Below are 41419 nucleotides of genomic sequence, written 5' to 3'. Positions count from 1 at the left end.
TTCGGTGACATGGCGGACTCCCGCTGACGAACAGTCGCCAGCTTGCCACCGGTTAAAAACCCGACATCTGTAAATAGTGCGCGGAACTAAATTTGGGAAATTTCACATAGCGGAAAAGCCCGTTTCATAAGGGCTTCCGGCTGACGTGGAGGAGACGGAGCGATAACTTTCCCAGTTTTACTTCCAAATTTTTGGAACTAAAGTTGGGAAATTGCTGCGGATGGAACTAAAGTTGGGAAAAGTATGCGACAGCTTCTCGTTGATACGTACCGCCCGCCGGAGGGCCCATGTCAAAGAGTCGTACTCTTCCATCTCGCCAGCGCGCAAACGTCCTGAAGGCTTATCGCTCGCGCGGCCGGGCGAACCGGAACCTGTGGCTTGTCTACAGCCAAAAGACCAATCGCGATTGGGTTCTGAAAAGTGACCGACACCTTGTTCACTGGGTCCTGAATCTCGAGACCGACGCAGACATCCAGACTTTCGAACTTGAGCCGTCGGACCCCATTTCCTTAGCGACCGACGGTGCCAGCGGCAATATGGATGCTTTGGTTGTCCGCAGCGACGGGACGAGGGAGCACCACAAGCTGCTGTTAAGAACGCAGCAAGAACCAGCGCAAGAGCCGGCGGCCAGCCCTGAGCGTCTTTTGGGGAGCGAAGACGCTCTGCCCGTGCGCGTTTTCACGGAAGCAGACTTGCGAAGCCGCGGAGCCGAAGCCATGAGGTGGCTTAAGGTAGTTTGCTATTGCGCGGCCATATCGCACCGAGGTAACTGCTTCTGATGTTGCAGCAGTGATACGTGATGCGATTTGCAAGAAATGGACGCCGCGTCCCATGACAATCGAAGGCCTAGCGTATCCACCAAGCGGCGGATTTCCTAGCGGCGTGATTCCTGAGGCGAATGGAGCCATATGGAATGTAACCATGCTTGACGGTGCGCTGGCGCATCTGGCCAGCCTCATTCATGACAACCTCCGCAAAGCCACCGGGTTCACGATAAATTGGGGTGCTCCTGGACACTTTGAGCGGCGACCAAACGTTGAGATGCTCTTCAAGCGGATTAGTCAAAATCTCTTCCTTCGGCTTCCTTCAACGACCGGCTCAAGTCCAAAAAAGGGGCGCGCCGAGGATGCTGAGGAGGCGGCCAAAAAATACAGGATTCGTGCTGATGAGATAGACCAGATGGTCGAAGTAACGTTCGCAGCGTACAACGGTCTGCCTGGCGAAGGAAATTTCTACAACTCTCCGCTTGACACCCTCCGGTACTTCTTAAGCGGGCCTTCACCTCGTACCATGGTCCGGCGGCTTCCCTTCAAAGACACCTCTCGTGCGAGAGCTCTTCAAAGGCGAGTGCAATGCACGGTTCGAGGTGGTGTGACCAGTGGACGTCGACCATACATACAGTTTGAAAACGTGCGTTATACCAGTCCAATTTTGGCGCACAGTTCGCGACTGCTCAATACAGAGTTGATAGTTGAGGTCAATGACGAAGATTTGCGTACTGTGTCCACCTTTGAAGAGGATGCCAGTGCTATCGCACCATGCCGCGCGGCGACCTGATGCGTTAAATGGCTTCCGGCAGTTGAGATTTGCGACCGTCAAAGAACGTGCGCACGATTAGAGCGCCACTGTCTGCGGGCGCGGTTCGGAAGTAAATATGGGAAAACTATGCGGAGCGGACTGAATCCGGATGAAACTCGCCGAGAAGGTTGCCGTGTAGACACGTAAACAGCGTGTTTTTTTGGAACTAAAGTTGGGAAAAAGCTGCGCCGCATACTTTTCCCTGATTTCGTTTCGAAATCTTCTCATATTTAGTTCCGGGGACTTAAATAGCCAGAACACGACATTAGGATAAAGCCGCAACATGCCAAAACTTCGCTAATTTATCTTATGTTAAATCAACAACACGACTGGCTTAACTTCAAACGCGACCCATCTCCCCAGCCCGCCCCAACAAAAACTCCCGCTCCCGCCCATTTCTCGTAAGCGCCGCCGCACGCTCGAACTCCGCCCGCGCCTCATCCTTGCGTCCAAGCTTGGCCAGCAAATCCGCGCGCACGCTCGGCAACCAGTGATAGCTCTTCAACGCCGGCGCGCCCGAAAGCGCATCGACGATCGGCAGCGCCGCGTCCGGCCCGTACGCCATGCTCACCGCGACCGCGCGATTCAACTCGACCACCGGCGTCGGCGCGGTCTGCATCAGCGCATCGTAGAGCGCGACAATCATCGGCCAGTCGGTGTCGGCGGCGCTCGGCGCGCGCGCATGGCACGCCGCGAGCGCTGCTTGCAGCGCATAAACGCCGCGCGCACCGCCGAGCGCTTCCGAGCGTTCCAGCGCTGCAAGCCCGCGCCGGATCAACAGCGGATCCCAGCGGCTGCGGTCCTGATCCGGCAAAAGCACCGGCCGGCCTTCGCGATCGACACGCGCCTTCGTTCTCGACGCTTGAATCTCCATCAGCGCGACGAGCCCGTGGACCTCGCTCTCGTCCGGCGTCAATTCGGCGAGGATGCGCCCGAGCCTCAGCGCGTCTTCACACAGGCCCGGACGCATCCAGTCGTCGCCGGCGGTTGCCGAATAGCCTTCGTTGAAAATCAGATAGATGACTTCGAGCACCGAGCCGAGCCGCGCGACGCGCGCGTCGGCCTTGGGGACCTCGAACGGCACGCGGGCCGCCGATAACGTGCGCTTCGCCCGCACGATGCGCTGCGCGATCGTCGGCTCCGGCACGAGAAACGCGCGCGCGATCTCGTCGGTCGTAAGTCCGCCGATCAGGCGCAACGTCAGCGCAGCGCGCGCATCCACGGACAACACCGGATGACACGCCGTGAAAATGAGCCGCAGCAGATCGTCGCCGATGTCGTCTTCGCGCGCGGCATCGAGCGCATCGACGAAATCGGGCGTGATGTGCGCTTCCTGCGCGTCGAGATCGCGTCCGTACTCCTCGTGCTTGCGCGCGTGCAGCGCGTGCTGCCGCAGACGGTCGAGCGCCTTGTTCTTCGCTGTCGTCATGAGCCACGCTCCCGGCCTGTCGGGCACGCCCACGCCCGGTTGGCTCCAGTGCTCCAGCGCGGCGACGAACGCGTCCTGCGCCAGTTCCTCGGCGAGCGCGACATCGCGCACCACGCGCGCGACGCTCGCAATCACCTTCGCGGACTCGATGCGCCACACCGCGTCGATGGCGCGCCGGGCCGCATCGTCCGCGGCGCTCTGCTCGCTCGCCCGTCCGCTCACGCCGCTTCCGGATTCATGTGCACGAGTTCCCAGATATGTCCGTCCGGATCTTCGAAACCGTGGCCGTACATGAAGCCGTTATCCTGCGGCTTGCGCGGCGCGCGTCCGCCGGCGGCAACGGCCTTCGCGACCAGTTCGTCGACTTCCGCCCTGCTCTCGCACGACAAGCAAACGAGCGTCTCGGTGCTCGCGTGGGCATCGGCGATCGGCTTCTCCGTGAAGGTCTGGAAGAAGCGTTCGACGAGCAGCATCGCGTAGATGTTTTCGCCGATGACGAGGCACGCGGCGTCGTCGTTCGTGAACGCCGGGTCGAAGCTCAGGCCCAGTTCCTTGAAGAAGGTCATCGAGCGCTTGAGGTCGCGAACCGGAAGGTTCACGAAGATTTGCTTGTGCATGACGGAGGTCTCCGGATTGAATGGCTACGAGGCATCGCAGCCGTTATATGCACGACGATCAGCACGCGTGAAAATCGACACGAACGTCACGAATAGCAAGGGCCCACCTTGCGGACTTCGATCGTGCACCACTTCGCCGCCGGACATTGCGCCGCAAACGCCACCGCATCCTCATGCGTTTCGCAGTCGATCAGAAAAAAGCCGCCGATCATTTCCTTGGCTTCGGCGAACGGTCCGTCGATGACGCGGGCATCGCCATTGGCGCTGGTGACGCGCGACGCATCCTTCAGCGACGTCAGCGATTCCACCGCGCGCAGCACGCCGCGCGCCTTCAGCGTATCGACGAATTCGGCCATCTGGCGATACGCCTCGCGCCCCTCTTCCTGCGTGCGACGGCCGCGTTGTTCGACCGGTTCCACCACGAGTAGCAGATAAGCCACGACGAGCCTCCGAAAGGTTTGGATGGCGTCCAAGTTAAACCGTCGCGCGCGCGGCGGCAAGGCCTGCTTCCGGAACGCTTCTGTATCGCGCGTCTATCTCGATATTGACAAGCATCATCGCGCCACACGATACTGCGACACATGCACGCAGCCCTCATTCTCTCCATCGCCGCGATTAAAAACCGTATGAACGCCATCCGTGGCGGGTCATCGGGACAGCGTGTGCGCTAGCGAGACAGGCAAGCAGACAGATTCCGAAGGCCCCGCCGCAAGACGGGGCCTTCTTGTTTTTGCGTGCAAGGTTCCGTCTTCGGCTCACATCATGGAGAGCAGAGATGGAAGAGGTATCGCAAGTTTTCGCGGGTCATGGCGTCGGCCACGGCGTGGCATCGGGCCGCCTGAGCACGTCGGGCGCGCGCGTCGTGGTCTATTTCGAAGTGCATGCGCATCAGATGGTGTCGTGGCGGCTCACGCGCGATGCCGAGTTGCGCATCGGCGGCGCAGCGGCGAGTTCGCTCTGGCTCACGCGTCATCGCGATCCGTACGACTACTGGATGAAGCCCGGCGATGTCGTGCGCCTGTCGCGCGGCGAGCGTGTGTGGCTCACATCGGAGAGCGATCGGGCGATCGAGGCGTCGCTCACGTCGTATCGTGTCATGCAGCGCGGATTCGTGTCGCGCTGGCTCGCGAAGTTCTGGCCGCGCATCGCGGATCACCACGCGAACGCGCTCTGACGATGCGACCGCTCAAGGCTCGACGCAGCGGAAGTTCGCCGCGACATTGATGCTGCCCTTGCCGAGATAACGCGGATAGCCCGGATAACGGCAGATCGGCCGCGTGCGTCCGTTGGTGGCAGGCGCGATATCGCTGCCGACGAGCGTTTCCGGCGCGAGCCCGTTGCTCACCCATTCGTCGAGCGCGCCGAGTTCGTCCCACGCGGGAATGAACACGCCGTTGCCGTGCTGAAAACCCGGCACCATGTAGAGCCGCATGAACGAGTCGACGCTGTCCTTTCCGTATCGATCGATGAGCCCGCGATAGAACGCGATCGTCTGGTTCGGGCTGATGACTTCATCGGCGAGGCCGTGCATCGCGATCAGCTTGCCGCCGTGCGCGATGAACGCGGAGAAGTCCGGGTTCATCGCCCCGACGGTGTACGCGAGCGTCACGAGGCGCTGCCTGAAGCGGCCGGGATTGTCGAGGTCGAACGTGAGCGCGCTGAAGCCGAGATCGCGGGTGACGAAGTGACGGATATACGCGTCCCCTTGCGCGAAGAGATAGCCGTTCGCGGCGAACGTGGGCGGACTCAGAAGCGTCGGGGAGTCGCCGAGCCCGAGCGTCCCGGAAAAGTCGACGCCCTGAAACACGTTGTAGCCCGGATACGTATCGACGCCGTACGCGAGCGGATACGGCAGCGTGACGCCGTCGCGCAGCGTTTCCAGCGTATCGATCTGCGCATCGGAGAGACAACTGTCGCGCAAGGAAGGACGCTGGCCGTTCGCGCAGCGCAGCGACGCGATGATCTGCGGCTCCAGCTTCCTGCACGCCTCCACATTGCCGACGATGCCGTCCGCCGCGCCATCGAGCCGATCGCACTCATGCACGACGGTCTCGAACACGCGCCGCTGCTGCGCGACGCCGACGAAACCGCCCGGCTTCGCATACGACGCCTGGCCGACCTTCACGCCCATCAGCCGCACGCCGGAGAAGTTGATCGCGGGCGCGTTTGCGATCACGCCGTCGTAGTCGTTCGGAAAGCGCTCGATTACGGTGAAGCCTTCGCGCCCGCCCGTCGAGCCGCCCGCGAAGTAGGTCTTGTCGGGCGTGCGCCCGTAGCCCATCTGGATCAGCGCGAGCGCGACATCGCGCGTTTTCTTGAGATGCCCGAAGCCGAAATTGACAATGGCTTCGTCGTTGCCCGCGAAGTCCGCGCGGCCCGCATTGCCGACGTGCCCCGAATCCGAACCGAAGGTCGCGTAGCCGCGCGCGAGCGGCGTCGAGTCGGGCGCGAAAGGCATCGGTTCGGTGCCGGAGACGATCGTGCCGTTGTAGCCGCCGCCGCCCATCTGCAATGCGCGGCCGTTCCAGCGGCTCGGCAGATTGACTTCGAAGCGGATGTCGGGCGTCGAGTCCTGCAGCGCCTTGATGAAGCCGGTGATCCTGCAATACTCGCCGTTGCGGTTGCCGGGCGCGGCCGCCTTCACGACCCACGCGGAGACGATCGTCGCGCCGCGCGTCGGCAGTCCGATGATCGACGCGGGCACGCTCTTGCCTTCGAGATCGTCGCAATGCTTTGCCACGTACGAGGCCGCGTGGGCGTTCGAAAACGCCGCGAGCGCGATCACCGCGAGGAGCGCACGGATACGGGATACAGCGGAGGAAAGTGAGCGGAAGAGGCGAAACACGTCTTGGAAGTGGCTACTTCGATCGCCGCACAATATATAAGAACCGATTTACGATAGCCATTCGGATCTGCCGGTCGTTGCAGCGGCACAACCCGCGTCTCTACCCTCGCGTACGCCTGCTTTCGCTTTCATTCGCCGTCCCACTCGCCGCGCAAGTCGCTGTTTTCGAGAAGCTGTAGCAAGGTTTCGGCCGGACGGCTCAGATGTTTCGCTCCGAACGCGATGAACTCGACTTCGGGCAATTCGGGCAGTTCCGCGCGATTGACGGGCGCGGCCAATCCCCGGGCCGCGAGAAAATGCGAACGCACCGTCAAGCCGAGTCCGCCACGCGCCGCGGCGATGCAGCCTGCGTGGCTGCTGCTCGTGCAAACCATCTGCCAGCTCGCGCCGGTCATCGCGAGCGAATCGAGCACGACGCCGCGCGTGACGCTCGGTTCCGACACGAGGATGAGCGGAAGCGGCCCGCTCGTATCGACGATGGTGCCGGGCTTCGCGAGCCATTCGAGCCGCCCGGAAAAGAGCCGCATGCCGCGCGCATCGCCGATACGCCGCTTGCCGACCGCGAGATCGAGCTCGCCCGCGTCGACCATCTGATAGAGGCGCCCCGTCATGCCGATGGTGATTTCCAGTTCGACGTCCGGATGCGTGTCACGAAACGCCGCGAGCACGCTCGGCAACGGCCCGAGCGCGATATCGTCCGATGAGCCGAGCCGCACGCGTCCGCGCAGACGCGGCGAGCTGAATTGCGACTGCGCGTGCGCCATCGCTTCGAGGATGACGCGAGCGTGGACGAGCATCGCTTCGCCGTCGGCGGTGAGCGCGAGCGAGTGCGTGTCGCGCACGAGCAAGCGCCGCCCGACGCTCTCTTCCAGACGCCGGATATGCTCCGACACGCTGGATTGCCGGAGGCCGAGTTGCCGCCCAGCATCGGTGAAGCTGTGCGACGCGGCCACGGTCGCGAACGTGTTCAGCCAGACTGGATTGAGCATGCGTCATTGTTATCGGCAATGGCGATGACAGTCAATGCGGTTAGCGGGCTTCCCGATGACTCCGTAAGTCATTAAGATTTCATCTATCTCGCGATGGGCTTGTTTTCAAACGGCTTTCTTCGTCGCGCGACGACCCGCAACCCCGCTTCCCACATGACCAAAAGTACTTCGCACACGGCATTGCTCTGGATTGTCGCCGTGGGCTTCTTCATGCAGGCGCTCGACACGACTATCGTGAACACGGCGCTGCCTTCCATCGCGCGCAGCCTCCACGCCGCGCCGCTCGCGATGCAGTCGATCGTCGTCGCCTACACGCTCACGATGGCGCTCTTCACGCCCGCTTCCGGCTGGCTCGCCGACCGCTTCGGCACGCGCCGCGTCTATCTCGTCTCGATCTCACTCTTCGTCATCGGCTCGCTCGCTTGCGCGGGCGCGCATTCGCTGAACCAGCTCGTGCTCGCGCGCGTGCTGCAAGGCATCGGCGGTTCGATGCTGCTGCCGATCGGCCGTCTTGCCGTGCTGCGCGCCGTCTCCGGCGAAGCCTATGTCTCCGCGCTCGCGATGATCTCCGTCGCCGGCCAGGTCGGCCCGATTCTCGGCCCGACGCTCGGCGGCTGGTTCGTCGAGTCGTTTTCCTGGCACTGGATCTTCCTGATCAACGTGCCGATCGGCGCGGTGGGCCTCTACGCGGTGCAGCGCTTTCTGCCGAACGACACGCTGCACGATGCGCCGCCCTTCGACTTCGTCGGCTGCGGATTGCTGTCGATGTGCATGGTGTCGTTTTCGCTCGCGCTCGACAGTCCCGTGGAGACGCATCGCGGCGCGGTATCCGCCGCGCTTTTCGCGCTCGCGGCGGTGTCGGCGTTCGCGTATGTTCCCTACGCGCGGCACAAGCGCAACCCGCTCTTTCATCTCGCGCTCTTCCATGAGCCGAATTTCAGCGTCGGGCTGATCGGCAATCTGCTGTGCCGTATCGGTTCGAGCGCAGTGCCCTTCCTGCTGCCGCTTCTGATGCAGCTCGAGCTCGGCTACAGCCCGCTGCATTCGGGGTTGATGATGCTGCCGATAGCCATCGCCGGAACGCTGAGCAAGCGCTGGATCGCGCAACTCGTGAAGCGCTACGGCTACGACATGTTCCTCCTCGTGAACACGGCGCTCGTGGGCGCGTCGATCGTCGCGTTCGCGCTCTTCTCGCCGAAGTTGCCGCTCGTCGTCGAAATCGCGATTCTCGTCGTGTTCGGCGCGTGCAACTCGATGCAGTTCGCCGCGATGAACAGCGTCACGCTCAAAGGCCTCTCGATCAAGGATGCCGGCAGCGGCAACAGCCTCTTCTCGATGGTGCAGATGCTCGCGATCGGCCTGGGCGTGTCGATCGGCGGCTCGCTCGTGCAGTTGTTCCAGGGACCGTTCTCGACCGCGACCGGCTTCAGACTGAGCTTCGTCTGCATGGGCGTGGTGACGCTGCTGTCGGGCGTCGTGTTCCGCTATCTCGATTCCGCGCCGCAAGGCGTCGCACCCGCCCGCGCCGGCACGTCCTGACGCGTGCGGCTATCCTGACGGTCCCAACGAAACCGTTTTCTTCTGGAGCGCAACCGTGCAATACCGCAAATTCGGCAATACCGGTCTCACCGTTTCGCGTCTCACGCTCGGCACGATGACGTTCGGCCTGCAGACCGAGGAAGACGTGTCGCGCAGCATCATGGACCGCGCAGCCGACGCGGGCGTCAATTTCATCGACACGGCGAACGTCTACCCGCTCGGCAGCGGGCACGATCTCGCGGGCCGCACCGAGGAGATCGTCGGCCGCTGGCTCAAGGGCCGTCGCGACGACTACATTCTCGCGACCAAGGCCGTGCATGAAATGGGGCCGCTCGCGTGGCACAAGGGCGCATCGCGCAAGCATCTGCTCGATGCGATCGACGCCTCGCTGAAACGGCTCGACACGGATTACGTCGACCTCTACCAGCTCCATAACGACGATCACGACACGCCGCTCGACGAGATGCTCGAGGCGCTCGATACCATCGTGCGGCAAGGCAAGGCGCGCTATATCGGCGTATCGAATTTTCTGGCGTACCGGCTCGCGCGTGCGCTCGGCCGCTCGGACGTGCTGCGCGTCGCCCGCTTCGTTTCCGTTCAGCCGCGTTACAACCTGCTGTTTCGACAGATCGAGCGCGAATTGCTGCCGCTCGCGACCGAGGAAGGTCTCGCCGTGATTCCGTACAACCCGCTGGCGGGCGGCTTGCTGACGGGCAAACACCGCTTCGATGCCGGCCCGAGCGAAGGCCGCTTCACCGGCGCGGTCGGCAAGGCGGGCGCAATGTACACGCAGCGTTACTGGCACGAGCGCGAGTTTCATACGATCGAGCGGATCAACGAGATCGTCGCGCCCACGGGACGTTCGCTCGCGAGCACGGCGCTCGCGTGGGTGCTGGCGAATCCGGCGGTGACCTCGGCGATCATCGGTGCGAGCCGGCCCGATCAGTTGAACGAGACGCTCGCGGCCGTCGATCAGCCCATCGACCCGGAAATCAAGGCGAAGCTCGACGAGGCGACGGTGGAATATCGTTTCGGCGACGCGTTGCGCTGATCGTTGTTTCAGACACGGGCCGCGCGCGCGCGATAAAAGCCTTCGAGCGAGTAGATCGCGAGGGCGGCCCAGATCGCGCCGTAGCCGATCAACTGATCGTGCCCAAAAAATTCCTGATAGATCACGACGCCGATCAGCAATTGCAGCGTCGGCGTGATGTACTGGATGAGCCCGAGCATCGATAGCGGAATTCGCCGCGCGCCCGCCGCGAACAGCAAGAGCGGCACCGCGGTCACAGGCCCGGCCGCGGCGAGCAGCAATTTCACGTCGAACGACGCATGCGCGAAGCCGCTGCCGCCGTGCGAACTCAGAAAGAAGAGATAAAGCAGCGCGACAGGACACAGCAGCATCGTTTCGAGCGTGAGACCCTCGAGCGCGCCGAGCGACGCGGTCTTGCGCAGAAGCCCGTAGCCGCCGAACGTCAGCGCGAGCGCCAGGCTGATCCACGGCGGCGCGCCGTTCACCCACGTGAGCCACAGCACGCCGAGCGCTGCGATCGTCACCGCGATCCATTGCACCGGACGCAGCCGCTCGTGCAGGAACGCCATCCCAAAGAGCACGTTGACGAGCGGATTGATGAAGTAGCCGAGGCTCGCCTCGACGATGCGTCCGTCGTTCACCGCCCAGATATAGATGCCCCAGTTCGCCGACAGCAGCACGGCGCTCGCGGCGAAGCGCGCGAGCAGTCGCCTGTCGCGCAAGACGGGACCGAGCCACTTCCATTGACGGCGCACGGTCATGACGAGGAGCAGGAAGACCATCGACCATGCCATGCGATGCGCGAGCATCTCGACCGCGCCGATCGAATGCAAGGCTTTGAAGTAGATCGGGAAAAGGCCCCAGATGGCGAAGGCCGAGAATGCGTAGATGACGCCAGGATTCATTGTTCGATGCGTAGAGCGGAATGATCGCGCACGAACGATCGGGTCGTTCGCCCGCCTCTGCTTGCCGTTGGGGAGGAAAGCCATCCGCAAGGATTGGAAGCCGGATTTTAGTCGACTCGGGGCGCTTGGCTCCAGCGACAATCGAACGACGGCGGATTCATGTCGAACCCTTGGACGAATTCTTGCTCGAATCAGAGCGTGAAAGCCATTCGAAGGGCCGTGCTAGCATGGCCGGCCGCGACTGGTCTCCGCCCTCTCGCCTGCCCCTATTGGTCGCCAATGAATAATCACACCGTCCATCAGAGTTTCTTCCATATCTTGCTGTTCGCCGTGACGCTCGCGCTCGCGTGGGTGCTGCTGCCGTTTTTCGGTGCGATCTTCTGGGGCGCGATTCTCGCGATCCTGTTCCAGCCGATGCAGCGCTATCTCGCCGCGCGCTTCGGCAAGCGCCGCAATCTCGCCGCGTTGACGACGCTGGCCGCCGCGATCCTCATCGTCATCATTCCGCTGGCGCTCGTCGCGGTGACGCTCGTTCAGGAAGTCGCGCTCGTCTATGCGCGCATCAAGAGCGGCGAGCTGAATTTCGGCCTGTATTTCCAGCACGTCCTCCATGCGCTGCCCGCATCGGCGCAGCAATTGCTCGGGCGTTTCGGGCTCGACGACATCGCCGGCGTGCAGCGCAAGCTGATGGAAGGCGCGGCGCAGATCAGCCAGTTCGCCGCGACGCAGGCGCTCTCGATCGGGCAGAACACGTTCCAGTTCGTCGTGAGCTTCGGCGTGATGCTGTACCTCGTGTTCTTCCTGCTGCGCGACGGCGGCGAGATCGGCCGGCGCATCCGCCGTGCGATTCCGCTCGATCCGGAGCCCAAGCAGCATCTGATCGTGAAGTTCACGACGGTCGTGCGCGCGACGGTCAAGGGGAACATCGCGGTCGCGGCGGTTCAGGGATTTCTCGGCGGCGTGATCTTCTGGATCCTGGGCATCAACGGCTCGCTGTTATGGGGCGTGCTGATGGGCTTCCTTTCGCTGTTGCCCGCGGTCGGGGCGGCGATCATCTGGGTGCCCGCGGCGGTCTATTTCTTCATGACCGGGCAGATCATCAAAGGGCTGATTCTCGTCGTGTTCTGCGTCGTGGTGATCGGGCTCGTGGATAACGTGTTGCGTCCGATCCTCGTCGGCAAGGACACGAAGATGCCCGACTGGGTCGTGCTCATCTCGACGCTCGGCGGAATGGCGCTCTTCGGCATCAACGGCTTCGTGATCGGGCCGCTGGTGGCGGCGCTGTTCATGGCGAGTTGGGATCTCTTTTCGCAGGACGAGGCCAGCAAGCAGTAGCCGCAATAAAAAACCGGCGCTCTCGGGCGCCGGTTGTGCGGAGTTCAGCGCGTATGCGGCGCCACGTACCGGCACTCGAAGCGCTTCCTCACGGTGCCGTTTTCATCGACGCTTTCCAGATAGACGTCGAACTGCCACAAGCGCGCCATGTGCTTGAGGACTTCGTCGCTGTCGTTGGAGAGATGGCGATTGTCGGTCATGAAGTGACGCAGCGTCAGACTGCGATCGCCGCGCGTGTTCACCGAATACACCTGAATGTTCGGCTCGCGATGATGAATGTCGTACTGCCGCGACAGCGCCTGACGAACATAGCGATACCCGCTGCCGTCATGGATCGCCGACACTTCGAGCGCGTCGCGCATGTCGTCGTCGAGAATCGAGAACAGGCGCATCTCGCGAATCAGATGCGGCGACAGATATTGCGCAATGAAGCTTTCGTCCTTGAAGTTACGCATCGCGTAGTGCAAGGACTCCAGCCAGTCGCTGCCCGCGAGGTCCGGGAACCACTCGCGATCTTCGTCCGTCGGGTTTTCGCAGATGCGGCGGATATCGCTCATCATCGAAAAGCCGAGCGCGTACGGATTGATGCCGCTGTAATACGGCTTCGTCACCGGCGGCTGATACACGACGTTCGAATGCGAATGCAGAAACTCCATCATGAAGCTGTCTTCGAGACGGCCTTCGTTGTAGAGCGTGTTGAGCAGGGTGTAGTGCCAGAACGTCGCCCAGCCTTCGTTCATGACCTGCGTCTGCCGCTGTGGATAGAAATACTGGCCGATCTTGCGCACGATGCGGATGACTTCGCGCTCCCACGGCTCCAGCAAGGGCGCGTTTTTCTCCGCGAAGTACAGCAGATTTTCCTGCGGCTCCGGCGGATAGCGGCTTTCGATTTCCTCCGGCGAAGGCTCCTTGCCCTTCGGCAGCGTGCGCCACAATTCGTTGACCTGCGATTGCAGATACGCTTCGCGCTCGCGCCGCATCGCCGCTTCCTTCGCCAGCGACAGCTTTTGCGGCCGCTTGTAGCGATCGACGCCGTAGTTCATGAGCGCGTGGCACGAGTCGAGCAGTTCTTCGACGCGATCCAACCCATACCGCTCCTCGCATTCCGCGATGTAATTCTTCGCGTAGACGAGGTAATCGATGATCGCATGCGCGTCCGTCCAGAGCCTGAAAAGATAATTGCCCTTGAAAAACGAGTTGTGTCCGTAGGCCGCGTGCGCGATCACGAGTGCCTGCATCGTCATGGTGTTCTCTTCCATGAGATACGCGATGCAGGGATTGGAATTGATGACGATCTCGTACGCGAGGCCCATTTGCCCGCGCCGATAGCCTTTCTCGGTCGCGAGAAAATGCTTGCCGAACGACCAGTGCCGATAATTCACCGGCATGCCGACGGACGCATACGCGTCCATCATCTGCTCGGAGCTGATGATTTCGAGCTGAATGGGATAGGTGTCGAGACCGTAACCGTTCGCGACGCGCGAAATCTCGGCGTCGTACTCCTCGATCAGCTCGACGCTCCAGTCCGACGGGCACGGCAGCGGTCGCCGCTTCTCCGAAACATTCATTCTGCCTTCCTCGTGCGCCTCGTCCATCTCTGCGGACGCCTTGCGTTGCCCTGCTTCAGGTCCCAGCCTGGAAGACGCACGATCGTCCGTGCCTTCCAGCTGATACCCACGCGTCTCGTTGTGCCAAGGCCGTGTCGTCATGCGGCCGCCTGCTGCTTTTCGAACAGCTCGCGGAACACCGGATAGATGTCCGCCGCCGAATCGACTTTCTTCATGGCCAGTTCGGGCGCGCGCATCGCTAACTGAGCATACTCCAACCAGAGATTTTGCTCCTCCGGCGCAACTTGAATATAGGCAAAATACCGGACCTTCGGCAGGATGTCTTCCGAGAGCAGCCTGCGGCACTTCGGGGAATCGTCCGTCCAGTTGTCGCCGTCCGATGCCTGCGCGCCGTAAATGTTCCATTCAGTCGGCGAGTAACGCTCGTCCATGATCTTCTTCATGAGTTCGAGCGCGCTCGACACCACCGTGCCGCCGCTTTCGGTCGAATGGAAGAACGTGTCTTCGTCCACTTCCTCGGCGCGCGTATGGTGCCGGATGAACACGACTTCGATCTTCTCGTAGTTCCGTTGCAGGAACAGATACAGGAGGATGAAGAAGCGCTTGGACAAGTCCTTGCGTTGCTCGTCCATCGAACCGGAGACGTCCATCAGGCAGAACATCACCGCTTTGCTCGATGGCGTCGGCTGCTTCACGCGATTGATGTAGCGCAGATCGAACGGATCGATGAACGGAATGCGCGTGATCCGCCCCTGCATGACGACGATGTCCGCTTCGAGTCGGGCGATCTCTTCCGGGTCGGCGTTCTCCGCCTTCAGCTGCTCGAGCTGGCGCTCCATTTCGCGCAACTGCGACGCGAGCGGCCAGCCGAGCGCGATGCGCCGTCCGAGCGCGCTGCGCAGCGATCTGACCACGTCGATGTTGTTCGGCGTGCCTTCCGCCGCCCAGCCCGCGCGCACGTTCTTCCAGGTCGGCACGGCGAGCAGTTGCGTCTTGACGAGGCGCGGCAGCTCGAGATCGTCGAAGAAGTACTGCATGAATTCTTCGCGCGACAGCTCGAAGACGAAATCGTCCTGCCCTTCGCCCTCGTTGCTTGCGCTCTTGCCGCCGCCGCCCGCGCCGCCCGGCGGACGCGGAATCTTGTCGCCGCGAATGTAATCGGCGTTGCCCGGATGCACATACTCGCGCTTGCCGCCCGGTCCGTGACGGAACGAGGGCTCGGAGATGTCCTTCTTTGGAATGGTGATGCTCTGCGTGCTTTGAATGTCTTTGATGCTGCGATCGCGCACCGCGTCGGAAACCGCGCGGCGAATGTAACTCTTGACGCGTCGCAGGAAGCGTTCGCGGTTGGCGATGCTCTTGTTCTTGCCGGCTAACCTGCGGTCGATGATTTGGTGCAGCACATCCAGTCTCCCGCGTTATTGGCGAGCTTGTGAGACGCTGCGCGAAGCTTCGACTGATTGCAGCGTCTTTCGTCTCGCAAATTGTCCACTGTGCGGTCCGGACGCAATCCGCGCGCCCGGGCCGCAGGGGACATCCTGACTATCGCTTTGCGCGGGACCGGAGTAAGACGCGCTAGCGCCTACTCCCGTCGATTCCCCTGTTCCCATCCACTCTACATCACGACGACTTGCGCACGCGCAGATACCAGTCGCACAGGAGCCGGACCTGCTTCGGCGTATAACCCTTCGCGACCATGCGATTGACGAAGTCCTCATGCTTGCGTTGCTCTTCGGCCGATCCTTTCGCATTGAACGAAATCACCGGCAGAAGTTCTTCGGTATTGGAGAACATCTTCTTTTCGATCACCACGCGCAGCTTCTCATAGCTGATCCACGCGGGATTCTTGCCGCCGTTCGCCGCACGCGCGCGCAACACGAAATTCACGATCTCGTTGCGGAAATCCTTCGGGTTGCTGATGCCCGCGGGCTTCTCGATCTTCTCCAGCTCGGCATTGAGCGCCGCGCGGTCGAAGCTCTCGCCGGTATCGTGATCGCGGAACTCCTGATCCTGAATCCAGAAGTCTGCGTACGTCACATAGCGGTCGAAGATGTTTTGTCCATACTCCGAATACGACTCCAGATAAGCGGTCTGAATCTCCTTGCCGATGAACTCGGCATAACGCGAAGCCAGCACGTCCTTGATGAACGACAGATACTTCTGCTCCGTCTCCGGCGGGAACTGTTCGCGTTCGATCTGCTGCTCGAGCACGTACATCAGATGCACCGGGTTCGCGGCGACTTCGCTCGAATCGAAGTTGAAGACGCGCGACAGGATCTTGAACGCGAAGCGCGTGGACACGCCCGTCATGCCTTCGTCGACACCCGCGTAATCGCGATACTCCTGATACGACTTCGCCTTCGGGTCCGTGTCCTTCAGGTTCTCGCCGTCATAGACCTGCATCTTCGAAAAGAGGCTCGAATTTTCCGGTTCGTGCAGACGCGTGAGCACGGCCATTTGCGCCATCATCTTGAGCGTGCCCGGTGCGCAGACCGCCTCGGCGAGGGACGAGTTGCGCAGCAGCTTCTCGTAGATCTTGATCTCTTCGCCATAGCGCAGGCAGTACGGCACCTTTACGACGAAGATACGATCGAGCAGTGCTTCGTTGTTCTTGTTGTTGCGAAACGCCTTCCACTCCGACTCGTTCGAGTGCGCGAGGATGACGCCGTCGAAAGGAATGGCACCAAAGCCTTCTGTGCCCTTGAAGTTGCCTTCCTGGGTCGCGGTCAGCAGCGGGTGCAGCACCTTGATCGGCGCCTTGAACATTTCGACGAATTCCAGCAAGCCCTGATTGGCGAGGCACAGGCCGCCGGAATAGCTGTACGCGTCGGCGTCGTCCTGCGAATAGGTTTCGAGCTTGCGGATATCCACCTTGCCGACGAGCGACGAGATGTCCTGATTGTTCTCGTCGCCAGGCTCGGTCTTCGCAATGCCGATCTGACGAAGGATGGAAGGATAGCGGCGCACCACGCGGAACTTGCGGATGTCGCCGTTGTATTCGTGCAGGCGCTTCACGGCCCACGGCGAGAGAATGCTCTTCAAATAACGGCGCGGAATGCCGTATTGCTCTTCGAGCACCGGGCCGTCTTCGTCGTAATCGAAGAGGCCGAGCGGCGACTCGTTGACGGGCGAACCTTTGAGCGAATAGAACGGCACGCGCTCCATGAGCTGCTTCAGCCGTTCGGCGATCGACGACTTGCCGCCGCCCACCGGACCCAGCAGATACAGGATCTGCTTCTTCTCTTCGAGACCCTGTGCCGCGTGCCGGAAGTACGACACGACGTTCTCGATCACCTCCTCCATTCCGTAGAACTCGCGGAACGCCGGATACACCTTGATGACCTTGTTCGCAAACACACGCGATAAACGCGGGTCGAGGCGAGTGTCGACCATTTCCGGTTCCCCGATGGCCGTCAACATGCGTTCGCCCGCTGTTGCATATGTGGCAGGATCTTCTTTGCAGAGCGCGAGATACTCTTCGAGCGAGAATTCCTCCTCGCGGGTTTTTTCGAAGCGGGTCGCGAAACTGCTGTAGATATCCATGCTACCTCCTCGCCGAAGTCAGAAAGCTATGTCGTGCGCAACGCGCGTAATCGAAACGACATCGCTTGAAATCATCCTAAACCCTTTCGAATTTTTTTTCACGCACTTGCGTTGTTCATTTGCTTCGAAGAATTACTAGCTTGGTGAGTTATTTTCGTTCACCTACAATCCTCATCCCAATGTCGTTATCCTGTTGCTCCACATTGTCTTTGCCTGTTCGCTTCCCCGCGCTCTTCGCTACTTGAGCACAGCTTCTGTCCGCCAATGCGAGGCGCGCCTCACACGCGCGTAGCCCATATCGATTCATGATGAATACGTGCGCTCGCGCTCATGGGATGCAATGCATCGACAGCATCGATGCGATGTGCGGCATCATCCATAACCGTTCCCGATGTATGGTGTTGCCGCATCATGCGAGCACCAGTTCCAGTTCGCCGATGCGATCGATCGAGCCATGCAGCATCCCCGGTCCGTCGACGCGATACGCACCCGTATAAGAGCCCGTCGTGATGGTCCAGAACGGTTCGACGGTCAAACCCATACGGCAACAATGGTTGACGAGCCAGGGCAGCAATTCGCGGGGATCGCCCGCCGGATTGCCGAGCGCTTCCGGTGCGATCGAGACGCCGTCCAGCGTCAATTCCAGACGCGGCGTGAGAAAGTCGAAGCCCGGCGCGACGACGTCGTAAGGTTCCATGCCCGACACCACGAGCGCGCCGTTGTTCTGCGAATCGGCGAGCTGCGCGAGCGGGTCGAGATTGGGCCATTGCGCGAAGCGGCTATCGACGACTTCGAGCGCGACCGCAATACCGCCGATCGCATCGAATACTTCTTCGCGCGTGTAAGGGTCATGTCGCGCGGGCAGCGCATAGGCGAAGCGGAACGCGACTTCGAGTTCCACCAGCACACGGAAAAACGATTGAAAAGGTACGCGCGCGGGGGAGACGTGCACGAGCGCCGCGTCGATGGGCGCGCCCGTGGCGAGCGCATCGGGGGCGCGCGCGCCGATCTTCCACGCGCCGATGCGCGCATCCGACTCTCTCAGCATCTCGTGCTGGATCGCGTAGGCGGTGGGCGCGTCGGCCGGAATGTCGGCGGGCTCCAGCGTTTCGATGAGCTGATGCCGGCGGCGGGCCTCCGCGAGCTTCGCGGCGAGTGTCGATCCGGTCATGTCGATATCCTCGTGTGAGCGGTGACGCACACCGCCAGTGTACGGGTTACCGGATCGGCGTTGGTCGCGCGCGTGTGCATTCGCGCGCATTCACGTCTTGTTCGCGGCTACGCGCCGCATGCCGTGCTCAGAACGTTTCCCAGTCGCCGCCTGCATCCGCGGTCGCCGCTGCCCGGGGTGCGGGCGCGGCGCGCTTCACAGGGGCCGTCGCCGTTACGAGCGGCTTCGGCGCGGGCGTACGTGTGTGCGCCGTCATCGTTGCACGCGATGCAACTTTCACCGTCGGCGTCGATGCCGTCGTCAGCGTGGCAAGCGGCGCGCCATCCGCCACCCGAAACACCGCCACCGCCTGCCGCAGACGCGCGGCCTGATCCTCGAGGGACTGCGCGGCCGCCGCCGCTTCCTCGACGAGCGCCGCGTTCTGCTGCGTCACTTCGTCCATTTGCGTGACGGCGCGCGACACTTGCTCGATGCCGCTCGACTGCTCTTCCGACGCCGCCGCGATCTCGCCCATGATGTCGGTCACGCGCTGTACCGCGCCGATGATCTCGCTCATCGTGCGGCCGGCTTCGTCGACGAGCGTCGTGCCCGTGCGCACGCGCGCCACCGACGTGTCGATCAGTTCCTTGATTTCCTTCGCCGCCGCCGACGAGCGCTGCGCCAGGCTGCGCACCTCGCCCGCGACGACCGCGAAGCCGCGCCCTTCCTCGCCCGCGCGCGCCGCTTCGACGGCTGCGTTGAGCGCGAGAATGTTGGTCTGGAACGCGATGCCCTCGATGATCGTGATGATGTCCGCGATCTTCGACGAACTGCCGTTGATCTCACGCATCGTGTCGACGACCTGCGTCACGACCGCGCTGCCCTTGCCCGCGATTTCCGACGCATTCGCCGCGAGCGCGCTTGCCTGCCGCGCGTTGTCGGCGTTCTGGCGTACGGTGCCGGTCAGCTCTTCCATGCTCGACGCCGTTTCCTGCAGCGCCGACGCCTGTTCCTCGGTGCGCGACGACAGATCGGTGTTCCCGGCGGCGATCTGCTGCGTGGCCGACGCGATCGACTCGCTGCCCGAGCGCACCGTGCGCACCGTCGTGAGCAGGCTCGTGCGCATTTTCGCGAGACCTTCGAGCAACAGCCCCATTTCGTCGTGCGACGTGACGGTGACTTCGCGGCGCAGATCGCCCGCGGCGATCGCCTCGAAATGCCCGAGCGCGGCTTCGAGCGGACGGGCGATCGCGCGTCGCAACGACACCCACGCGAACGCGGCCGCCGCGATGCCCAGCGCGATCGCGCCAAGGCTCAACGCGCGGAACCAGAGGAACCGGCTTTGCGTTTCCTCGTAGCTCTGCTTCGATGCTTCGGTCAGATACTTGCGCAGCGCGTCGTTCGCGTTGGCGAGCTCGTTGTACGTGGCCTGCATCGCCTTGGCGTTCGCGATGATGCCGTCGTGATCGTTCTCCATTACCGCGGCGACGCCTTTGTCGACAATGGCTTGCAGCGCGAGGCGCTTGTCCTGCGCGGCGTCGGCGAGACGCTTCTCGGCCGGCGTTTGCGGCAAGGACGTGTATTCCTTCCAGTAGCCGTCCGCTCGTTCGCGCATCATGCGCGCGCGCTCGACGGTGGACGCCACTTCCGGCGTGCCGGCGAGCAGCGCCGCGCGATCAAACACGAGCCGCTCGCGCGCGGCGTACATTTCGGCGTTGCCGACCGCGATCGCCGCCGGCATCTGCACCGAGTAGGTCTCCTGAAACGCGCCGTTCGAATGGCTCATGCCGGTGAGTCCCAGCGCGCCGATCGCGATGAGCAGCGCACCCAGAAACGCCATCGAGATGCCGAGGCGCGCCTTGATCGTCAAAGCCTTTTTCATTGAATTTTCCCTGATGCCGCTTGCAAGCGGTGTCGACGTTGCGTGACTGCGGGCGCGCGCGACATCGCGCGACCGCTACCGATGTAAACGGCGCGAAAGCGCGACCACTTGAGCGAATTATTTCGTATGAAGAGAAAACGGCGCGTTAGACGCGCCGTTTTTCAACGAACATTGAAAAGTTATGCGGAAATTTCGCTGCGGTGCGGAATCGACGGCTGCGCGCCTTCGCGCGTCACCGCTATCGCCGCCGCGCGCTGGCCGAACGCGATCGCGTCCATCGGCGCGGCGCCCCGTGCGAGTTCGGCCGCGAAACCGCCGATGAACGTGTCGCCGGCGGCGGTCGTGTCGATCGCTTCGACTTTCGGCGACGGCAGATGCACGCCTTCGCCGTCCGCGCCATCGAGCAGCGCTAGCACGCCTTGCGCGCCGAGCGTCACGATCACATTGCGCGCGCCCTTCGCCTTAAGCGCTTGCGCGGCGCGGCGCGCGTCGTCGGGCGTCTCGATCGCCACGCCCGAGAGCGTCGCGGCTTCCAGTTCGTTCGGAATCAGATAGTCGACGAGCGGAAACCAGTCCGGCGGCAACTTGCGCGCGGCCGGCGCGGGATTGAGGATCGTGGTGCGTCCGAGACGCCGGCCCGTGGCGAGCGCGGCGCGCACGGTTTCGGGCGGCGTTTCGAGCTGGCACACGATGACATCGGCTTGCGCGATCAGCGCTTCCTGCGCTTCGATGCGCGCGGGCGTCACTTCGGCGTTGCTGCCCGCGACGATGACGATCGCGTTCTGGCTCGCGTCGTCCACGACGATGAGCGCGACGCCCGTCGGCGCGGCCGCACTGGTCGCGAGCGCCGCGCAGTCGATGCCTTCCGCCTCCAGACTGCCTTTGAGCGTCGCGCCGTTCGAATCGTCGCCGACGCAGCCGATCATCGCGACCTGTGCACCCAGGCGGGCCGCGGCGACCGCCTGATTGCCGCCCTTGCCGCCCGGCACCTGCGCGAACGCGTGTCCCGCGAGCGTTTCGCCCGGCCTCGGCAGACGCGGCGCGCGCGCGACCAGATCCATGTTGAGGCTGCCGACCACGGTCACGCGGCCCGTCTTGCTTGCATCGCCCGAATTGGCGCTGTCTCCCATCTTGCTTCCTTTTGAACTACTTCATTGCGCTTTCGCGCGCGACGCGGGCACGACCGCGGTCGATTCGCGGCGCACGAGGCGCGGCGGCACCACTCGCCGGCGCGTCGTGCCGGTCAGCTTGCCCGTGATGCGGTCGATCAGCGTCTGCGCGGCCATTTCGCCGAGCGCGCGCACCGATTGTCCCACCGTCGACAAAGCCGGATAGGTGTAACGCGACAGCTCGACGTCGTCGAAACCGATGATCGAGCAATCCGCCGGCACGTTGATGTGGCGCTCGGCCGCCGCACGCAGCGCGCCGATACCCATCATGTCGTTGCACGCGAAGATCGCGGTCGGCTTCATGTTGTCGAGCAATTGCGACGCCGCGGCGTAACCGCCCGTCGCGGAAAAGTCGCTCTGCACGATCGCGTTCGGCTCGATTTCGATGCCGCGTTCGGCCATCGCGCGGATGAAACCGTGCAGGCGCATTGCGGAGACGGCCGTCGCGACCGGCCCCGTGATGCAGCCGATCTTCGAATGCCCGAGTTGCAGCAGATGCCGCGTCGCGAGATACGCGCCCTTTTCGTGGTCGATCTGCACGAGGTCGGATTGCAGCCCCTCGATATTGCGATCGACGATCACGAGCGGCTCACGCGCGCCCGCGAGGCACTGGGCGAGCACCGAGTCCTCGCCGGCCGACGCGATCACCAGCCCGTCGATGCGCTTTTCCTGCAGCACGCGCAGATAGTTGCGCTGCTTGGCGGGATCGTCGTCGGAGTTGCAGAAGAACACGCAATAGCCATTCTTCGCGCAGCCGTCTTCGACGCCGCGCGCCAGTTCGGCGAAATACGGATTCGTCGCATTCGGCACGAGCAGGCCGATGGTCGCCGTCGAGCGCGCCTTCAGCGAGCGCGCGACCGCAGACGGCACGTAGTCGAGCTCGAGAATCGCCCGCTCGACCTTCGCCCGCACGTCGGCCGACACCGGCCGCGAATTGTTCACTACGTGGGATACCGTCGTAAACGACACCCCGGCAATGGCTGCCACGTCTTTGATCGTCGCCATACATCGTCCTTCGCTTTTCTTTGGTCCAACTGCTCTTATTGGTCGTAAGGCGTGCGGCGCGCACTTCTTTCACGCGCGCCATGCTTCTTTCCCCGCGCCCTGCTTGCCGCGCTTGCTCAATTTACCGTCGCCGGCCGCTTTTCCGCCCCGTTGCGGCACGCGCCCGTCGCCGTCCCTCGATCAGACAAAAACCATTACACACGCTTCCTTCTGCTGCGGTATGTATCCAGCACCACCGCCACCACGATCACCGCGCCGGTAATGATGCGCTTGGTCGGCTCGTTCGCGCCGATCTGCGCGAGGCCCGCCGCCAGCACGGAGATGATCAACACGCCGAAAAACGTGCTGATGACCGAGCCGCGCCCACCCATCAGGCTCGTTCCGCCGATCACGACGGCCGCGATCACCTGCAGTTCCAGCCCCGCGCCCGCGTTCGGATCGGCGGCTTCCAGGCGCGAAATCTGAAACAGCGCCGCGAGCCCCGAAAACGCGCCCATCAGCGCGAAAACGATCACCTTGTACGGCCGCGGATTGACGCCCGCGAGCCGCACCGCTTCCTCGTTCGTGCCGATCCCTACGAGATATCGGCCAAAAACCGTCCGGGTCAAGACCAGATGCGCGATTATCATCACCGCGACCGCGATCAGGAACGCGGGCGAGATGCCGAACGCGATCGGATTCGACAGGAAATCGAACGCATCGCCGATGTACGCCGTGCGCGAGTTCGTCATCTGATACGCGAGCCCGCGGGCGCCTTCCAGCACGCCGAGCGACACGATGAACGACGGAATTCGCCACGCTACCGTGACGAGGCCCGTGACCGTGCCCGTCAGCGCGGCGGCCGCGAGACCGATCAGCGCCGCGGGAAACGCCGGCCAGTGCCACTTGAGCGCGGCCACGCTCACGACAGACGCCCCGAGCGCCAGCACCGAGCCCACCGACAGATCGATGCTCGCGATGATCAGCACGAACGTCATGCCGACCGACATCACGACGAGATCCGGAATCTGGTTCGCGATCGTGCTGAACGTGTCGTACGTCAGGAAATGCGCGCTCAGCACGGAAAACAGCGCGATCATCGCCGCGAGCGCGCCCGCGAGACCCAGGTAATTCGAAATGCCGAGACGCGTGCCGACGCCTTTGGTGCTCTTCGGTGCATCGGCGGGCAGGTTCGCTTCGCTCATTCAGTGCTCCACGTTGTTTTCGGGCGCTTTCGCGTCGGGCACGATCGGTTCGTGCAGGATCGTCTCGCGCTTCGCGTAACCCGAGAACGCCGCCGCGAGCAGCGCGTCCTGCGTCCAGTTCGCGCGCTCGAACACGCCGGTCATGCGTCCGGCCGACATCACGCCGATCCGGTCGCAGATCAGCATCAATTCGCGCAGGTCGCTCGACACGACGACGAGCGCGCGTCCTTCGCGGGCCAACGCGCCCATCAGCCCGTAGATGTCGAATTTCGCGCCGACGTCGATGCCCCGCGTCGGTTCGTCGAACAGCAGCACCGAGCAGTCGCGCGCGAGCCAGCGGCCGATCACGACCTTCTGCTGATTGCCGCCCGATAGTTCCGACACCGCCTGCGCCGGGCCGGACGTGCGGATGCGCATCGCGTCGATCTGGCGTTGCGCGAGCGCGGATTCGCGGCGCGTGTCGACGACGCCATGTCGCGCCACCGCGCCCAAATTGCCCAGTGAAACGTTCGCGGCGATGGGCAGAGTCAACAACAGCCCTTCGCCCTTGCGGTCCTCCGTGATCAGCGCGATGCCTTCGTCGACGGCATCCGACGGCGATTGCACCGACACGCGGCGCAGCGTCCCGCCGTCGCGCGCGATCGATACCGCGCCCGCGTCCGCGCGATCCGCGCCGTAAATGAGGCGCATGAGTTCGGTCCGGCCCGCGCCGATCAGCCCGCTCACGCCGAAAATCTCGCCCGCGCGAACCTCGAACGACACGTCGCGAACCACCGGGGCACGCGTCATGCCTTCCACCTTCAGCGCGACGCCGCCGATCCGCCGCTCGCCCAGATCGATGCGCTCGCCAATCTCGCGTCCGACCATCAGCGTGACGAGGCGCTCGCTCGTGAGTTCGCCCATCGGACCGACGTGCACGAGGCGTCCGTCGCGCAGCACGGCCGCGCGCTCGGCGATGCGCCGCAATTCCTCCAGCCGGTGCGAGATGTAGACGAGCGCGACGCCGCGCGCCTTCAGCCGCTCGACCTGCTCGAACAGCAAGTCGACTTCGCGGGCGGTGAGCATCGCGGTCGGCTCGTCGAGGATCAGCACGCGGCAATCGCCGATCAGATTGCGCGCGATCTCGACCATCTGCTGATGCCCGATGCCGAGGCCGCCGACGAGCGTGTCCGGGTCGATCGCGTCGAGCCCGACCTGCGCCATCGCGTGGCGCGCATCGTCCGCGAGACGCTTCCGGTCGATCCAGCCGAAGCCTTTGCGCGGCAAGCGGTTCAAAAAGAGATTCTCCGCCACCGACAAGGTCGGCAGCAGATTCAGCTCCTGCATCACCATGCGCACGCCGAGCGCCTCGGCGTCCGAGCGGCTTTTCGGCGTGTAGGGCTGGCCGGCGAGCGTCATGGTGCCCGTGGTCGGGTCCGTGAGCCCGCCGATGATCTTCGACAGCGTGCTTTTGCCCGCGCCGTTTTCGCCCGTCAGCGCGAGCACTTCGCCCGCGACGAGTTCCAGCGACACGTCCGCCAGCACCGGCTCGACATAGGTCTTGCCGATGCCCGTCACCGTCAGCACGTTCGCGTCGTTCGATCCGGTCATGGGGCGCTTCAAGGCTTCGCTGTGCATCCTCGTGTGTGTCCCGCATGGCTTCGGAATGGGTCCGTGCGACATGCCCGTGCATCGAGGCGCGCGGCTCGATGCGTTTTCCGATGCCCGCGCGAAAAGCTTCCGGATGGCCGCAAACGATGCCCGCGCCGTCTGCCTTCCGCGCTCGTCAGTGTGTTATCGGCACGCTGGCCGCGAACTTTAGGTCCTCGCGCGAGACGGCGCCGAACGACGCCGCCGCGCGCCCGGCTTACTTCGTCACGAGATCGACCGGCGTTTCCACGACCTGCGAAAGCTCCGACTGCTTCTTGTGGCCGGAAATCGCCTTCAGCGCGACGTCGATGCCGAACACCGCCTGCTTGGCCGCGTACTGGTCGGCGGTCGCGAGCACGCGGCCGTCTTTCAGCATCGGCTTGATCGCGCCGATGTTGTCGAAGCCGACGACTTGCACCTTGCCCGCCTTGCCCGCCGCGCGAATCGCCGACACGGCCCCGATCGCCATGTTGTCGTTATCGCACAGGAGCGCCTTCACGTTCGGGTTCGCGTTCAGGATCTGCGAGGCCACCGCGTTGCCCTTGTCGATTTCCCATTCGCCCGACTGCAGCGCGACGACCTTCATGCCGGCCGCGTCCATCGCTTCCTTGAAACCCGCGCTGCGCGCCTGCGAGTTCGTGGTGGTCGTCACGCCTTCGATGATCGCGACTTCATCGCCCTTCTTGAGCTTCGGCGCGAGATAATCGCCGACCTTTCTCGCGCCCTTCTTGTTGTCCGGTCCGACGAACGGCACGTTCAGATCCTTGGACTTGAGCACGTCCGGATCGAGCCGGTTGTCGATGTTCACGACGATGATGCCCGCGTCCGCCGCCTTCTTGATCACCGGCACAAGCGCCTTCGAATCCGCCGGCGCGATGACGAGCGCGTCGACCTTCGAGACGATCATCTGCTCGACGATGCGGATCTGCGCGGCGGTGTCGGTTTCATCCTTGATGCCGTTGGTGATCAGGTCGAACTGGCTGGGGTTGTGCGCCTGATAGTCTTTCGCGCCGTTTTCCATGGTCAGGAAGAACTCGTTGGCGAGCGACTTCATGACGAGCGCGACTTTCGGCTTGCCCGCCGTTTGCGCGAATGCGGATGACGATGCGAAAGGCAATGCGCTGCACACGGCAAGCGCGACGGCGGCCGACAGGACGCGTCGGCGGATGGTTCGGTTCATGCGGATCTCCAGTGCTTTGTTCTGGTTTGTCTGGTCGTGCGAGATGCAGCGAACGCGAGCAACGCGTGTCGATCCGCGCCGGGCAACGAAGGGATGTGATCGCCGGCGCCCTGTCGCGCCCGCGCTTCGTGTCACGCGCCGAAGCCTTCGATCGCCCTTGCGAGCGCGGTTTCAACGTTTGCTCGCCGTCGATTCTCGTTGCAGAGACGCTGCAGGTCAATCGGGCTAACGTGTAGTCCACATGCGGCGTGGTCGGTTATCACAGATCTTCGACCGATTGCCCGTCCACCTTGTTGTCGATGATGTCGCGCGCGTAGTCGATGCCCGCGCGCGTGGCGTCGATCGGGCTGTCGAAAGGTTCCTGCTCGGGCACGCCGAACATGACCGAGCGGCCGCTGTCGCCGTGCGCGCTCCGCGCGATCGTCACGACGATGTCGAAGTGGCGTGGACCGTCGTCCGGTTCGTCGCGTTCTTTCGCGCGCCGCAATGCCTGCACGTTGATTTCGAAGCCTTTGTAATGGTCGGACAGCGGCGTCGACATGAACCGTCTCCTTTGCGTGGACATGCATCGCACGATCATACGTCGGCTGCCTGCTTCGTGCGGATCGTCGATGAGATGAAAGGCGCGTGCAAGCCTTATTCCCGCGTTCTGTGCGCCGCATCCCGATTTCACCTTATCCCACACACCGTTCATATTGGGTTTGCCATAATGCGCGGGCGGCATGCCGCTATAGACAGGCGCCGTCGAAGAATAAACCGTCACTCAAATCAGGGAGCGTCACATGACTATTCGAGCCACCGCCCTCATTGCCGTGCTGAGCCTGACGCTCGGCGCGAATGCAGCGTTCGCGGCCAACAGCCAGCAAAGCAAGATGACCGATTGCAACAAGCAGGCAGGCGATAAGAAAGGCGACGACCGCAAGGCCTTCATGAAGAGCTGTCTTTCGGCCGCGCCCGCCGCAGCTTCCGCGCCGATGACGCAGCAACAGAAGATGACCGCATGCAATCAACAGGCAAGCGACAAGAAAGGCGACGACCGCAAGGCCTTCATGAAGAGCTGCCTCAGCAACAAGGGCTGATCGCGCCGACGCGCTCACATGTGCGCTACGCCGCGCCGGTCGCGCGCGGCGACCCTTTCCTATTTACGCATCCTACCGGCCGATATTGCACTGCACCCAAGCAAGTGATTCGCACCGTTGTCTTTTTCTCATAAGATGGCGCGAAGGCGGCCCCCTCACGATTACAAGAAACACGCCATCGGCCGCCGCCGTTTCGAGCGAGGCGAAGAGCCGCGCATGGAGGCATCCGGATGGCATGGAGAGACAAGAACCGCTGGTTCAGGCGGTGGCTCGTGACGATCACGTTCTGGTTCGTGCCGGTGCTGATTGTCGCAGTCAGTGAGGTGCGCGAGGAGATGGCGTACAACAATGTCGACCTTCAAAAGGCGCTCTCCACTTGGGAGCTGACCGACGCACAACGCGCCGCTGGCGCCGCCGCGCGCTGTCGCGGCACATCCGAGGAGGCCCGCGCCACCGGGTGTCCCGAAGACGCCATCGCGGCCACCGAGGTGAAGCATCAGGAAGCGCTCGCCGAATACGCGCATCGCAAGGCGACGCTCGCCGATTATCTGTGGCATGCGTTCGTCGGCTATTGGATCGTGCCCGCCGTGTTTCTCCTCGTGCTGGGCATGCTGGTCGGCGGCATCAGGCGCGCGTTGCGCCGCCCGCAACGCGCGCCGGCGCCCGCTTCGACCTCCGCCGCGGCCGAGGTAAAAACGACGAGCCATTCATGAGCGGCGATCGGGTACGGTCGTTGCTACTTCTCCTTGCGGTTTTCTCGTACGACCTTAAGGCGGCGCCACGAAAATTCTGCTGACCTCGAGGACGCGCGTCGGGCGAAATCTCCCCGTGCCGTTTCATTTTGAGCGGCGCTTCGTCTACCCTTTAGCAGACGAAGCTTCGACCGAAAGTTGAATGTAATTTCGCGTGCGGGTTTGTCGCTTATGGGGCCGGATTCGGAGTAAGCTAGGTTAGAGCGCTTGCCCCGAATGTTGCGGTGCCTGAAAACCCACGCGCGACAAGGCTTTGGGCGCATGGATCGGGGCTCGTGTTTCAGGTTGCTGTGCTATAACTTGGCGTGCCTCACCCTCCCGCTCTATGGGGTTTCCTAAATTCCACGATGGAGAACAATGATGCAAAGACGAAACTTCATGCTCAAGTCGACGGCCGTTCTGGCGCTGGGAGGCCTTGCGCTTGCCGGCTGTACGGCGAACAAGAACACCGGCAGTGAAGCGGCCGCGGGCGCCGCCGATGATCGGCGCTCCATCGACGCCGACGTCGACAGCACGATCCAGCGTCTCTACGCCACGGTGGGCGGCTCGCGCGAGCTGGTGGCGAAATCGCGCGGCATTCTGGTGTTCCCGTCGGTGCTTCAGGCCGGCTTCATCGTCGGCGCGCAATACGGCAAGGGTTCGCTGCGTGTCGGTGGCAGCACCGTCGGCTACTACAGCACGACGTCCGGCTCGTTCGGCCTGCAGGCGGGCGCGCAATCGAAGGCGCTGATCTTCCTGTTCATGACGCAGGACGCGCTCGACAAATTCCGCAACTCCGACGGCTGGTCGGCGGGCGCGGATGCATCCGTGGCGCTGGTGAAGATGGGCGCGAACGGCGCGATCGACACGACCACCGCCACGAAGCCTGTCGAGGCGATCGTGCTGACCAACGCCGGCCTCATGGCCGACGTCTCGCTGCAAGGCACGAAGGTCTCGCGCATCAAGTACTGAGCGCGCGGCTCTTTCTCGCGGCGAATGCAAAACCGCCGTGTGACGCGACCTTCGGGCCGCGCCGCACGGCGGTTTTTTCGTCTTCGCGAACGATCAGGACGTCGTCGCGCGGTCGATGACCTTGAAGCGCGCACGCTTTTGCGCGCGCACCACGGCCTGATACGCTTCGAGATATTCCCGCGCCATGCGATGCGACGTGAAGCGCTCCTCGAAGCGCGCTCGCACACGCTCGCGCGACAAAGTGTGCAGACGATTCACCGCGGCCACCGCGCCGATTTCATCCTCGACGATAAAACCCGACACGCCTTCGTCCAGCACTTCCGGCACCGAGCCGCGATTGAACGCGATGACAGGCGTTCCGCACGCCATCGCTTCGATCATCACGAGCCCGAACGGCTCCGGCCAGTCGATCGGGAACATGAGCGCATGCGCGCCCGAGAGAAATTCGGCCTTCTGACTGTCGTTGATCTCGCCGACATATTCGACGTACGGCAAGTCCAGCAGCGGCGCGATCTCGCGCTCGAAATACTCGTGATCGGCGAAATCGACCTTGGCGGCGATCTTGATCGGCAAGCCGCAGCGGCCCGCGATGCGAATCGCCGTGTCGACACGCTTTTCCGGCGAGATTCGTCCGAGGAACGCCAGATACTTCTGCTCCACCGGCTGCGGCGTATAGAGCTTCTCCGGCAAGCCGTGATACACCGTGCGGACCCACTTCGCCTGCGGCAGCGGATGACGTTGCGAATCGGAAATGGAGATCACGGGCGCCGTGTTGAACGTATCGAACACCGGCTGTTGCTCGGGTAGATCGAGGCGGCCGTGCATCGTCGTGACGAAGGGCGTGTCCTGGCGCTTGAAGAGGGAGAAAGAGTAATAGTCCATGTGAAAATGCAGGACGTCGAACTCTTCGGCGCGGCGGCGCACGAGCTCCATCAACAGCATGTGAGGCGCGATACGGTCGCGGATCGCCGGGTCGAGCCGCAATGCCCGAGGCCAGACGGCTTCCAGGTTGGCGCTGGTCTGCGAATCGCCGGTTGCGAAGAGCGTCACGTCGTGACCGAGCTCGACGAGCGCCTCGGTAAGGTACGACACGACGCGCTCGGTCCCGCCATAAAGTTTCGGCGGCACCGACTCGGTCAGCGGAGCAATCTGGGCAATTCTCATCGTTCTCGTCTCCATGCGGATATCGACCACAGCGCGGACTACGGACGCCGGCCGCGGCGCGCATCGAGTATGACAGCCGGCCGTAAGCTCGGCCAACAAGGTTTGGCCTTACGCGTAAGTCCGTCTCGCGCTGTGCGCCCGTGCGATGAACCCATTATCGAGTGCGAATGCCGGCGCCTGAGGCATCTATTGCACTTTCATCGCTCTGTTACAGGGGCGAAACAATCGTTTCGCACAACGGTTACGCTTTGGCGTCGCCGCGCAGATCCGCGAGGAAGTTGTCGCGCCACACGCCCAGATCGTGCTTTCGCAGCGCTGTCATGTTGGTTTCATAGCGCTGCTTGCGCTCGGCGAGCGGCATCGCGAGCGCGCGCGCGATCGCCTCGCCCATGCCGACGATGTCATGCGGATTGACCATCACCGCGCCGCTCATTTCATCCGCCGCGCCGGCGAACTGCGAGAGCACGAGCACGCCGGGGTCGTCAGGATTCTGCGCGGCGATGTACTCCTTCGCGACGAGGTTCATGCCGTCGCGCAGTGGCGTGACGAGCCCGATCTGCGATTCGCGAAAGAGCGACATCAGCTTCCACCGGTCGTAGCGCTGGTTGAGATAGCGGATCGGCGTGTAATCGAGTCCCGAATAGCGCCCGTTGATGCGCCCCGCTTCGTACTCCAGGTTCTGGCGAATCTGCTGATAGGTTTCGACGTCCGAGCGCGTCGGCGGCGCGATCTGCACGAGCGTGACGTTGCCGCGCCACTCCGGCGACTTCTCCAGAAAATGCTCGAACGCGCGAAAGCGCTCGACCAGCCCTTTCGAGTAGTCGAGCCGGTCCACGCTCATGATGAGCTTGCGGCCTTCGAGGCTCTGTTTGAGATCCATCACGTCCTGACGCGCTTCGCCGCGTTTGGCCTGCTCGGCGATCTCGTCGGGAAACACGCCGATGCGATACACGTTCGTCCTGAGCCTTCGGCCGAACGCTTCGACATGGCCGTCGGGCGTAGCGGTGCCGTGCGCGTGCCGCACGATGTAGTCGTGAAACGCCACGCGATCCCGTTCGGTCTGAAAACCGACCACGTCGTAGCAACACAGCGACTTCACCAGTTCCTCGTGCGGCGGAATGTTCAAGAGAATCTGCGGCGACGGAAACGGAATATGCAGAAAGAAGCCGATGCGATTATTGATGCCTGCGGAGCGCAGCGCTTCGGCGAACGGAATCAGGTGATAGTCATGAACCCAGATGATGTCGTCGGGTTGGAGCAGCTTGATGAGCTTGTGCGCGAGCCACGCGTTCACGCGCCGGTAGCCGGCGTATTCGTCGCGGTCGTAGACGGCGAGATCGTTGCGATAGTGAAAGACCGGCCACAGCATCGCGTTGGAGAAGCCGCGGTAATACTGGTCGTAGTCCTTCTTCGGCAGGCCGACGGTCGCAAAGGTCACAGCGCCGTCCTGTTCGAGCTTCGGCCCCTGGTTCGCGACGGTTTCGCTCACCACGTCCCCGCTCCAGCCGAACCAGACGCCGCCGCTGTCCTTCAGCGCGCCGAAGACGCCGACGGCGAGCCCGCCCGCGGAGCCCTTGGTTTCGGTCGGCGTGGCGACCCGGTTGGATACGACGACGAGACGGCTCATATGCTTTCCTTTTCCTCTTCGAACTGTTCTGTTTTTAAAATAAACCCAAAATTTTCGACTGGGAAACGCCGCGCGGGTTCAGGTCTTACCGGTCGATGCCGCCGCGTGCGCGCGCGGGTCCGGACCGCTCTGCTCGCCGCGGCTCGCGACCGGGTCGGCGGGAGTGTTCGCGGTGCTCGCAGCATGCGTCGTGTTCGCGCGATCGAGCGGCGGCGCGAAATCGACGTGATGTTCCCTGTCCGTCGACAAATCCGCGCGCGCACGCGGCAAATACTGCGGATAGGCGGCCTGCACGAAGTTCACGAGCCCTTCGCGCACGCGGCAGCGCAAATCCCAGTTGAGCGCCGAATCGAAGGAACTGACGAGCACGCGAAGCTGCATCGCGCGGTCGGTGGCGTCGGTGACTTGCAGCACCTGCACGCGCCCGTCCCATTCCGGCGCGTGCGCGAGAATGCGCTCCAGTTCTTCGCGCAGCGGCGCGATCGGCATCCGGTAATCGACGTATAAAAACACCGAGCCGATGATCTGCGAGCTGTTGCGCGTCCAGTTCGTGAACGGATTTTCGATGAACCACTGCAACGGCACGATCAGGCGCCGCTGGTCCCAGATGCGAATCGACACATACGTGCCGGTGATCTCCTCCACGCGCCCCCACTCGCCCTGAATCACGACGACATCGTCGAGGCGGATCGGCTGCGACAGCGCGATCTGCAATCCCGCGATCAGGTTGCCGAGCACCGGCCGCGCCGCGATACCGGCGACCAGTCCCGCCACCCCCGCCGACGCCAGCAGGCTCGCGCCGATCTGACGCACGCTCGGAAACGCCATCAGCGCCGCGCCGAAGCCGATGATCACGATCACCACCATCACCGAGCGCGCGAGCACGCGCGCCTGCGTGTGAATGCGGCGCGCGTTGAGGTTGTCGTCGGTGTCGAGCGGATGCGCCTGCACGATCGCCTCGCCCACCGCGCCCGCCGAACGCATCGCGAGGAACGTGAGCGCGCCGATCAGCGCGACCGTTTCGACATCGCGCAGCACACCGATGAACGGCAGCGTATCCGGCGCCTCGAAAATCATGAAACCGATTCCGAGGATGATGAGCAGGATGAGCGCGGGCGTGTCGACGTAGCGCAAGACGACGCTCATCAGCGGATACGGCCGCGCGATGCGCATGAGGATGCGCGCGCCGATGCGATGCACGCCCACCGCGACCGCCACCGCGATGGCGGCCACGACGAAGGCGCCGGGCCAGGTGCCGAGCGGCCGTTCGGCGAGGTTCAGGAAGTGATCGAGTGAGAGCATGAGCGTCGCGGGATCAGCCTCGTGAAAAGTGGAAGCGGCGAGGTGGATACGGCGGTTGCATCGCACGGATGCGGAATGCTGCACGATGCAGCGCGACGCCGGGACGCGCACGGGCGTCCCCGGCGTCAAAAGACCTTCAGCGTTCCGCCTTGCAGGGGAACGCCTTGCCGAGGCCGAGCGAGACCATCGTGGTCGCGTTGAAATCGGCTTTGTCGGGATTATTGGCGATGTACTTGCGCACCGCGTCCGTGAGCTGCTGCGGCTTCACGTCCGCCGGCAGGCAGAAATACTGGCCGACCTGCGGCCCGGAGGTTCCGCCGATCGCCTCGATCGTGTTGTAGATGCCGTCCGCCGCGCCTTCGATATAGGCCGCGCAGGCAGTCCGCGAGTTGGGATCCGTTTTGGTGCAGAGCTTGTTCAGATCGTTGCCGGTAAACGCAAACGCGCAGACGGGCGTCGCGAGAGCACAGGCGAGGACGAATTCCCGCAGCATGGTCTTCCTTGTATGTTGAGCGGCGGCTTGAATGGGGCAACGGGTTCGGGGCGATGCGCGGCCGCGCCTGACCGCGCCTGCCCCGGGGCTTGACTGTCGCGCTGCGTTATTTTGCACCGTTTGAGCCGCTTTGCGGAGCGCCGCCGCCTTGCGGCATCGAATCCAGACGCGCCTGCAGACCTTCCGCGACGTCCTTTTCGTTGTACTTGCGGGCGAAGTCCACCGCCGTCAGGCCGAGCTGGTTCTTCACGCGCAGATCCGCGCCTTCGTGGAGCAGCAGCTTGCAGGTCGAAAGATGACCGCCGCGCGCGGCCATCATGAGCGGCGTCGTGCCATTGGGCGAACCGGCGTCGATATACGCCGAATGGTCGACCAGAATCTTCACGACATCGTCATGGCCGTTGGTCGCCGCGTAGTGCAGCGGCGTCCAGCCCTTCTTGTTCACTTCGGCGTCCTTGGCGATCAGCAGATTCACAAAGGCCGTGTCGCCGTTGAGCGCGGCGAGCATCATCGCGTTTTCGCCGGCCGGATCGAGCTTTTCCAGATCGGTCTTCGGATTGTCGGCGAGCAGCTGGCCGACCTTGTCGGACTTCTCTCGCGCGGCGATCACGATGATCGGGGTGCCGGTGTTATCGACGGTATTCGGGTCCGCGCCCTGCGCGAGCTGTTTCTTGACGGCCGATACGTCGTCGAACTTGACCGCCTTGATGAGCGAGTCCACGGACGCGGCCCAGACCGGCTGAGCGATCGCGCAGGCGGCCAAGAGCGCGCCGGCGACGAGACCGCGCACGGCCGCGCCCCCGCGTGCATGGCGTGGATTGCGCGCATGGGAAACGTTTGGCGCGCTCGCCGCGGACAAGGTGGAAACCATCGGGGAATTGTTCATAAGTGACCTTCGGATTGCCTTGAAACAGGTTTTCGCGCCGGCCTGCCGCCCTCAGGCTGGCCGCGCGATCTTGAAGAGCCGGAAGAAGTTGTCGGTGGTCGCCCGCGCGACGGCCTCTTCCGGCTGCTCGCGCAACTGCGCGATGAAACGTCCGACATAACTTACGTACGCAGGTTCGTTCGGCTTGCCGCGATACGGCACCGGCGCGAGATACGGCGAATCGGTTTCGATGAGCAAACGCTCGATCGGCACGCGCCGCGCCACGTCCTGCACGTCTTTCGCATTCTTGAACGTGACGATGCCGGACAGCGAAATATGGAAGTTCTGCGCGAGCGCCCGTTCCGCGATCTCCCACGGCTCCGTGAAGCAGTGCATCACGCCGCCCGGCACGCCCGCGCGCTCTTCCTCCATGATGCGCAGCGTGTCGTCCGAGGACGAGCGCGTGTGGACGATGAGCGCCTTGCCCGTCTTGTGCGCGGCACGGATATGCGTGCGAAAACGCTCGCGCTGCCATTCCATGTCGGCGATGCTGCGCCCTTCCAGACGATAGTAGTCGAGCCCGGTCTCGCCGATCGCGCAAACCTTCGGATGCGCGGCCAGCTCGACGAGTTCCGCGACGCTCGGCTCCTTCGCATCCTCGTGATCCGGATGCACGCCGACGGATGCGTACACGTTGTCGTGCTTTTCCGCGATATCGAGCACCGAAGGCAGCGTTTCCAGATCGACCGATACGCACAGCGCGTGCGTCACCGCATGCTCGCGCATCTTGTCGAGAACGTCGGGCAGACGGTCGGCGAGTCCTTCGAAGTTGATGTGACAGTGTGAATCGACGAACATCCGGTGCTCCTTAATGCATGTGCTGCGCTCAGGCCGTATAGATCCCGCGATAGCCGATGAACAGTTCCTCGAACACGAGACGCGCATTGAGCGGGTGATTTTCCACCGCGCGCTGTCGCGTGACGGTCTTCATGTAGCGCGCGAGCGCGGCGGGATCGGCGCTTTGCGCACAACGCGCGAGCGCCTTCGCCGCGCCGGGAAAATAGCGCGGCCGCCCGGCGGTGCGCTCGGCGAGCAGATCGTACAGCCAGCGTTGCAGCCAGCCGAGCACGAGCGGCACCGGCAGCTTCTGCAGATTTTCTCCGCAGGCGAAGGCGTCGCAATTCGGCCCGGCGGCAAGCTGTGCAAGCGTGAAGTCGCGCAAGGCGCGGTTTTCGTCGTTCGCCAGCGCAAGCGCAGCAAGCGGCGCGCCGCCCGCCTGCGCGAGCAGTCCCGCCGGATCGTCGACGCCCTGCGACGCGAGCCACGCGCTCGCTTCGTTTGGCGGCGGCACGCTCATCGGCCATTGACGGCATCGGCTGATGATGGTGGGCAACAAACGGTCCACGCGCGCCGACACCATCAAGAACACGACGCCCGATGGCGGCTCTTCGAGCGTCTTCAGCAACGCATTCGCCGCCGCGACGTTGAGCGCTTCGGCCGGATACAGCACTACCACCCGCATGCCGCCCCGATGCGAGCCGACGCCGCAGAAGTCCAGCAGCGCGCGCACCTGCTCGATTTTGATTTCCTTGCTCGGCGTGCGGGTCTTCTTGCCTTCGTCGCCGTCGGCTTTTTCGGCGGGTGCGTCGGCGGTGTCCGCGTTGCCGGCGGCGAGGCCGGCGAGCGCTTCAGGCAGCACCGCGCGGTAATCGGGATGATTGCCTTGCGAAAACCACAGGCATGCCGGACACGTTCCGCACGGCTCGCCGTTCGCCGCGGGCGTTTCGCACAGCAGTCCCTGCGCCAGATGCTGCGCGAACTGGAGCTTGCCGATGCCCGCTTCGCCGTGCAGTAACAGCGCATGCGGCCAGTGCGCGCGCAGTTGTTGCAGACGCTGCCAGTCGTCGGTTTGCCAAGGGTAGATCATCGGTACGTTCTTATATGAGATCAGAGACTTGCAATCAGTTCATCCAGCTTTCGACGAATGTCTTCAATGGACCGCGTCGAATCGATGACGAAGAAGCGCTGCGGCGATTCCTCCGCGCGGCGCAGATACTCGTTGCGCGTGCGCTCGAAGAACGCTTCCGACTCGCTCTCGAATTTGTCCGGCGCGCGCGCCGCCGAGCGCCGTTCGCTTGCGGTTTCGGTCGGCACGTCGAAAAGCACGGTCAGGTCGGGCTGGAAACCGCCCTGCACCCAGCGCTCCAGCGCTTCCAGCTTGTCGCGCGGCAGGCCGCGCCCGCCGCCCTGATACGCGAAAGTGGCGTCCGTGAAACGGTCCGACAACACCCAGTCGCCGCGCGAAAGCGCCGGTTCGATCACCTGCGCCAGATGCTCGCGGCGCGCGGCGAACATCAGCAGCGCTTCGGTTTCGAGGTCCATCGGCTGATTCAGCAGGATGCCGCGCAGCGTTTCGCCGAGCGGCGTGCCGCCCGGTTCGCGCGTCATCGCGACCCGATGGCCGCCCGGCTCCACTTTCGCTTCGAGCCGCTGACGGAACCAGTCCAGATGCGTCGTCTTGCCCGCGCCGTCGATGCCTTCGAACGTAATGAACTTGCCGCGCGCCATTCATTGACCCCGGATGTATTTGTCGACGGCCTTGTTGTGGTCGCCCAGGTTGTCGGAAAAGATGCTGCTGCCGTCGCCGCGCGACACGAAATACAGCGCGTTGCTCGCGGCGGGATTGAGCGTCGCGTTCAATGCGGCCACGCCGGGCAGCGCGATCGGCGTCGGCGGCAGGCCCATGCGCGTGTAGGTATTGTACGGAGTGTCCGTCTGCAGGTCCTTTTTCCTGAGCTTTCCGCCGTAGGCCGGGCCGAGGCCGTAGATCACGGTCGGATCGGTCTGCAGCGGCATGCCGATACGCAGCCGGTTCGCGAACACCGCCGCGACGAGCGGCCGGTCCGACGCGCGCCCCGTCTCCTTCTCGACGATCGACGCCATGATGAGCGCGTCATAAGGCGTCTTGTAAGGCAAGTTCTGCGCGCGCGTGTTCCACGCTTCGGTGAGGCGCGCCTGCATCAGCCGATACGCGCGCTTGTAGACGGCGAGATCGCTCGTGCCCTTGTCGAAGAGATAGGTGTCGGGGAAAAAGAGACCCTCGGCCGATGCCTTGTCGACTTCCGTCGCGCCGATCGCCCGCAGCAGGTTGGTGTCGGTCATGCCCGCCGTGTCGTGCGTGAGCGCGGGATTGCTGTCGAGCTCGCCGCGCATCTTTTGCAGCGTCCAGCCTTCGATGACCGTCGCGACATATTCGTTCACGTCGCCGCGCGCGATTTTTTCCAGCACTTCGTAAGGCGTGATGCCGCTCTTGAACGCGTAATTGCCGGACTTCAACTGCGCGGAAAGGCCGAGCACGCGCGTCATCAGCACGAACAGTTCGGGTTCGACGGGCACGCCGCCACGGTTCAACTGGGCGCTCACGCTGCGCAGGCTGCTATGGGGCTTGATGGTGACGTCGAGTTCGGGCGTCGAGAGTTGCATGGGCCGGTTGGCCCACCAGTAGACGCCGCCCGCGACGGCCGCCGCGAGCATCGCGGCGAGCACCGCCGCCACGACGCATTTCTTGAAAAAGGACATGCGAAACACGCTTGAGATAAGACCAATATAATAACTTGCCGCCTGCGTCAGAGCCGCTTTCTCCGGCTTGCGCCCAAACGATAGGATTGACAGCCCGCCCGCTCATGAATTCCCAGACCATCGCCCTCGCCGCCTCAGACTTCGACGCCGTCAAGACCACCGGCGCCTATATGCCGCTCACCCAGTTCGGCGTGATCGACGTCAAGGGCGAGGACGCCGCCTCGTTCCTGCACAACCAGATCACGAACGATGTCCAGCATCTCGATGCGTCGACAGCGCGCCTCGCCGGCTATTGTTCGCCGAAGGGCCGCCTGCTCGGCTCGTTCCTGATGTGGCGCACGGCCGACGCGGTGCGTCTTCTAATCGCGCGGGACGTGCAGGCCGCCGTGCAGAAACGCCTGTCGATGTTCGTGCTGCGCTCGAAGGCGAAACTCAGCGACGCGACCGCCGAAGTCGCGGCAATCGGCTTCGCGGGCGACGTGCGCGCGGCGCTCTCCGGTATCTTCGATGCGCTGCCCGACGGCGTGCACGTGAAAGTCGAAGGCCCGCACGGCGCGCTGATCCGCGTGCCGGATGCGGCGCATCGTCCCCGTTTTCTCTGGGTCGGACCGAAGGCCGATGTCGAGGCGCAACGCGCGCAACTCGACGAAAAACTGAAGCGCGTGCCCGAGCAGATGTGGGACTGGCTCGATATCCACGCGGGCGAGCCGCGCATCACGCACGCGACGGTCGAGCAGTTCGTCCCGCAAATGGTGAACTTCGACGTGCTCGGCGCGGTGAACTTCAAGAAAGGCTGCTATCCGGGACAGGAGATCGTCGCGCGCAGCCAGTATCGCGGCACGATCAAGCGGCGCACGGCGCTCGCGCACGTCGATACCGGCGCCGATTCCGTCCTGCCCGGCGCCGAGCTCTTTCATTCCGACGATCCCGGCCAGCCGTGCGGGCTCGTCGTCAACGTGGCGCCCGGCGAGAACGGCGGCGTCGATTGTCTCGTGGAGATCAAGCTCGCCGCGCTTGACAACGGCTCGGTGCACGTCGGCGCCGCCGATGGCCCCGCGCTCGTCTTCGTGCCGCTGCCCTACGCCTTTCCCGCCGACGCCTGAGGTTCTGCGCGCATGTGTCTGATCGTCTTCGACTGGCAGCCCGCGGCTTCCGAGGGAAGCGGCCGCGCATTGCTGACGCTCTCGGCCAACCGCGACGAATTCCTGCGCCGCGACGCCGAGCCGATGCACTGGTGGCACGACGCGCCCGGCGTCCTCGCGGGCCGCGATCTGACGGGCGGCGGAACGTGGCTCGGCGTCTCGCGCGATGGCCGTTTCGCTGCGCTGACGAATTATCGCGCACCGGGCGACCTGAAGCCGGACGCGCCGACGCGCGGCACGCTCGTGAGCGCGTTTCTCGCGGGCGACCGTGTCGCGCCGCTTGACTATCTCCAGCGCGTGGCGCGCGAAGGTCATCGATATAACGGCTTCAACCTGCTGTGCGCGGACTTCACGCGGCGCGAACTCGGCTGGTACGGCAATCGCGCCGATGCGCCGCCCGCGTTGCTCGACGCGGGCGTGCACGGCTTATCCAATAGCCTCTTGAATACGCCCTGGCCGAAGCTCGTCGCGCAACGCGAGGCGCTGTGCGACCTGATTCACGCCGACGAACGCCCGTCGCTCGACGTGCTCATCGACACATTGCGCGATCCGCGCATGGCGAACGACGAACATTTGCCGTCGACGGGAATCTCGATCGAGCGGGAGCGCGTGCTGTCGGCGGCGTTCATCGAAACGCCCGATTACGCGACGCGCAGCACGACGGCGTTGCGTGTGAATCCGTCGGCGCGTGGGTTATCGCTGGAAATCAAGGAGCGCAGCGACGATGACGGTTCGCATCGGATCGTGCGGCCGGGGGCGTTCGAGCGGGCGTTTGCGTTCGAGCTTACGTGATCAGCGATTGCGTCGCGCCACATACACGACCACGGCGATGAGCAGGACAGTCATGGCACCGATCGCTGCGAGCACCGGTAGCGGATCGGTCCACTTGTCCAGGTTCATCGTGCGTGCGTAGTACGGCGGACCGTCGCCATAGGTTTGGTTCAGACTCGCATTCGAATCGCCCTGAAGAATAATCAAACTTGCCTCGGCTCGGACGGCCCGACACCGCCAAATAGGACCGGCCGTGCGGTCCATGCATCATCAGAGTATTGCCGTTAAAGAGCAGCGAAATGTCTTCTGACCTCGACAGGAAGGGCTGCGCGGAATACCGTGTTCTGCCCATATCGGTCTGACATGTTTTCGACTTCGTTTGCGTCGAACCGATCCTGACACTTTGGAAAGGACTAATCCATTCGCAAGGAAATTCGGATTTTATTCATTTGTCTTTCGGCCGCTACGAAGCGCCGAACGCCGCCCGCAACGCCCTCACCGCTTCAGCATGCGCCTTTGCGACTTCCGGCACGAAGCCGCCCATCTTGAAGAACTCGTGGATCATGCCTTCATGGCGCGTGAGCGTGACCGGCACGCCGGCCTTTTCGAGAACGGCGGCAAATGCGATGTCCTCGTCGTAAAGCGGATCATGATCCGCCGCGGCGATCCACGCGGGCGCAACGCCCGCGAAGTCCGGCACGCCGCCCGCGGCATCGAGCGGTGCGAAGCGCCAGTCGTCGCGGTCGCGATCGTCGCGTAAATATTGCGCGAAGAACCATTGAATCGTCTCGCCGGAAAGCAGATAGCCCTCGGCGAGCCGCGCATGCGACGCGCTCTTCTGCCACGCGCTCGTGCCTGGATAGATCAGCAATTGCAGCCGCAAATCGATGCCCACATCGCGCCCGAGCACCGCGCACCCGATCGCGAGCGTGCCGCCCGCGCTGTCGCCGCCGATCGCGAGCCGCGCGGGATCGATGCCGAGCGTCGACGCTTCGCGCGCGAGCCATTGCAGCGCGTCGAAGGCATCGTTCACCGCGACCGGAAACTTGTGCTCGGGCGCGAGCCGGTAATCGACCGATACGACCGCGCAGCCCGCGTCGTGCGCGAGCTTGCGGCA

Annotated in this window: 39 protein-coding genes (1 of these 39 running past the window's edge); 11 read left to right on the top strand and 28 right to left on the bottom strand. The window is 63.5% G+C overall.

The window, feature by feature from the left end:
• Window positions 1–831 precede the first annotated feature (831 nt).
• Window positions 832–1557 (top strand): hypothetical protein, encoded by a 726-nt coding sequence (locus tag NCS28_RS07070; RefSeq protein WP_250513145.1) that lies wholly within the window; start codon window positions 832–834, stop codon window positions 1555–1557.
• Between the two features lie 361 nt (window positions 1558–1918).
• Here the strand turns inward: NCS28_RS07070 and NCS28_RS07065 are convergent, their stop codons facing one another.
• The 3 genes from NCS28_RS07065 to NCS28_RS07055 form a co-directional block, all read right to left on the bottom strand.
• On the bottom strand, window positions 1919–3229 hold the full coding sequence (locus NCS28_RS07065; protein ID WP_250513144.1) for an RNA polymerase sigma factor: 1311 nt from the start codon (window positions 3227–3229) through the stop codon (window positions 1919–1921).
• Window positions 3226–3624, bottom strand: a complete 399-nt coding sequence (locus tag NCS28_RS07060; protein WP_250513143.1) for a VOC family protein — start codon at window positions 3622–3624, stop codon at window positions 3226–3228. The genes NCS28_RS07065 and NCS28_RS07060 overlap by 4 nt, the downstream gene beginning before the upstream one ends.
• Before the next feature lie 86 nt (window positions 3625–3710).
• Complete coding sequence (locus NCS28_RS07055) at window positions 3711–4064, bottom strand: YciI family protein (protein ID WP_250513142.1); 354 nt, start codon at window positions 4062–4064, stop codon at window positions 3711–3713.
• A 335-nt stretch (window positions 4065–4399) separates the two neighbouring features.
• On the opposite strand from NCS28_RS07055, the gene NCS28_RS07050 reads away from it, so the two are divergent.
• The gene (locus NCS28_RS07050; protein WP_250513141.1) at window positions 4400–4798 is read left to right on the top strand and encodes a DUF2917 domain-containing protein; all 399 of its coding nucleotides are present in this window, start codon (window positions 4400–4402) and stop codon (window positions 4796–4798) included.
• Between the two features lie 12 nt (window positions 4799–4810).
• Here NCS28_RS07050 and NCS28_RS07045 read toward each other — a convergent pair whose 3' ends face one another.
• Together NCS28_RS07045 and NCS28_RS07040 are read right to left on the bottom strand one after the other, a co-directional pair.
• Window positions 4811–6469, bottom strand: a complete 1659-nt coding sequence (locus NCS28_RS07045; RefSeq protein ID WP_502801160.1) for a tannase/feruloyl esterase family alpha/beta hydrolase — start codon at window positions 6467–6469, stop codon at window positions 4811–4813.
• Between the two features lie 128 nt (window positions 6470–6597).
• Window positions 6598–7458, bottom strand: a complete 861-nt coding sequence (locus NCS28_RS07040; RefSeq protein ID WP_250513139.1) for a LysR family transcriptional regulator — start codon at window positions 7456–7458, stop codon at window positions 6598–6600.
• Window positions 7459–7611: 153 nt separating this feature from the next.
• Between NCS28_RS07040 and NCS28_RS07035 the strand changes: the two genes are divergently transcribed.
• Together NCS28_RS07035 and NCS28_RS07030 are read left to right on the top strand one after the other, a co-directional pair.
• On the top strand, window positions 7612–8997 hold the full coding sequence (locus NCS28_RS07035) for a DHA2 family efflux MFS transporter permease subunit (protein WP_250513138.1): 1386 nt from the start codon (window positions 7612–7614) through the stop codon (window positions 8995–8997).
• Window positions 8998–9052: 55 nt separating this feature from the next.
• Window positions 9053–10048 carry an aldo/keto reductase gene (locus NCS28_RS07030; protein WP_250513137.1) on the top strand — a complete coding sequence of 332 codons (996 nt, stop codon included), beginning with the start codon at window positions 9053–9055 and terminating at the stop codon, window positions 10046–10048.
• An 8-nt stretch (window positions 10049–10056) separates the two neighbouring features.
• On the opposite strand, the gene rarD is transcribed toward NCS28_RS07030, so the two are convergent.
• Complete coding sequence (rarD, locus tag NCS28_RS07025; RefSeq protein ID WP_250513136.1) at window positions 10057–10932, bottom strand: EamA family transporter RarD; 876 nt, start codon at window positions 10930–10932, stop codon at window positions 10057–10059.
• A 279-nt stretch (window positions 10933–11211) separates the two neighbouring features.
• On the opposite strand from rarD, the gene NCS28_RS07020 reads away from it, so the two are divergent.
• Window positions 11212–12267: an AI-2E family transporter gene (locus NCS28_RS07020; RefSeq protein ID WP_250513135.1), complete on the top strand. Its 1056-nt coding sequence runs from the start codon at window positions 11212–11214 to the stop codon at window positions 12265–12267.
• A gap of 44 nt (window positions 12268–12311) precedes the next feature.
• Here the strand turns inward: NCS28_RS07020 and NCS28_RS07015 are convergent, their stop codons facing one another.
• The 10 genes from NCS28_RS07015 to NCS28_RS06970 all read right to left on the bottom strand — a co-directional run bounded on the left by NCS28_RS07015 (window position 12312) and on the right by NCS28_RS06970 (window position 26577).
• Window positions 12312–13862 (bottom strand): SpoVR family protein, encoded by a 1551-nt coding sequence (locus tag NCS28_RS07015; RefSeq protein WP_502801161.1) that lies wholly within the window; start codon window positions 13860–13862, stop codon window positions 12312–12314.
• Window positions 13863–13972: 110 nt separating this feature from the next.
• Window positions 13973–15238 (bottom strand): YeaH/YhbH family protein, encoded by a 1266-nt coding sequence (locus NCS28_RS07010; protein WP_250513133.1) that lies wholly within the window; start codon window positions 15236–15238, stop codon window positions 13973–13975.
• Window positions 15239–15455: 217 nt separating this feature from the next.
• A complete protein-coding gene (locus NCS28_RS07005; RefSeq protein WP_008349646.1) occupies window positions 15456–17378 on the bottom strand; it encodes a PrkA family serine protein kinase in 1923 nt (640 codons plus the stop codon).
• Between the two features lie 409 nt (window positions 17379–17787).
• Window positions 17788–18549: a hydratase gene (locus tag NCS28_RS07000; RefSeq protein WP_250513132.1), complete on the bottom strand. Its 762-nt coding sequence runs from the start codon at window positions 18547–18549 to the stop codon at window positions 17788–17790.
• Window positions 18550–18676: 127 nt separating this feature from the next.
• Window positions 18677–20410 carry a methyl-accepting chemotaxis protein gene (locus tag NCS28_RS06995; RefSeq protein ID WP_250513131.1) on the bottom strand — a complete coding sequence of 578 codons (1734 nt, stop codon included), beginning with the start codon at window positions 20408–20410 and terminating at the stop codon, window positions 18677–18679.
• 179 nt (window positions 20411–20589) lie between these two features.
• Window positions 20590–21540, bottom strand: coding sequence for a ribokinase (rbsK, locus tag NCS28_RS06990; protein WP_250513130.1), 951 nt, complete (start codon window positions 21538–21540; stop codon window positions 20590–20592).
• Between the two features lie 21 nt (window positions 21541–21561).
• Window positions 21562–22584: a LacI family DNA-binding transcriptional regulator gene (locus NCS28_RS06985; protein ID WP_250513129.1), complete on the bottom strand. Its 1023-nt coding sequence runs from the start codon at window positions 22582–22584 to the stop codon at window positions 21562–21564.
• 194 nt (window positions 22585–22778) lie between these two features.
• Window positions 22779–23768, bottom strand: coding sequence for an ABC transporter permease (locus NCS28_RS06980; RefSeq protein WP_250513128.1), 990 nt, complete (start codon window positions 23766–23768; stop codon window positions 22779–22781).
• Complete coding sequence (locus NCS28_RS06975) at window positions 23769–25358, bottom strand: sugar ABC transporter ATP-binding protein (protein ID WP_250513127.1); 1590 nt, start codon at window positions 25356–25358, stop codon at window positions 23769–23771. It lies immediately after the preceding gene.
• A gap of 256 nt (window positions 25359–25614) precedes the next feature.
• Window positions 25615–26577 carry a sugar ABC transporter substrate-binding protein gene (locus NCS28_RS06970; protein WP_250513126.1) on the bottom strand — a complete coding sequence of 321 codons (963 nt, stop codon included), beginning with the start codon at window positions 26575–26577 and terminating at the stop codon, window positions 25615–25617.
• A gap of 65 nt (window positions 26578–26642) precedes the next feature.
• On the opposite strand from NCS28_RS06970, the gene NCS28_RS06965 reads away from it, so the two are divergent.
• The gene (locus NCS28_RS06965) at window positions 26643–26813 is read left to right on the top strand and encodes a hypothetical protein (protein WP_250513125.1); all 171 of its coding nucleotides are present in this window, start codon (window positions 26643–26645) and stop codon (window positions 26811–26813) included.
• A gap of 23 nt (window positions 26814–26836) precedes the next feature.
• Here NCS28_RS06965 and NCS28_RS06960 read toward each other — a convergent pair whose 3' ends face one another.
• Window positions 26837–27118 carry a hypothetical protein gene (locus NCS28_RS06960; protein ID WP_250513124.1) on the bottom strand — a complete coding sequence of 94 codons (282 nt, stop codon included), beginning with the start codon at window positions 27116–27118 and terminating at the stop codon, window positions 26837–26839.
• A 241-nt stretch (window positions 27119–27359) separates the two neighbouring features.
• Here NCS28_RS06960 and NCS28_RS06955 point away from each other — a divergent pair, with 241 nt between their 5' ends.
• From NCS28_RS06955 to NCS28_RS06945, 3 genes are all read left to right on the top strand, one after another.
• On the top strand, window positions 27360–27656 hold the full coding sequence (locus NCS28_RS06955; protein WP_250513123.1) for a PsiF family protein: 297 nt from the start codon (window positions 27360–27362) through the stop codon (window positions 27654–27656).
• A gap of 230 nt (window positions 27657–27886) precedes the next feature.
• Complete coding sequence (locus NCS28_RS06950) at window positions 27887–28369, top strand: hypothetical protein (protein WP_250513122.1); 483 nt, start codon at window positions 27887–27889, stop codon at window positions 28367–28369.
• A 399-nt stretch (window positions 28370–28768) separates the two neighbouring features.
• Window positions 28769–29359 carry a BPSL1445 family SYLF domain-containing lipoprotein gene (locus tag NCS28_RS06945; protein WP_250513153.1) on the top strand — a complete coding sequence of 197 codons (591 nt, stop codon included), beginning with the start codon at window positions 28769–28771 and terminating at the stop codon, window positions 29357–29359.
• Window positions 29360–29452: 93 nt separating this feature from the next.
• Here the strand turns inward: NCS28_RS06945 and NCS28_RS06940 are convergent, their stop codons facing one another.
• The 9 genes from NCS28_RS06940 to mltG form a co-directional block, all read right to left on the bottom strand.
• Window positions 29453–30523, bottom strand: coding sequence for a glycosyltransferase family 4 protein (locus tag NCS28_RS06940; RefSeq protein ID WP_250513121.1), 1071 nt, complete (start codon window positions 30521–30523; stop codon window positions 29453–29455).
• Between the two features lie 241 nt (window positions 30524–30764).
• Entirely contained in the window at window positions 30765–32150 is a 1386-nt protein-coding gene (otsA, locus tag NCS28_RS06935) for an alpha,alpha-trehalose-phosphate synthase (UDP-forming) (RefSeq protein WP_250513120.1), read from the bottom strand.
• A gap of 78 nt (window positions 32151–32228) precedes the next feature.
• Window positions 32229–33452 (bottom strand): mechanosensitive ion channel family protein, encoded by a 1224-nt coding sequence (locus NCS28_RS06930; RefSeq protein WP_250513119.1) that lies wholly within the window; start codon window positions 33450–33452, stop codon window positions 32229–32231.
• A gap of 136 nt (window positions 33453–33588) precedes the next feature.
• Complete coding sequence (locus NCS28_RS06925; protein ID WP_008349679.1) at window positions 33589–33945, bottom strand: Rap1a/Tai family immunity protein; 357 nt, start codon at window positions 33943–33945, stop codon at window positions 33589–33591.
• 106 nt (window positions 33946–34051) lie between these two features.
• Window positions 34052–34831, bottom strand: a complete 780-nt coding sequence (locus NCS28_RS06920) for an ankyrin repeat domain-containing protein (RefSeq protein ID WP_250513118.1) — start codon at window positions 34829–34831, stop codon at window positions 34052–34054.
• Window positions 34832–34882: 51 nt separating this feature from the next.
• Window positions 34883–35668: a TatD family hydrolase gene (locus NCS28_RS06915; protein WP_250513117.1), complete on the bottom strand. Its 786-nt coding sequence runs from the start codon at window positions 35666–35668 to the stop codon at window positions 34883–34885.
• A 28-nt stretch (window positions 35669–35696) separates the two neighbouring features.
• Window positions 35697–36737, bottom strand: a complete 1041-nt coding sequence (locus NCS28_RS06910; RefSeq protein WP_250513116.1) for a DNA polymerase III subunit delta' — start codon at window positions 36735–36737, stop codon at window positions 35697–35699.
• A gap of 20 nt (window positions 36738–36757) precedes the next feature.
• Window positions 36758–37378, bottom strand: coding sequence for a dTMP kinase (tmk, locus tag NCS28_RS06905; RefSeq protein ID WP_250513115.1), 621 nt, complete (start codon window positions 37376–37378; stop codon window positions 36758–36760).
• Entirely contained in the window at window positions 37379–38389 is a 1011-nt protein-coding gene (mltG, locus tag NCS28_RS06900; protein WP_250513114.1) for an endolytic transglycosylase MltG, read from the bottom strand.
• A 104-nt stretch (window positions 38390–38493) separates the two neighbouring features.
• Between mltG and ygfZ the strand changes: the two genes are divergently transcribed.
• Together ygfZ and NCS28_RS06890 are read left to right on the top strand one after the other, a co-directional pair.
• Entirely contained in the window at window positions 38494–39492 is a 999-nt protein-coding gene (gene ygfZ, locus NCS28_RS06895; RefSeq protein ID WP_250513113.1) for a CAF17-like 4Fe-4S cluster assembly/insertion protein YgfZ, read from the top strand.
• A 12-nt stretch (window positions 39493–39504) separates the two neighbouring features.
• Window positions 39505–40323: an NRDE family protein gene (locus tag NCS28_RS06890; protein ID WP_250513112.1), complete on the top strand. Its 819-nt coding sequence runs from the start codon at window positions 39505–39507 to the stop codon at window positions 40321–40323.
• Here NCS28_RS06890 and NCS28_RS06885 read toward each other — a convergent pair whose 3' ends face one another.
• A complete protein-coding gene (locus tag NCS28_RS06885; protein WP_250513111.1) occupies window positions 40324–40509 on the bottom strand; it encodes a hypothetical protein in 186 nt (61 codons plus the stop codon).
• A 256-nt stretch (window positions 40510–40765) separates the two neighbouring features.
• Window positions 40766–41419, bottom strand: the 3' portion of a protein-coding gene (locus tag NCS28_RS06880) for an alpha/beta hydrolase (RefSeq protein WP_250513152.1). Its footprint extends 306 nt past the window's final position; only the last 654 of its 960 coding nucleotides appear in the window; its start codon lies off the right edge, out of view; its stop codon occupies window positions 40766–40768.

It is taken from the genome of Caballeronia sp. INDeC2, from assembly GCF_023631325.1.
GTDB lineage: Bacteria > Pseudomonadota > Gammaproteobacteria > Burkholderiales > Burkholderiaceae > Caballeronia.
This window is presented reverse-complemented; position numbering and strand designations above follow the sequence as displayed.

Bases quoted from the DNA above. Each gene is read 5' to 3' on its own strand.
- NCS28_RS07050 (WP_250513141.1), top strand. From the start codon at position 4,400: ATGGAAGAGGTATCGCAAGTTTTCGCGGGTCATGGCGTCGGCCACGGC.
- NCS28_RS07040 (WP_250513139.1), bottom strand. From the start codon at position 7,458: ATGCTCAATCCAGTCTGGCTGAACACGTTCGCGACCGTGGCCGCGTCG.
- mltG (WP_250513114.1), bottom strand. From the start codon at position 38,389: ATGTCCTTTTTCAAGAAATGCGTCGTGGCGGCGGTGCTCGCCGCGATG.
- NCS28_RS07000 (WP_250513132.1), bottom strand. From the start codon at position 18,549: ATGACCGGATCGACACTCGCCGCGAAGCTCGCGGAGGCCCGCCGCCGG.
- NCS28_RS06940 (WP_250513121.1), bottom strand. From the start codon at position 30,523: ATGAGAATTGCCCAGATTGCTCCGCTGACCGAGTCGGTGCCGCCGAAA.
- NCS28_RS06945 (WP_250513153.1), top strand. From the start codon at position 28,769: ATGCAAAGACGAAACTTCATGCTCAAGTCGACGGCCGTTCTGGCGCTG.
- NCS28_RS07070 (WP_250513145.1), top strand. From the start codon at position 832: ATGACAATCGAAGGCCTAGCGTATCCACCAAGCGGCGGATTTCCTAGC.
- NCS28_RS07060 (WP_250513143.1), bottom strand. From the start codon at position 3,624: ATGCACAAGCAAATCTTCGTGAACCTTCCGGTTCGCGACCTCAAGCGC.
- NCS28_RS06910 (WP_250513116.1), bottom strand. From the start codon at position 36,737: ATGATCTACCCTTGGCAAACCGACGACTGGCAGCGTCTGCAACAACTG.
- NCS28_RS06985 (WP_250513129.1), bottom strand. From the start codon at position 22,584: ATGGCGACGATCAAAGACGTGGCAGCCATTGCCGGGGTGTCGTTTACG.
- NCS28_RS06930 (WP_250513119.1), bottom strand. From the start codon at position 33,452: ATGCTCTCACTCGATCACTTCCTGAACCTCGCCGAACGGCCGCTCGGC.
- NCS28_RS07005 (WP_008349646.1), bottom strand. From the start codon at position 17,378: ATGGATATCTACAGCAGTTTCGCGACCCGCTTCGAAAAAACCCGCGAG.
- NCS28_RS06975 (WP_250513127.1), bottom strand. From the start codon at position 25,358: ATGACCGGATCGAACGACGCGAACGTGCTGACGGTGACGGGCATCGGC.
- NCS28_RS06890 (WP_250513112.1), top strand. From the start codon at position 39,505: ATGTGTCTGATCGTCTTCGACTGGCAGCCCGCGGCTTCCGAGGGAAGC.
- NCS28_RS06955 (WP_250513123.1), top strand. From the start codon at position 27,360: ATGACTATTCGAGCCACCGCCCTCATTGCCGTGCTGAGCCTGACGCTC.
- NCS28_RS06995 (WP_250513131.1), bottom strand. From the start codon at position 20,410: ATGAAAAAGGCTTTGACGATCAAGGCGCGCCTCGGCATCTCGATGGCG.
- NCS28_RS06960 (WP_250513124.1), bottom strand. From the start codon at position 27,118: ATGTCGACGCCGCTGTCCGACCATTACAAAGGCTTCGAAATCAACGTG.
- NCS28_RS06915 (WP_250513117.1), bottom strand. From the start codon at position 35,668: ATGTTCGTCGATTCACACTGTCACATCAACTTCGAAGGACTCGCCGAC.
- otsA (WP_250513120.1), bottom strand. From the start codon at position 32,150: ATGAGCCGTCTCGTCGTCGTATCCAACCGGGTCGCCACGCCGACCGAA.
- ygfZ (WP_250513113.1), top strand. From the start codon at position 38,494: ATGAATTCCCAGACCATCGCCCTCGCCGCCTCAGACTTCGACGCCGTC.
- NCS28_RS06950 (WP_250513122.1), top strand. From the start codon at position 27,887: ATGGCATGGAGAGACAAGAACCGCTGGTTCAGGCGGTGGCTCGTGACG.
- tmk (WP_250513115.1), bottom strand. From the start codon at position 37,378: ATGGCGCGCGGCAAGTTCATTACGTTCGAAGGCATCGACGGCGCGGGC.
- NCS28_RS07015 (WP_502801161.1), bottom strand. From the start codon at position 13,862: ATGGACGAGGCGCACGAGGAAGGCAGAATGAATGTTTCGGAGAAGCGG.
- rarD (WP_250513136.1), bottom strand. From the start codon at position 10,932: ATGAATCCTGGCGTCATCTACGCATTCTCGGCCTTCGCCATCTGGGGC.
- rbsK (WP_250513130.1), bottom strand. From the start codon at position 21,540: ATGGGAGACAGCGCCAATTCGGGCGATGCAAGCAAGACGGGCCGCGTG.
- NCS28_RS07020 (WP_250513135.1), top strand. From the start codon at position 11,212: ATGAATAATCACACCGTCCATCAGAGTTTCTTCCATATCTTGCTGTTC.
- NCS28_RS07035 (WP_250513138.1), top strand. From the start codon at position 7,612: ATGACCAAAAGTACTTCGCACACGGCATTGCTCTGGATTGTCGCCGTG.
- NCS28_RS06920 (WP_250513118.1), bottom strand. From the start codon at position 34,831: ATGAACAATTCCCCGATGGTTTCCACCTTGTCCGCGGCGAGCGCGCCA.
- NCS28_RS06925 (WP_008349679.1), bottom strand. From the start codon at position 33,945: ATGCTGCGGGAATTCGTCCTCGCCTGTGCTCTCGCGACGCCCGTCTGC.
- NCS28_RS06970 (WP_250513126.1), bottom strand. From the start codon at position 26,577: ATGAACCGAACCATCCGCCGACGCGTCCTGTCGGCCGCCGTCGCGCTT.
- NCS28_RS06980 (WP_250513128.1), bottom strand. From the start codon at position 23,768: ATGAGCGAAGCGAACCTGCCCGCCGATGCACCGAAGAGCACCAAAGGC.